5 protein-coding genes and 2 pseudogenes (1 of these 7 cut by a window edge) are annotated in these 40,662 nt (G+C 64.5%); all 7 read right to left on the bottom strand.

The window, feature by feature from the left end; all coding sequences use genetic code 11:
* Positions 1-13,788 carry the 5' portion of a non-ribosomal peptide synthase/polyketide synthase gene (locus AC5Y49_RS18670; RefSeq protein WP_499889680.1) on the bottom strand. It extends 8,157 nt beyond the left edge of the window, so 13,788 of the gene's 21,945 nt are visible here — the first part of the coding sequence; its start codon is at positions 13,786-13,788; the stop codon falls past the left edge of the window.
* A gap of 23 nt (positions 13,789-13,811) precedes the next feature.
* Positions 13,812-14,036 (bottom strand): MbtH family protein, encoded by a 225-nt coding sequence (locus AC5Y49_RS18675; protein ID WP_499889682.1) that lies wholly within the window; start codon positions 14,034-14,036, stop codon positions 13,812-13,814.
* 292 nt (positions 14,037-14,328) lie between these two features.
* Entirely contained in the window at positions 14,329-15,726 is a 1,398-nt protein-coding gene (locus AC5Y49_RS18680; RefSeq protein ID WP_499889684.1) for a hypothetical protein, read from the bottom strand.
* A gap of 212 nt (positions 15,727-15,938) precedes the next feature.
* Positions 15,939-34,787 carry a non-ribosomal peptide synthase/polyketide synthase gene (locus AC5Y49_RS18685; protein ID WP_499889685.1) on the bottom strand — a complete coding sequence of 6,283 codons (18,849 nt, stop codon included), beginning with the start codon at positions 34,785-34,787 and terminating at the stop codon, positions 15,939-15,941.
* On the bottom strand, positions 34,774-39,339 hold the full coding sequence (locus AC5Y49_RS18690) for an amino acid adenylation domain-containing protein (protein WP_499889687.1): 4,566 nt from the start codon (positions 39,337-39,339) through the stop codon (positions 34,774-34,776). Before AC5Y49_RS18690 ends, AC5Y49_RS18685 begins: the two co-directional genes overlap by 14 nt.
* Before the next feature lie 50 nt (positions 39,340-39,389).
* A pseudogene (locus tag AC5Y49_RS18695) lies at positions 39,390-39,557 on the bottom strand (MbtH family NRPS accessory protein); the annotation flags it as partial.
* 354 nt (positions 39,558-39,911) lie between these two features.
* Positions 39,912-40,662 (bottom strand): annotated as a pseudogene (locus tag AC5Y49_RS18700) (hypothetical protein); the annotation flags it as partial.

The following is a 40,662-nucleotide window of genomic DNA, read 5'->3' on the forward strand; positions in this document are numbered from 1 at the left end:
GAACTGCTCGGCCAGCGAAAACGACAGATCCATTCGCGCCGTGTGAGTGTCCACCGACAGCGGGGTCGCTTGCACATCACCCAAACTCAGCGTCGCGGGCTGATTGTTCTGCCAGGCCAACATCACCTGCACTAATGGGTGATGGGCCCGGCTTCTGGTCGGATTGAGCCGCTCCACCAACACCTCAAATGGCACATCCTGATGCTCATAAGCCGCCAGGCTGCGCGCGCGCACCTGCGCCAACACCTCCGCCACCGTGGGGTCACCGGCCACATCGATCCGCAACACCAAGGTGTTGACGAAAAAGCCCACCAACTCATCAAGCGCAGGATCGCGGCGCCCCGCGATCGGGAAGCCCACCGCCACATCAGAGCTGGCGCTCAACTTGGCCAACAACACCGCCAGCGCGGCCTGCACCACCATGAAACTGGTCGCATTATGCTCATGAGCCAGAGCGCGTATCCGCTGCTGCAACTCGACCGGCCACTCCACGGCCACACTGGCGCCACGCTGATCAGCCACCAACGGATAGGGCCGATCAGTGGGGAGCTCCAGGCGCTCCGGCATCCCGGCCAAAGCCTGCTGCCAATAAGCCAACTGGGAGGCGATCAAGCTCTCGCTGTCATCCAAGTCCCCGAACTGCGCACGCTGCCACAATGTGTAATCGACGTACTGCACCGCCAACGGCGCCCACTGCGGAGCCCCACCGGCACAGCGGGCGGCGTACGCCAACCCCAGATCAGCCACTAATGGCGCCATCGACACCCCGTCGGCCGCGATATGATGCGCCACCGCCACCAACACATGCTCATTCTGGGCAACGGTGAAAAGCCGTGCCCGCAAGGGGATCTCGGCCGCCAAATCAAAGCAGTGACGTGTCGTCTCCTCGACGGCTTCCTGCAGTCGGGTGGCCTGCCACGCGCCGGCATCGATCACGTCCCAACGCACCTCAGCGCGCTCAGCCGGAAGCACCACCTGCTGCGGAACACCATCAACAGCGGCGAACACCGTGCGCAGACTCTCATGACGGGCCACCACATCGCCCAGCGCTGCACCCAACGCCTCGGCATCCAGACGCCCACACAGCCGCAACGCCACCGCCATGTTGTAAATCGGTGACGGCCCCTGCAACTGATCCAAGAACCACAACCGGTTCTGGGCGAACGACAACGGCACCACCGCAGGACGATCGCCAGCCATCAACGGCGCCAATACATCTCCACCAGCGGCCAGCCGCGGCGCCAACTGCGCAACCGTGGGTGCCTCAAACAGCACCCGTACGGCGACACCGGCATCCAAAGATTTGTTGACCGCAGCGATCACCCGCATCGCCGACAACGAATCCCCACCAAGTTCGAAGAACGAGTCATCGACCCCGACCCGCTCCACACCCAACACCTCAGCGTAGATGCCGGCCAGGATCTCCTCGGTGGGGCTGGCCGGCGCGCGGTAACGATCAACGTCCTGATACTCCGGTGCCGGCAAGGCCCGGGTATTGAGTTTGCCGTTGACCGTCAACGGCAGCGCATCGAGTACCACCACCGTCGCGGGCACCATGTAGGACGGCAACCGCTCAGCTAGCTTCGCGCGCGCGGTGGCCGGATCGGCGGTGCCGGTGACATAACCGACCAGACGTTTGTCGCCGGGGTGGTCCTCACGGGCAATCACCGCCGCCTGCTCGACCCCCGCCAAACCGCCCAGCGCGGCCTGAATCTCACCGAGCTCGATGCGATACCCACGAATCTTGACCTGCTCGTCAGCCCGACCCAGATATTCCAGTTGCCCATCGGGGCCCCAGCGCACCAAATCCCCGGTGCGATACATCCGTGTTCCCGGCGCCCCGAAAGGACATGCCACAAACCGCGACGACGTCAACCCCGGCCGGCGCACATACCCATACGCCAGACCGGCGCCAGCCACATACAACTCCGCCACCACCCCGGCGGGCACCGGGCGCAACCACCCGTCGAGAACGAAAAAGCCCAGATGCGCCAACGGCCCGCCAATAGGACTGGTGCTGCAATCGACATCCGTCTCGACGATCTCGCGGAACGAGGCATGCACCGTGGTCTCGGTGATGCCATACATATTGATCAACCGCGGCAACCCCGGATGACGATCCAGCCATCCCCCAAGGCGTTGCGGTTCCAGCGCTTCCCCGCCGAAGACCACCGTCTCCAACTTCAGCTGAGATCCCAACTCGGGGGCGAGCGCATCAGCAGTTTGCAGCGCATAAAAGGCCGAGGGGGTCTGACTCAACACACTGACCTGTTCGGTGGCCAACAACGCATGCAACTCTTGAGGCGAACGCACCAGCGCATCGGCCACTACTACCAGCCGGCCGCCATGCAATAGCGCACCGAAGATTTCCCACACCGAGAAGTCGAACGCCAACGAATGGCATTGCGACCACACCTGTCCCGACGACAGCTCCAAATCTGCATCCAAAGTGTCCAGCAGTCCGACCACGTTGCGGTGCGGGATCGCCACCCCCTTAGGCAATCCGGTGGTGCCGGACGTGTAGATCAGATACGCGATGTCGTCAGGGCCGGGCGCCGACAGCGCAGTGCTCGGTTGGCTGTCGACGGCGGTGTCGTCGATGTCGATGACCGCCACCTGATGGCCATCTAGCCGGCCGGCCAGCCCAGCGGTGGTGAGCGCGGCGATCGGCGCGGCATCGGCCACCATGAATCCGATGCGCGCATCGGGATGGCCTGGGTCGATGGCCAAATACGCCGCGCCGGTTTTGAGCACCGCCAGCATCGCCACGACCGCTTCAGCCGATCGCTGCATCAGCAGCGCCACACACTGGCCCGGGCCAGCGCCGTGGCCAATTAGCAGGTGCGCCAACCGGTTCGACGCGTCATCGAGTTCACCGTACGTCATCGAGCGACCATCGAAGCTGATCGCCACGGCCTCCGGAGCACGCGCTACCTGCGCGGCGAACACCATCGGAATCGACCCGAAGGCCACCTCCGGTTGGGTCAAGACTGCCTGATTGCCAATCACATCCAGTCGGACATGCTCGCCGGCATCGAGCACATCGACCGACGACACCCGCCGGGCCGGATCGGCGGTCATCGCCATCAACACTCGCCGCAACCGCTCGATCAGCGTCTCGATGCTGACCGCATCGAACACGTCGGTGCGGAATTCCACCGTTCCGCCGATGCCGGCGGGCGCACCGTTGTCGGCCCAGCGTTCAGTCAGGGAGAAGGTCAAATCCGTGCGGGCAGTGCGGGTCTCTACCGGTACCGGCGTGACGTGTAGATCGCCCAAACCCAAGCCGGCGACGGGATCCCCGGCGAAGTTCTGCCAAGCCAACAACACCTGCACCAGCGGATGGTGGGCGCGGCTTCGGGTCGGGTTGAGCCGCTCAACCAGTACCTCGAACGGCACATCCTGGTGCTCATAGGCCGCCAGGCTGCGCGCGCGCACCTGCGCCAACACCTCAGCTACGGTCGGATCACCGGCTACGTCGACCCGCAACACCAACGTGTTGACGAAAAAGCCCACCAACTCATCCAGGACCGGGTCACGCCGCCCTGCAATCGGGAAGCCCACCGCCACATCAGAATTGGCGCTCAACTTGGCCAACAACACCGCCAGCGCAGCCTGCACCACCATGAAACTGGTCGCATTGTGCTCACGAGCCACCCGGGCAACCTGCTGCTGCAACTCGCCCGGCCACTCCACCGCCACACTGGCCCCACGGAAATCAGCCACCAATGGATAGGGCCGATCAGTGGGAAGCTCCACACGCTCGGGCATCCCAGCTAACGCGCTTTCCCAATAGGCCAACTGAGAGGCGATCAGGCTCTCACTGTCGTCGAGCTCACCGAACTGCGCGCGCTGCCACAACGTGTAATCGACATACTGCACCGCCAACGGCGCCCAACCCGGAGCCTCGCCGGCACAGCGGGCGACATATGCCACACCCAAATCAGCCACCAGCGGGGTGATCGACCAACCGTCGGCAGCGATGTGATGCACCACCGCCACCAGCACATGCTCATCCTCACCAACCCGGAAAAGCCGTGCCCGCAACGGGATCTCGCTCGCCAGATCAAAGCAGTGACTTGTCGTCTCCTCGACCGCCTCCTGCAGACCGCTAGCCGACCAACCGCTGGCATCAACGACGTCCCAGCCCAACTCGGCGCGCTCAACAGGAACCACCACCTGCTGCGGAACACCATCCGCCGCGGCGAACACCGTGCGCAAGCTCTCATGCCGGCCCACCACATCGCCCAGCGCTGCGCCCAATGCCGCGGTATCCAGACGCCCGCCCAGCCGCAACGCCACCGCCATGTTGTAAACCGGTGAAGGACCCTGCAACTGATCAATGAACCACAACCGGTTCTGGGCAAACGACAACGGCACCACCGGCGGTCGATCGCCAGCCACCAACGGCGCCAACACATCCCCACCGGCACCCAGTCGCGGCGCCAACAACGCAACCGTCGGCGCCTCGAACAACGCCCTTACCGACACACCGGCATCCAACGACTTGTTGACCGCCGCGATCACCCGCATCGCCGATATGCTGTCGCCACCCAAATCGAAGAACGAGTCGTCGACTCCGACCCGGGCCACCCCCAGCACTTGGGCATAGATACCGGCCAGGATCTCCTCAACCGCGTTGGCCGGGGCGCGGTACTCGGCAGCGGTGTACTCCGGCGCGGGCAGCGCGCGAATATCCAATTTGCCGTTGACCGTCCGGGGCAGCGCCTCGAGCACCACCACCGCCGCGGGCACCATAAACGCCGGCAACCGTTCAGCCAAGGCAGCGCGCGCGGCAGCGGGCTCAGCGGTCCCCGTCACATAGCCGACCAGGCGCTTATCACCGGGGCGCTCCTCGCGGGTAACCACCGCCGCCTGCTCCACACCGTCGAGTGCGGCAAGCGCTGCTTGGATCTCACCCAACTCGATGCGATAGCCGCGGATCTTGACCTGGTCATCGGCACGGCCGAGATACTGCAGCTGCCCGTCGCGGCCCCACCGCACCAGGTCTCCGGTGCGATACATCCGTGCCCCAGAACCCCCGAACGGACACGCCACAAATCGCGACCCGGTCAAACCGGCCCGGTGCCGATACCCGTATGCCAATCCGGCTCCGGCCACATACAACTCACCCACCACCCCGGCCGGCACCGGGCGCAAACATCCATCGAGCACAAACAATGCCGCCCCGGGCACCGGCGCACCGATCGGCACCACCCCCGACCCGGGTATCAACGGCGCGCTGATCGTCACAATCATCGTGGTCTCGGTGGGGCCGTAGGCGTTGACCATCACGCGTCCGGGCGCCCACCGATCCACCACCTCGGCCGGACAGGCTTCTCCGGCTACCCATAACGTCGCCGACTCCAACCCCTGCGGCGATAACGCCGCCACCGCCGATGGCGTCTGCCCAAGCAGGTTGACGTGCTCGGCAACCAGTAAGTCGTGGAAGTCATCCGGCGAGCGCGCCACCGAGTCGGGCACCACCACCAACCGCCCACCACGCAGCAGGCAACCGAAGATCTCCCACACCGAGGAGTCGAATGCCAAGGTATGCGTCTGCGACCACACCCCTTCGCGAGGCAGGTTGGCATCTGGCGACGCCAACAGCTGGGTCACGTTGCGGTGGGTCACCACCACTCCCTTGGGCACTCCGGTGGTGCCCGAGGTGTAAATCAGATACGCGATATCGTCAGGGTCCGGCACCGGCAGTGCAGTGTTGGGTTGGCTGCGCAGCGCGGGGTCGTCGACATCGATGATCATCAGGTCGTGCCCGTCGAAGCGCCCGGCCAGATCAGCGGTGGTAATCGCGGCGATCGGCGCGGCATCAGCGACCATGAACCCGATCCGCGCATCGGGATGGCTCGGGTCGATCGGCAGATACGCCACCCCCGCCTTGAGCGCCGCCAGCATCGCCACGACCGCCTTGGCGGAACGCTCCAAGAGCAACGCCACGCTCTGCTCCGGGCCGGCGCCCCTCTCAACCAGCTTGTGCGCCAACCGATTAGCTGCCTCATCCAACTCTCGATAGGTCATCGAAGAGCCGTCGAAACGCAGTGCCACCGCCTCCGGGGTGCGGGCCACTTGCGCGGCGAACGCCACCGGAATCGACCCCAACACCGGTTCCGGTTGGGTCAACGCTGCGTGATTACCCATCACATTCAGTTGGGCGTAGTCAGTCGCATCGAGCAGATCCATCGACGAAAGCTGCCTACTCGGGTCCGCGGTCATTGCAGTCAACACCCGCTCGAACCGCTGGATCAGCGTCTCGATGCTGGCCGCGTCGAAGACATCGGTGCGAAACTCCACCGCCCCGCCGATCCCGGCCGGCTCGCCGGCCTCAGTCCACCGTTCAGCCAACGAGAACGTCAAATCCATTCGCGCGGTGTGGGTGTCCACCGACAGCGGGGTGGCCTGCAGATCGCCCAAACCCAACGTGGCGGGCTGATTGTTCTGCCAGGCCAACGCCACCTGCACCAGCGGGTGACGGGTCAGCGACCGGGTCGGGTTGATCCGCTCGACGAGTACCTCGAAGGGCACGTCTTGGTGCTCGTAGGCGGCCAGGCTGCGCGCGCGCACCTGCGCCAGCAACTCCCGCACGGTGGGATCACCGGTCACATCGACCCGCAGCACCAACGTGTTGACGAAAGACCCCACCAATTCATCAAGCGCAGGGTCGCGGCGTCCGGCGATCGGGAACCCCACCGCCACATCAGAACTGGCGCTGAGCTTGGCCAACAACACCGCCAATGCGGCTTGCAGCACCATGAAACTGGTCGCATTGTGCTCGCGAGCCACCTGAGCAATCTGATGCTGCAGCTCCGCCGGCCACTCCACCGCCACGCTGGCCCCGCGGTAATCCGCCACGGCCGGGTAGGGCCGATCAGTGGGAAGCTCCAGGCGCTCCGGCATCCCGGCCAGGGTCTCCTCCCAGTAGGCCAACTGAGAGGCGATCGGGCTATCGCTGTCGTCGAGCTCACCGAGTTGCGCGCGCTGCCATAGCGTGTAATCCACATACTGCACCGCTAGCGGCGCCCAACCAGGACTCTGCCCGTCACACCGGCTGGCATAAGCCACACCCAGGTCAGTCACCAGCGGGGCGATCGACCAGCCGTCGGCAGCGATATGGTGCACCACCCCCACCAGCACATGTTCGTCCTGATCGAGAATGAAAAGTCGTGCCCGCAAAGGGATCTCAGTAGCCAAATCAAAGCAATGGCGCGCTGTCTCCTCGATAGCAACCTGCAGCCGGCTAGTCGGCCACCTGCTGGCATCAACAACGTCCCAGCCGATGTCGGCTCGCTCTGGGGCCACCACCAACTGCTGGGGGACGCCATCCGGAGCGACAAACAGCGTCCGCAGGCTTTCATGGCGGGCCACCACATCGGCCAGCGCTGCGCCCAACGCCTCAGCATCCAGGCGTCCGCCCAGCCGCATGGCCACCGCCATGTTGTAAACCGGTGAGGGGCCCTGCAACTGATCAACGAACCACAATCGGTTCTGGGCAAATGACAACGGCACTACCGGCGGCCGCTCGCCAGCCACCAACGGCGCCAACACATCCCCGCCAGCGGCCAGGCGCGGCGCCAACTGCGCAACCGTGGGCGCCTCAAACAGAAGGCGCACCGCCACACCGGCATCCAACGATTTGTTCACCGCAGCGATCACCCGCATCGCCGAAATGCTGTCGCCACCCAGATCGAAGAACGAATCATCAGCCCCGACCCGCTCCAAGCCCAACACCTGGGCGTAGATGCCGGCCAAGACCTCCTCCACCGGACCGGCCGGGGCCCGATACTCGCCACCGGTGTATTCCGGTATCGGCAGGGCTCTCTTGTCGAGTTTGCCGTTGACTGTCAGCGGCAGCGCTTCCAGCACCACCACCGCGGCGGGAACCATATAGGCCGGCAACCGCTCGGCCAGCGCGCTACGTGTCTGGGCCGGATCAGCGGTCCCGGTGATATAGCCCACCAGGCGCTTGTCACCGGGACGGTCCTCGCGGGCAACCACCGCCGCCTGCTGCACCCCAGCGCACCCGGCCAGCGCGACCTGAATTTCGCCCAACTCGATGCGGTAGCCACGGATTTTGACCTGCTCATCGGCACGCCCCAAATACCGCAATTGCCCGTCGGGGCCCCAAGACGCCAGGTCCCCGGTGCGATACATCCGCGACCCGCCCGCACCAAGCGGACACGCCACAAACCGCGACGACGTCAGCCCCGACCGGCGCCGATACCCATACGCCAACCCCAACCCGGCCACGTACAACTCACCCACCACGCCCGCCGGCACCGGACGCAACGATTTATCCAGCACAAACAACGCCGCCCCGGGCACCGGCCCACCGATCGGCACCACCGCCGACCCGGGCACCAGTGGCGCACTGATCGTCACGACCATCGTGGTCTCGGTGGGGCCGTAGGCGTTGACCATCACCCGCCCGCGCGCCCAGCGATCCACCACCTCGGCCGGACAGGCCTCGCCGGCTACCAGCAATGCCGTCGACTCCAAACCCTCCGGCGACAATGCCGCGACCGCAGAAGGCGTCTGGGTCAACACGGTGACCTGTTCGGCGACCAGCAAGTCGTGCAGGTCTTCCGGCGAACGCGCCACCGAGTCGGGCACCACTATCAGGCGCCCACCACGCAGCAGCGCGCCGAAGATCTCCCACGCAGAGGTGTCGAAGGACAGCGAATGCCACTGGGTCCACGCGTCGGGAGGCAGCAGTTCGGCATCCAGCGTCGCCAGCAGCTGGGTCACGTTGCGGTGGGTAACCGCCACGCCTTTGGGCATTCCGGTGGTGCCCGAGGTGTAGATCAGATACGCGATGTCATCGACCGCGGGTGCGGGCAACGCGGTACACGGACAACTATCGATGCGCGGGTCAACGACATCGATGACCGCCACATCACATCCGCCTAGCCGGTCTGCCAACCCGGTGGTGGTGATCGCAACGACCGGCGCAGCATCGGCCAACATGAACTCGATGCGCGCATCGGGATGGCCCGGATCGATCGGCACGTACGCGGCCCCCGCTTTGAGCACCGCCAGGATCGCCACGACCGCCTCAGCAGAACGCTCCACCAGCAACGCCACACACTGCCCGAGACCCACACCATGGTCGACCAACAAGTGCGCCAACCGATTCGACGTTTCGTCGAGTTCGCGGTAGCTCATTGAGCGGCCGTCACAGGTCAACGCCACGGCAGCTGGGGCACCCGCCACCTGACCGGCGAACAACACCGGAATCGACCCCGCCGGTCCCGCCGGCGGCAGGCTCAACACCGTCCGGTTAGCCCACCCATCGAGTCGGGCGTGCTCAGCGGCATTCAGCACATCCACCGACGACACTCGTTGTGCGGGGTCGGCGGCCAGCGCCATCAGCACGCGCTCCAGTCGCTGAATCAGGACCTCGATGCTGGCCGCGTCGAAAACATCGGTGCGAAACTCCACCGCCCCGCCGATCCCCGCAGGCGCACCGCTGTCGGTCCAGCGTTCAGCCAGTGAGAACGTCAAATCCATCCGGGCAGTGCGGGTCTCCACCGGCATCGGTGTGACCTGCAAATCACCCAAACCCAGCGCGGCGATGGGGTCACTGGAATGCCCGGCGAAGTTCTGCCATGCCAGCAACACCTGGACCAGGGGATGGTGGGCCCGGCTCCGGGTCGGATTGAGCCGCTCGACCAGAGCTTCGAAGGGCACGTCCTGGTGCTCATAGGCGGTCAGGCTGCGCGCCCGTACCTGAGCCAGCACCTCACCGAGGGCGGGGTCCCCGGTCACATCGACCCGCAGCACCAAGGTGTTGACGAAAAAGCCGACCAACTCATCCAGGACCGGATCACGCCGCCCGGCGATCGGGAAGCCCACCGCCACATCCGAATTGGCGCTGATCTTGGCCAACAACACCGCCAGGGCGGCCTGGACCACCATGAAACTGGTCGCATTGTGCTCACGAGCCACCCGGGCAACCTGCTGCTGCAATTCGACCGGCCAGTCCACCGCCACACTGGCTCCGCGGTAATCGGCCACCAGCGGATAGGGCCGATCAGTGGGAAGCTCCAGGCGCTCCGGCATCCCGGCCAAAGCGCGCTCCCAGTAGGCCAACTGGGAGGCGATGGTGCTCTCGTTGTCGTCGAGGTCACCGAATTGCGCGCGCTGCCATAGCGTGTAGTCGACGTACTGCACCGCCAACGGCGCCCAACCAGGAGCCTCGCCGGCACATCGGCTGGCGTAAGCCGCGCCCAGATCAGCCACCAGCGGGGCCATCGACAAGCCGTCGGCAGCGATGTGATGGGCTACCGCCACGAGCACATGCTCATCCTCAGCGGCGCGGAAAAGCTGTGCTCGCAAGGGGATTTCGCTCGCTAAATCAAAGCAGTGGCTTGTCGTCTCCTCGATGGCCGCCTGTAGCCGGCTGGTCGACCATGTGCTGGTATCGACAACCTGCCAGCCGAAATCGGCCCGCTCCACCGGGACGACTACCTGTTGCGGAACACCGTCGGGCGCAGGAAACAGCGTGCGCAAGCTTTCATGGCGGGCCACCACGTCGCTCAGTGCGGTACCCAACGCCGCGGTATCCAGGTGTCCGCCCAGCCGTAATACCACCGCCATGTTGTAGACCGGTGAGGGACCCTGCAACTGATCGATGAACCACAACCGGTTCTGGGCAAATGACAACGGCACCACTGCCGGCCGCTCGCCAGCCACCAACGGCGCCAACACATCCCCGCCAGCGGCCAGGCGCGGTGCCAGTTGGGCAACGGTAGGCGTCTCGAATAGAACGCGCACCGCCACACCGGCATCCAGAGACTTGTTGACCGCAGCGATCACCCGCATCGCCGAAATGCTGTCGCCGCCCAAGTCGAAGAACGAATCATCAGCCCCGACCCGCTCCAAGCCCAACACCTGGGCGTAGATGCCAGCCAGGACCTCCTCCACCGGCCCGGTCGGGGCCCGATACTCGCCAGCGGCGTATTCGGGTGTCGGCAGCGCGCGAATGTCGAGTTTGCCGTTGGCGGTGAGCGGCAAGGCCTCAAGCACCACCACCGCCGCGGGCACCATATAGGCCGGCAGCCGTTCAGCCAGCGCACTACGTGTCTGGGCCGGATCAGCGGTCCCGTTGACATAACCCACCAGGCGCTTGTCGCCGGGGCGGTCCTCGCGGGCAATCACCACCGCCTGCTCGACGCCAGCGCACCGCATCAGTGCGGCCTGGATTTCCCCCAACTCGATGCGATAGCCGCGGATCTTGACCTGCTCATCGGCACGCCCCAGATAGTCCAACTGCCCATCAACACCCCAGCGCACCAGATCCCCGGTGCGATACATCCGCGCCCCAGCACTGCCGAACGGACACGCCACAAACCGCGACGACGTCAGCCCCGACCGGTGCCGATACCCATAGGCCACCCCATCACCGGCCACATACAACTCACCGACCACCCCGACCGGCACCGGGCGCAACCACCCATCGAGCACGAACAACGCCGCCCCAGCCACCGGCGACCCGATCGGCACCCCCAACCCCGGGGCCAACGGCGCACTGATCGCCACACACATCGTGGTCTCGGTGGGCCCATAGGCATTGAGCATCACCCGCCCCGACGCCCAGCGATCCACCACCTCGGCCGGACACGCTTCCCCGACCACCACCAACGCCGCCGACTCCAACCCCTGCGGCGACAACGCCGCCACCGCCGACGGCGTCTGAGTCAACACATCAACCTGCTCGTCAACCAGCAAGGCATGCAGGTCCTGCGGTGAACGGGTCACCGCATCAGGTGCCACCACCACCCGGCCACCCCGCAGCAGGCCACCAAAGATCTCCCACACCGAAACGTCAAAGGCCAACGTATGAGTCTGCGACCACACCCCCGGATCGGGCAGGCCCTGCAGCGACCCCAACAACTCGGTCACACTGCGATGCGCAACCGCCACCCCCTTGGGCAACCCCGTGGTGCCCGAGGTGTAAATCACATACGCGACATCATCAGCCACCGGCGCCGGCAACGCCGTGCTGGGCTGGCGCTCAATGCGCGAATCGTGGACATCCACGATCACCAACTCATGCCCGGCAAGGCGCCCGGCCAGATCCGCGGTAGTGAGCGCGGCAATCGGCGCAGCATCAGCCACCATGAACTCAATCCGCGCATCGGGGTGAGCCGGGTCGATCGCTACATACGCCGCCCCGGTTTTGAGCACCGCCAGCATCGCCACAATCGCCTCAGCAGAACGTTGCACCACAAGCGCCACACGTTCACCCGGACCCGCACCCTGCCCAACCAACAAGTGCGCCAACCGATTCGACGCCTCATCGAGCTCGCGGTAGCTCATTGAGTCGCCGTCAAAGGTCAACGCCGCCGCCTCGGGCGCACGCGCCACTTGCTCGGCGAACAACCCCGGAATCGACACCCCTGCCGGAGCCGCCAAGCTCAATACCGCCCGGTTGCCGACCTCGTCGAGGCGGACATGCTCGCCCACACCCAGCAGGTCCATCGACGACAACCGCGCGCCCGGATCGGCGGTCATCGCCACAAACACTCGTTCCAACCGCGCTACTAAGTCGCGCGTATCGCAGTTCGAAAACAATTCCCCAGCGCCGGGTGTGCTGAGGAAAAGCTGATCGTCGTCCCTAAAAAAGACCAGCCTGAACTGATCCCCGAGGCCATCATGAGTCAGAGTCGCCGATACGGGAGAACCGGCAAGGTCTGCCATATGGGTGGTCGGAATGAAATTGACGGCTACTCGATTCGACGCTGGCCCGGTTCCGCGGAGACGCGTTTTATTTTCGATAGCATGCACCGGGTACCGCTGATGCTGTAGTGCTTCCCGGATTCGGGTATCGACGTGTTCACAAAAATCAGCAACCGTGGCATCCGGCAAAGGTTTGAACACCAGCGGAACCACCCCGGAAATCATTCCGGGCACCAGCTTTACCTCGGGGCGCACACGCCTGCTGACCGGAAAATCGAACACCACGTCCGACCCCTCGGTGTCGCTTCCGCGTACCAGCAGCGCGCATGCCGCAGTAATCACCGATGAGCGGCGCATCCCCAACGTCTTTGACAACTCGTCGATCCCGGCGACGGCGGACGGGTCCAATTGAATCGGCGCCGATGATTCATCCCCATCGCGCCCGCCCACGTCGTGCGTGAACCGGGAACGCACTTCGCCTTCCGGCGCGAGATTGGTTGTCCAAAAGTCCTGGTCATCGAGATATTCGCGGGATGCTTCATATTCTGATTCGCAATCAATCAGATCATTCAGCGACCCGAAAAACCCCGGAGGAATCGATTCGCCGGAAGCAAGTGCGTTATAGACCACTGCGATTCGATGGCACACAAAGGCGAGGCCAATTCCATCCACCACGATGTGGTGGCAGCACACGAAAAAATAGAATTCGTCGACCCGTGTTTGCAGCAACGCAAATTTGAACAACGGACCATCGAGCGGCATCAGTGTGCGTTGAATCGACGATGCTAACCGATAGGCGTCCTGCGCGGGTTTTTGCGAGCTCGTGAGATCGTGGCGAGCGAGCTCAATGTCCGGATGATCGACCACCTTTTGGTAAATCTGCTCATCCACCTGGAAAAAAGTGGCTCTCAGTGGTTCGGCCTCGTGCACCACCTCACGGATGGCCGACTCAAATAAGTCAGGGTCAATCGGCCCTGCGATGTGAATAAAAACGCCCAGTTGCCACTTGGCGTCTGCGCGCCCAGTTTGCTCCGCAAGCCATATATCCAGCTGACCCCGCGTCAGCGGAAGCGACACCCCGCTATTAAGTGCCATCGAACTCCCCCGGGCCTCACGGTTTATTTCGCGGACGCTCGGTCCGCAGCCAGTCTGTTGCGCAGACTCTTCGGCCGGATATCAATCCAATTCTGTTCGATGTAATCCGAACACGCAGTGCGGTCTGCTTCGCTGTGCACCACCTGCCAGCCAGCTGGAACGTCGGCGAACGCCGGCCACAGGCTGTGTTGCTCCTCGTCGTTGACCAAGACGAAAAAGCTGCCGTCGTCGAACGGATTAACGCCCACCGATTCCTCATTACTATCAGTCGACCGAAGTGAAACCCGATCCAAACGCTAATGCAGCAGACAGGGCCTGTCCGGAATTTGGACAATGTACATAGTGTGACCTAACCCGCACCTAGCAGGGGTCCGCAGTAGTCATTTTTGGTGTTGTGACCTGCAGCGATAGGCTGCGGACACCACCTCGATGCCGCGGCTCATCCGGCGGCGAGCCTTTGAGCTGGGTGAATCGCCACCCGACGAGGTCAGGGCGGCATCTCGGCGGAGGCCTTCATCCGCGTAGTCGCAGCAGAGCGCGTCAAACGCTTGTGCCGTGGACGGGACGGGGTGATTCCTGCACCGGTGCATGCTTTAAAGGCGCTTCGTGATGCGTGCCGGTGAGCGAGAATTCGTCCAAGATGCTCAAAAGTTCTTGTCGCCAACCATCTTTCGAGTTGGGACGACCAGCCAGATAGGCCGTCAGCGAGATAAAGACCTGTCCCTGCGCTTTTCCGGAAAGCAAAAACAGTCGTCCGCCGCCGCGGTACATCATCGCCGTGGGCACGTTCGAGTGAAGCAGCTTCATCGCGAAGTAGTCGGCGTCGGTGCCATCGGCCCGACCGGCGGCCGGGTTGACAACGCCGACATTGGATGAGGCCACCCCACCCCCAGCCGCGCCGCCGCCGACCTTGAGGAGCACCCGCTTAGGCACCAGAGCCAAAAAGGGAATGATTGACATCGCTGCCCGCTCGTCATCGCGCATATCGAGGTGAGTCGACAGTGATTGTTTGACCGCGGCGCGGATCGGACGCAGATCCGTTGTCGCAGGTGCCGGGTCCACTATGACGATGACGTCACCGACCGCGTTGGCGCGGGTATCACCGGCGACGCGCTCGCTGAACGGCATTCTCACGACGACCGACCCGTCTGCGGTGACTCGCCCGGCGCGCTGAGCCAGCCGGGCCGCCACTCCCACAAGCAGCGCGTTGCTGGTCCCGCCCAGTGCCTGTGCGCGAGCTTCCCACTCGTCGGCATCCACGAAAATCGTCGCCGTCGGCAGACTGATGAATTTATCGGTGCCGGCGGGCGGCTTAAGCGGCTTGGCAGCCTGTGGAGCGGCAGCTTTGGCAACATCCCTGCCTTGCCGCGTCAACCGTGATGCGGCGGCCATGCCGGGGCCGACAGCGCGGATGTCGCGCCCACTTTGGCGGGCGTCTTGACGCAATGCCTGCCACCGCCGACGCGACCCGGAAGCCGGCCAGCTGATCGGATCCTGGCGTCCCAACGCAGCGTCCGTCAGCGCCTCGGCCAGCCCGACGCCGTCGGTGAGACTATGCGAGACAACCAAACTGACCCCCGCACCCCCGTCGGTGAACGCCATCACCGCAAGGTGCCATCCAGGTCCCTGCTCGCAATCCAGCGGTGTGCTGGCCTGCTCGTGAAGCCAGGCGTCGAACGCTGCCCGGGGTCCCGGCGCCGCGATCTCCATGTCCGAGAAACGATCGGCCGATACCCAGCGGTGGCGGCCAAACCGCAATGGTGATCGTTTGATGCCGCGGGACAACCGTCCCCGCTGAAGATGAGCGTGGAACTGCCGCAGACCCTCGATGTCGACCGGACGGTTGTACACCCAGACACACTGCAGATCGGTAGTGACTCCTGACACCAAGGCGATGCCAAACGCGGCCTGGTCCTCCAGGTCGAGCAAGTTGTCCATTTTCGTACGGTATGCCCGAGAGGGCGTTTCCAACCGAAAATCGACACCAATCCAAAAACGATCAGGCCACTACAGTGGCCACACGAAGCTTTGGGGCTGATGTCGCGGTCCACGGGCGCCGCTGCTGATGGCGCTCAATCCGGCGCTTATCCGCCTCATCCTTATCTTGATCCGCCGGCCACATGCTCGCTGTTGGGCCGGTTGGACGTGGCTCATCGGTCGGGGACTTGTCTTGCCGAGCTGGCATGGATGTCAAGTTGTTGGCTGAGGTTTCTCACTGATGGTGCGTCGAAGAGGATGCGCACTCCCAACTGGGTATCAAGAGTCGCGTTGATCGCGTTGATCGCGTGCATCGCCGAAAGCGAGTCTCCGCCCAGGTCGAAGAACGACTCGTGGACCCCGACGTGGTCTACTCCTAGTACTTGGGCGTAGATGTCGATAAGGATCTGCTCGACCAGGCTGGCCGGGGCGCCGAGACCGTTGTCGGCGTGGGGGTTTTGGGGAGTCGACTCCGCCTCGTTGTTCCGCCCCTCCAACCGGATGCGCGCACCGCCGTCAAATGGTTCCCTCGACGACAGCGGCCGGGTGGGGTCGGCGGTCATGGTCACCAGCACCTGCTGGAACCGCTCGACGAGGGTGTCGATGCTGGCGGTGTCGAATACGTCGGTGCGGAACTGAACGCGAAGGTTCAATTCGGGGCCCGGCACGGCTTGGACGGCCAGCGGGTAGTGGTAGTAGTCGCGGAACTCGACGATCTCCAATCGGTGGGTGCCGGACAACGCGTCGGTGTCGGTCGGGTAGTTCTCGTAGACGAAAACGGTGTCGAACAGTTGCTTGTGGCCGGTGAGACGGTGGATGTCGCTTAGCGCCAGGTGCTGGTGGTCGAGTGTGTGGTTGTGGGCGCTTTGCAATTGCTGCAGCAGGGCCGCGGTGGTGGTCTGTGCGGTGATGGTCGCCCGTACCGGCACCGTGTTGATCAATAGCCCCACCATCGAGTCCGCGCCGGGCACTTCGGCTGGCCGCCCCGAGACCACAGCGCCGAAGGCCACCTCGTCATGACCGGTCAAGCCGCGCAGGATGTGCGCCCACGCCGCCTGCAGCACGGTGTTGACGGTGGTTTGCTGTAAGCGCGCCAGTTCGCCAACCGCGCGGGTGGTCTGCTCAGACACCCGAAACGATGCCGTACTGCGCGGCCCGAGCCCCAGCCGATCCACCGGCCTGACCAGAGTGGGGGTCTCGAACCCGGCCAACACCTGATTCCACGCCGACAGCGCGGCAGCACGCTCTCGATCGGCGAGCCAGCTGAAAAACCGGCGATACGGCACAGGCGCGGGCAGCCGCGCCCCGTTGTAGCTGGCAAAAATCTCACCCAGCAGGATTGGCACCGACCAGCCATCGAACACGATGTGGTGATTGGTCAACACCAAGCGGTGCCGATCTTCTGCAGTGCGAATCAAAGCCGCCCGAAACGCCGGCTGTTGGGCAAGGTCAAAGACCGCCGCGCGTTCCTCAGCGCAGACCTGCTGAATCCGCTCCTCGACATCGACCTCGCTGGTGGCGAGGTCGACATAGCGCCACCCCGCCACCGGATCGGCCAGGATGACCTGCACCGGCTCACCGAACCCTGACAAGAATCGAGCTACCAGATTGGGATGGCGGTTGACCACCGTGTGTACCGCTTCATGCAGCCGATGCTGATCGATTGGACCGGCCACGGTGATATCTATCTGCACTGCATACGCGTCGTCACCGCTACCGTCGGCGATCCCGGCGTGAAAAAGCAGCCCCTGCTGCAAGCCTGTCAACGGCAACACATCAGCAATTTCATAGCGGCGCTGAAGGTCGTCGAGTTGCTGCTGGCTGAGTCGGGCCGGGGCGATATCCGAGGGGGTCAACCCGCCCCCACCCCCGCGCACATGGGCACAGATCCCGGCCAGCGCCTCGAACCACAACCGGCCCAGCCGGCTGACCTGCGCCTGTTCTAACGCCGAGGGCGCCCAGGTCCAGTTGGCTTGCAGCTGCGGGCCGGTGTCGGTGTCGACGGTGGCGGCGTTGAGTTCAACGGTGTGGGCCAACGCCATCGGGATTGCGGCGGCTGCGGCGGTCACCGACCCGCCCTCTTGGCTGATCCGCCACACATCACCTGAGGCATAGGCCGCCGGGGCACCCAATCGGCCCAGATAATTGAATCCGATCGACGGATCCGACCCGCCCAGGTCCACCTCGGGGTTCAAGTACCGCAACAGCCCATAACCCAGGCCGTCCGGCAGCGCCCGAAGTTGCTCCTTGGCGTTTTTGATCACCGTCCCCAACACGGCTTCACCGGCGAGCACCTGCGTCCACGACAACCCACCCATGCTCAACGACACCGGATACTTGGCGGTAAACCACCCCACGGTCCGTGACAAGTCCACATCGGCGCCCAACTCCTCGTGCCGCCCATGACCCTCGACATCAATACCGACCGGTGCGCTGCCCGTCCCTAAAAACTCCGCCACCGCTAAACCGAACGCGATCAACAAAATGTCATGTATCCCGGCATGGAAGGCCGCAGGAACCTCACCTAGCAGCATGCGGGTGATTTCGGGATCCAGTTCCACGGACAACTGCCCGGCCGTGGCAAGCGTATCCACCTCGGGGCGCACCGCGGGCAACACCGCAGGTGTGCTTGCCACCTGTCGCCAAACCTCGGCCTGATCCACCACTTCCGCTGTGTGCGCGTGCGCAGCCAACAGCTTCGCCCACCGGGCAAACGACGTCCCGCCAGCCGGTAGCGCCACCTTCTGCCGAGCACGATGCTGGGCCCAGGCGATGTTGAGGTCTTCAAGCAGGATCCGCCACGACACCCCATCAACGGCCAAATGGTGAACGATCACCACCAACTGTCCCGCCGGGGCCGCCCACACCGCGCTCAGCATCACCCCCGCGGCCGGGTTCAACCGGGACCGCGCCGCCGCCACCGCCTCATCAGAGAGCGCCTCCGCGGTGTGCAGGCATCCGCGCGCATCCACCGACCCCGCCTCGGGCACCATCAGTGCCCAATTGCCAGCACCGTCGTCGTCGACCCGGGCCCGCAACATGGCATGCCGATCCAGCAACGCCTGCAGCACCGCCACTACATCGGCCTCGGTGACTCCTGCCGGTGCCTGCAGCGGCACTGTCTGGTTGAACTGCTCAACCAGACCCTCCAGGCTATGCAGCCACCTCATGATCGGGGTGGCCACCACTGGTCCTACCCCTTCATCAACCGAGCCGTCCGATGACCCGCCGACCACTCGGGCCACCCGGGCCAGCCGGGCCACGGTCTGCTCGACGAAGACATCTCGCGGTCGACACACCAGCCCCGCCAGCCGGGCCCGCGCCACCACCTGGATCGACAAAATGCTATCGCCGCCCAACTCGAAGAACGAGTCATCGACCCCAACCCGCTCCACACCGAGCACCTCAGCGAAAATGCCGGCCAACGTCTCCTCGACCGAATCGCTTGGGGCACGGTAGCGATCGATGTCCTGATATCCCGGTGCCGGCAGGGCCCGGATATCAAGCTTGCCGTTGACCGTTAACGGCAGCGCCTCCAGCACCACCACCGCGGCGGGCACCATATAAGCCGGCAACCGCTCAGCCAACTTCGTGCGCGTGGCGCCCGGATCGGCGGTACCGGTGACATAACCGACCAGCCGCTTGTCGCCGGGGTGGTCCTCGCGGGCAACCACCACCGCCTGCTCGACCCCAGCCAGTCCGGCTAGCGCAGCCTGGATCTCCCCCAACTCGATGCGATAACCGCGAATCTTGACCTGCTGATCAGCACGTCCCAGATACTCCAACTGCCCATCCGGGCCCCAACGAACCAGATCCCCGGTGCGATACATCCGTGCCCCCGGCCCGCCGAAGGGACAGGCCACAAACCGCGACGACGTCAATGGCGACCGGCGCACATACCCATAGGCCAGCCCGGCGCCGGCCACATACAACTCCCCCACCACCCCGGCGGGCACGGGGCGCAGCCACCCGTCGAGCACGAAAAAGCCCAGGTGTGCCAACGGCACCCCGATCGGGCTGACGCTGCGATCAACATCCGCCTCGACGATCTCGCGGAACGACGCGTGCACCGTGGTCTCGGTGATGCCATACATATTGATCAACCGCGGCGAACCCCGGTGATGATCCAACCAGCCGCCAAGGCGCTGCGGTTCCAGCGCTTCCCCACCGAACACCACCGTCTCCAGCTTGAGCTGAGCTCCTAACTCGGGGGCCAGCGCATCGGCGGTTTGCAGCGCATAAAACGCTGCCGGCGTCTGACTCAGCACAGTGGCCTGCTCGCTGGCCAGCAACGCATGCAACTCTTCGGGCGAACGCACCACCGCATCGGGCACCACTACCAGCCGCCCCCCATGCAACAGCGCGCCGAAGATCTCCCAGACCGAGAAATCGAACGCCAACGAGTGACACTGCGTCCAGACTTGCCCTGCCGACAACTCCAGGTCAGCATCCAACGTGTCCAGCAGCCCGACCACGTTGCGATGAGCAACCGCCACGCCTTTGGGCATTCCGGTGGTACCCGAGGTGTAAATCAAATATGCGATGTCGTCCGCCGCAGGAGCCGCCAACCCAATACACGGATAGGAATCGATGCGTGGGTCGTCGATATCGACGATCAGCAGATCATGACCATCGAGCCGTTTGGCCAGATCGGTGGTAGTGAGCGCGGCGATCGGCGCAGCATCGGCCACCACGAACCCGATCCGGGCATCGGGATGGCCGGGGTCGACCGCCAGATACGCTGCCCCCGTCTTCAGGACCGCCAGCATCGCCACAATCGCTTCGGCGGATCGCTCCATCAGCAGCGCCACACACTGCCCCGCACCAGCATCGTGCTCAATCAACAAGTGCGCCAATCGATTCGACGCCTCGTCAAGCTCCCGGTAGCTCATCGAGCGGCCATCAAAGGTCAAGGCCACCGCCTCCGGTGTACGCGCCGCCTGCGCGGCGAACACAGCGGGAATCGACTCCCCAGCCTGGGCCGGCAAGCTCAGTACCGCGCGGTTGCCGACCTCATCGAGGCGGGCGTGCTCACCGGCATCGAGCACATCGATCGACGACACCCGCCGAGTCGGGTCGGCGGTCAGCGCCATCAACACTCGCTGCAAGCGCTCAACGAGTGCGTCGATGCTGGCAGTGTCGAACACATCGGTGCGGAATTCCACCGTGCCACCGATCCCGGCAAGCTCCCCGTCCTCGGTGAAACGTTCCGCGAGCGAGAACGTCAAATCCATTCGGGCGGTGTGGGTGTCCACCGGCAGCGGGGTCAGCTCCAGATCACCCAACCCTAGCCCGGTGACGGGATCCCCGGCGAAGTTCTGCCAGGCCAGCACCACTTGCACCAGCGGGTGATAAGTCAACGACCGGGTCGGGTTGAGCCGCTCGACGAGCACCTCGAAGGGCACATCTTGATGCTCGTAGGCGGCCAGGCTGCGCGAGCGCACCTGCGCCAACAACTCCGACACGGTGGGATCACCGGCCACATCGACGCGCAACACCAAGGTGTTGACGAAAAAGCCGACCAACTCATCCAGGACCGGGTCACGTCGTCCCGCGATCGGGAACCCCACCGCCACATCGGAACTGGCGCTTAGTTTGGCCAGCAACACCGCGAGCGCGGCCTGCAGCACCATGAAGCTGGTCGCGTTGTGCTCGCCGGCCAGCGCCCGTACCCGCTGCTGCAACTCGGCCGGCCACTGCACTGCCACACTGGCACCCCGATAATCAGCCACCGGCGGATAGGGCCGGTCGGTGGGCAACGCCAGGCGCTCGGGCATCCCGGCCAAAGTCTTCTGCCAGAAGTCCAACTGGGAGGCGATACGACTGTGGCGATCCGCCAGGTCACCGAATTGCGCGCGCTGCCATAGCGTGTAATCCACGTATTGCACCGCCAACGGCACCCAACTTGGAGCTTGTCCGGCACATCGGCTGGCATAGGCCACACCCAGATCAGCCACCAACGGTCTCATGGAGACACCATCAGCAGCGATATGGTGCACCACCGCCACCAACACATGTTCATCCTCGGCAACACGGAAAAGTCGTGCCCGCAAGGGAAGGTCGCTCGCTAGATCGAACGACCGACGCGCCGTTTCTTCGACGGCTTCCTGCAGCCGGCTTGCCGGCCAACCGCTGGCATCAACGATGTCCCAACCCAACTCAGCGCGCTCAATCGGGACAACCACCTGTTGCGGGACACCATCAGCAGCGGCGAACACCGTGCGCAAGCTTTCATGGCGCGCCACCACGTCGCTCAGTGCGGCACCCAGTGCCGCGGTATCCAGGCGCCCGCCCAGTCGCAACGCCACCGCCAAGTTGTAAATCGGTGAGGGACCCTGCAACTGGTCCAAGAACCACAACCGGTTCTGGGCAAATGACAACGGCACCACCGCAGGCCGCTCACCCGCCACCAACGGCTCCAAGCCACGTCCGCCAGCAGCCAGCCGCGGCGCCAGTTGGGCAACGGTGGGTGCTTCGAACAGCACGCGCACCGCAACGCCGGCATCCAACGCGGTATTGATCGCGGCAACCACTCGCATCGCCGACAACGAATCCCCGCCCAAGTCGAAAAATGAGTCGTCGACCCCAACCCGCTCTACACCCAAGACCCTCGAATAAATACCAGCCAATACCTCTTCAACCGGGCTGGCCGGAGCGCGGTAACGATCAGCATCCTGGTACTCCGGTGCCGGCAATGCGCGGGTATCCAGTTTGCCGTTCGGAGTGAGCGGCAGTGCCTCGAGCACCACCACCGCGGTCGGCACCATATACGGCGGGAGCCGATCGGCCAGCTGAGCGCGTGCGATGTCGGGATCTGCGCTTCCGGTCACATACCCGACCAGGCGTTTATCGCCGGGCCGCTCCTCGCGGGTAACCACCACCGCTTGATCCACCCCGTCCAGTCCGTCCAGGATGGACTGAATCTCGCCCAATTCGATGCGATAGCCGCGAATCTTGACCTGCTCATCCGCACGCCCTAAGTACCGCAACTGCCCATCGGGTCCCCAATACACCAAATCGCCGGTGCGATACATGCGTGTTCCAGAACCGCCGAATGGACACGCCACAAACCGCGATCCGGTCAATCCAGCGCGATGCCGATATCCGCACGCGACGCCGCGGCCAGCCACATACAGCTCCCCGACTACCCCGGTCGGTACCGGTCGCAGCCAATTATCCAACACGAACAACGCCGCTCCGGGCACCGGCGAACCGATCGGCACCCCCCCGGTCCCCGGCGTCAAAGGCGCACTAACCGTCACTACCATCGCCGTCTCGGTGGGGCCGTAGGCGTTGACCATCACCCGCCCGGGCGCCGCCCACCGGTCCACTATCTCCGCCGGACAGGGCTCACCGGCCACGATCAACGTCGCCGCCTCCAAACCCTGCGGCGATAACATAGCCACCGCAGAAGGCGTCTGGGCGAACACGCTGACGTCTTGGCTAACCAGCAAGGTGTGCAAGTCCTCGGGCGAGCGTGCCACCGAGTCGGGCACCATCACCAGTCGTCCACCCTGCAGCAGCGCCCCCAACATCTCCCACACCGAAGTGTCGAAGGCCAAGGTGTGATACTGCGGCCGCACCCCCTCGCGGGGTAGGCCGACATCCGGCGACGCCAGCAGCTGGGTCACGTTGCCGTGAGTAACCGCCACCCCCTTTGGCACGCCGGTGGTTCCCGAGGTGTAGATCAGGTACGCGATATCGTCTGCGCTCGGCGTCGGCAACGCGGTGCTGGGCTCGGTGCCCACGGCGGTTTCGTTGACGTCGATGACCGCCCCGTCGAACCCATCCAGCCGATCGGCCAGCTCAGCGCTGGTGATCGCTGCGACCGGCCCAGCGTCAGTGAGCATGTACTCGATCCGCGCGTCGGGATGCCCCGGGTCGAGCGGCAGATACGCCGCCCCGGCCTTGAGCACCGCCAAGATCCCCACCACGGCCTCGGCCGATCGCTCCAACAACAGCGCCACGCACTGCCCCGGGCCCACACTGTGGGCAATCAGCTTGCGCGCCAACCGATTAGTGGCGTCATCGAGCTCGCGGTAGGTCCACGACCGCTCCCCGTCGCTGATCGCCACCGCATCTGGGACGCTCTCCACCTGCGCAGCAAAGGACACCGGAATCGATACCGACGTCACCTCCGGCTGCGTCAATACCGCCCGGTTGCCCCACTGGTCCAGTCGGTTCTGCTCAGCACCATCGAGCAGATCCATAGATGACAACCGCCGCGTCGGATCAGCGGTCAGCGCCGCCAACACTCGCTCGAACCGCTGGATCAAGACCTCGATGCTGGCCGGGTCGAACACATCGGTGCGAAACTCCACCGCCCCGCCGATCCCGGCTGGCTCGCCGGCCTCAGTCCAGTGTTCAGCCAACGAGAACGTTAAATCCATTCGCGCCGTGTGGGTGTCCACCGGCAGCGGACTGGCCTCTAGATCACCCAAACTCAACATGGCCGGCTGATTGTTCTGCCACGCCAACCCCACTTGGACCAGGGGGTGATGGGCCCGGCTTCGGGTCGGGTTGAGCCGTTCTACCAGCACCTCAAACGGCACATCCTGATGCTCGTAGGCGGCCAGGCTGCGCGAGCGCACCTGCGCCAGCACCTCCGCCACCGTGGGGTCACCGGCCACATCGACCCGCAACACCAAGGTGTTGACGAAAAAGCCCACCAACTCATCAAGCGCAGGATCGCGGCGCCCCGCGATCGGGAAGCCCACCGCCACATCGGAATTGGCGCTCAACTTGGCCAACAACACCGCCAGCGCAGCTTGCACCACCATGAAACTGGTCGCATTGTGCTCACCGGCCGCTTTGCACACCCGCTGTTGCAGCTCGGCCGACCAGTCCACGGCCACAGTGGCGCCACGATAGTCGGCAACCGGCGGATAGGGCCGATCAGTGGGTAGTTGCAGTCGCTCCGGCATCCCGGCCAGCGCATTCTCCCAGTAGGTCAACTGGGAGGCAATCGGGCTCTCGCTGTCATCTAAGTCACCGAACTGCGCGCGCTGCCACAATGTGTAATCGACGTACTGCACCGCCAACGGCGCCCACTGCGGAGCCCCACCGGCACACCGGCTGGCGTAAGCCACACCCAAATCCGTTACCAGCGGAGCCACTGACCAGCCGTCGGCAGCGATATGGTGGACCACCGCCACCAGCACATGCTCATCCTGAGTAACGCGGAAAAGCCGTGCCCGCAAGGGGATCTCGCTCGTCAAATCGAAACTGTGCCGGGCCGTTTCTTCGATGGTCTCCTGCAATCGGCTAGCCGGCCAACCGCTGGCATCAACAATGTCCCAACCCAACTCAGCGCGATCAGCCGGAATCACCACTTGGCGCGGTACGCCATCCGCCGCGGCGAACACCGTCCGCAGGCTTTCATGACGGGACACCACATCGGCCAGCGCTGCACCCAACGCCTCGCCGTCCAAGCGCCCACACAGCCGCAACGCCACCGCCATGTTGTAAATCGGTGACGGTCCCTGCAATTGATCCAAGAACCACAACCGGTTCTGGGCAAACGACAACGGAACCACCGCAGGACGATCGCCAGCCACCAGCGGCTCCAAGCCACGTCCGCCAGTGCCCAGCCGGGGCGTCAGCTGCGCAACCGTGGGTGCCTCAAACAGCACCCGTACGGCGACACCGGCATCCAAAGATTTGTTGACCGCAGCGATCACCCGCATCGCCGACAACGAATCTCCGCCAAGTTCGAAGAACGAGTCGTCGACGCCGACGCGCTCAAGCCCGAGGACTTCGGCGAAGATGCCGGCCAGGATCTCCTCGACCGGATCGGACGGGGCACGGTACTGATCTGCATGCTGATATTCGGGTGCGGGCAGCGCCCGGGTATCGAGTTTGCCGTTGACCGTCAGCGGCAGCGCATCAAGTTGCACCACCGCGGCGGGCACCATATAGCTCGGCAGCCGTTGCACCAGGGCGCTATGTGCGACGGCTAGGTCGGCGGTGCCGGTGACATAGCCGACCAGGCGTTTGTCGCCGGGGTGGTCCTCGCGGGCGATCACCACCGCCTGTTCCACGCCGTCGAGTGCGGCGAGCGCGGCCTGGATCTCCCCCAACTCGATGCGATACCCACGAATCTTGACCTGCTCATCCGCGCGGCCGAGATATTCCAGTTGCCCATCGGGGCCCCAGCGCACCAAATCCCCGGTGCGATACATCCGTGTTCCCGGCGCCCCGAAAGGACATGCCACAAACCGCGACGACGTCAACCCCGGCCGGCGCACATACCCATACGCCAGACCGGCGCCAGCCACATACAACTCCGCCACCACCCCGGCGGGCACCGGATGCAACCACCCGTCGAGAACGAAAAAGCCCAGATGCGCCAACGGCCCGCCAATAGGACTGGTGCTGCAATCGACGTCACTACCGACGATCTCGCGGAACGAGGCATGCACCGTGGTCTCGGTGATGCCATACATATTGATCAACCGCGGCAACCCCGGATGACGATCCAGCCATCCCCCAAGGCGTTGCGGTTCGAGCGCTTCCCCGCCGAAGACCACCGTCTCCAACTTCAGCTGAGATCCCAACTCGGGGGCGAGCGCGTCAGCAGTCTGCAGCGCATAAAAGGCCGAGGGAGTCTGACTCAACACACTGACCTGTTCGGTGGCCAGCAACGCATGCAGATCTTGGGGCGAACGGACCACCGGGTCGGGCACCACTACCAGTCGCCCACCCCGCAACAACGCGCCCCAGATCTCCCACACCGAGAAGTCGAAGGCCAACGAATGGCATTGCGACCACACCTGTCCCGACGACAGTTCCAGCTCAGCATCTAACGTCTCCAGCAGTCCGACCACGTTGCGGTGCGGGATCGCCACTCCCTTGGGCAATCCGGTGGTGCCCGAGGTGTAAATCAGATACGCGATGTCGTCAGGCTTCGGCACCGGCAGGGCAGTGCGCGGTTGGCTGTCGACAATGGGGGCGTCGATATCGATGACCGCCACCTGATGGCCGTCTAGCCGACCGGCCAATCCAGCGGTGGTGAGCGCGGCGATCGGCGCGGCATCGGCCACCATGAACTCGATGCGCGCATCGGGATGGCCTGGGTCGATGGCCAAATACGCCGCGCCGCTTTTGAGCACCGCCAGCATCGCCACGACCGCTTCAGCCGATCGCTGCATCAGCAGTGCAACGCACTGCCCCGGGCCGGCGCCGTGGCCAACCAGCAAGTGCGCCAACCGGTTCGCGGCCTCATCGAGCTCGCGGTAGCTCATTGGCTGACCATCAAAGGTCAACGCCACGGCCTCCGGTGTGCGCGCCACCTGCGCGGCGAACAACCCCGGAATCGACTCCCCAGTCGGGGCCGGCGAGCTCAATGCCGCTCGGTTGCCGATCTCGTCGAGGCGGACATGTTCAGGGGCGTCGAGCACATCGACCGACGAGACCCGCCGAGCCGGATCGGCGGTCATCGCCATCAACACTCGCCGCAACCGCTCGATCAGCGTCTCGATGCTGACCGCATCGAACACGTCGGTGCGGAATTCCACCGTCCCGCCGATGCCGGCGGGCGCGCCGTTGTCGGCCCAGCGTTCAGTCAGGGAGAAGGTCAAATCCGTGCGGGCAGTGCGGGTGTCCACCGGCAGCGGGGTCAGCTCCAGCTCACCCAGCCCCAACCCGGCGACGGGATCCCCGGCGAAGTTCTGCCAAGCCAACAACACCTGCACCAGCGGATGGTGGGCGCGGCTTCGGGTCGGGTTGAGCCGCTCAACCAGTACCTCGAACGGCACATCCTGGTGCTCATAGGCCGCCAGGCTGCGCGCGCGCACCTGCGCCAACACCTCAGCTACGGTCGGATCACCGGCTAAGTCGACCCGCAACACCAACGTGTTGACGAAAAAGCCCACCAACTCATCCAGGACCGGGTCACGCCGCCCTGCAATCGGGAAGCCCACCGCCACATCAGAATTGGTACTCAACTTCGCCAACAACACCGCCAGCGCAGCCTGCACCACCATGAAACTGGTCGCATTGTGCTCACGAGCCACCCGGGCAACCTGCTGCTGCAACTCGCCCGGCCAGTCCACCGCCACACTGGCCCCACGGAAATCAGCCACCAATGGATAGGGCCGATCAGTGGGAAGCTCCACACGCTCGGGCATCCCAGCTAACGCGCTTTCCCAATAGGCCAACTGAGAGGCGATCAGGCTCTCACTGTCGTCGAGCTCACCGAACTGCGCGCGCTGCCACAACGTGTAATCGACATACTGCACCGCCAACGGCGCCCAACCCGGAGCCTCGCCGGCACAGCGGGCGACATATGCCACACCCAAATCAGCCACCAGCGGGGTGATCGACCAACCGTCGGCAGCGATGTGGTGCACCACCGCCACCAGCACATGCTCATCCTCACCAACCCGGAAAAGCCGTGCCCGCAACGGGATCTCGCTCGCCAGATCAAAGCAGTGACTTGTCGTCTCCTCGACCGCCTCCTGCAGACCGCTAGCCGACCAACCGCTGGCATCAACGACGTCCCAGCCCAACTCGGCGCGCTCAACAGGAACCACCACCTGCTGCGGAACACCATCCGCCGCGGCGAACACCGTGCGCAAGCTCTCATGCCGGCCCACCACATCGCCCAGCGCTGCGCCCAATGCCGCGGTATCCAGACGCCCGCCCAGCCGCAACGCCACCGCCATGTTGTAAACCGGTGAAGGACCCTGCAACTGATCAATGAACCACAACCGGTTCTGGGCAAACGACAACGGCACCACCGGCGGTCGATCGCCAGCCACCAACGGCGCCAACACATCCCCACCAGCACCCAGCCGCGGCGCCAACAGCCCAACCGTGGGCGCCTCGAACAACAAGCGCACCGCAACGCGAGCATCCAAAGCCTTATTGATCGCCGCGACCACCCGCATCGCCGACAACGAATCCCCACCCAAATCGAAGAACGAGTCGTCGACCCCGACCCGCGCCACCCCCAGCACTTGGGCATAGATACCGGCCAGGATCTCCTCAACCGCGTTGGCCGGGGCGCGATACTCACCAGCGGTGTACTCGGGCGTCGGCAGGGCGCGGGTATCGAGTTTGCCGTTGACCGTCATCGGCAACGCATCCAGCACCACCACCGCCGCAGGCACCATAAACGCCGGCAACCCCTCAGCCAGCACAGCACGGGCGGTGGCCGAATCCACCGATCCGTTCACCGATTCGGTGACATAGCCGACGAGGCGCTTATCGCCGGGGCGGTCCTCGCGGGCAACCACCGCCGCCTGCTCCACACCGTCGAGTGCGGCAAGCGCTGCCTGCACCTCACCCAACTCGATGCGATAGCCGCGGATCTTGACCTGGTCATCGGCACGGCCGAGATACTGCAGCTGCCCATCGGGACCCCACCGGACCAAGTCGCCGGTGCGATACATCCGGGCCCCAAAATCCCCGAACGGACACGCCACAAACCGCGACCCGGTCAACCCGGGCCGACGCCAATATCCACACGCGATGCCTCGACCGGCCGCATACAACTCACCGACTACACCCGCCGGCACCGGACGCAACCACTTATCCAGCACAAATAATGCCGCCCCGGGCACCGGTGAACCGATCGGCACAACCCCCGACCCCGGTATCAACGGCGCACTGATCGTCACCACCATCGCGGTCTCGGTGGGGCCGTAAGCGTTGAGCATCACCCGTCCGGTCGCCCACCGATCCACCACCTCGGCCGGACAGGGCTCACCGGCGACGATCAACATCGCCGACTCCAACCCCTGCGGCGATAACGCCGCCACCGCCGATGGCGTCTGGACGAACACGTTGACCTGTTCGCTAACCAGCAAGGCATGCAAATCTTCCGGCGAGCGCGCTACTGGATCGGGCGCCACCACCAGCCGTCCGCCCTGCAACAGGGAACTGAAGATCTCCCACACCGAGGTGTCGAAGGCCAAGGTGTGATACTGCGGCCGCACCCCCGCGTGCGGCAGGCCGACATCCGGCGACACCACCAGCTGGGTCACGTTGCGATGAGTGACCGCCACGCCCTTGGGCGTTCCGGTGGTGCCCGAGGTGTAAATCAGATACGCGATGTCGTCGGCGCCGGGTGCCGCCAATGCGGTCGAAGGTTGGCTGTCCAGTGCGGGGTCGGCGACGTCGAGGATCAATAAGTCATGCCCGTCGAAGCGCCCGGCCAGATCAGCTGCGGTGATCGCGGCGAACGGCGCGGCATCAGCCACCATGAACCCGATCCGCGCGTCAGGGTGCCCTGGGTCGATCGGCAGATACGCTGCCCCGGTCTTGAGTACCGCCAGGATCGCCGCTACTGCCTCAGCCGAACGTTCCAAGAGCAACGCCACACATTGCCCCGGACCCGCCCCGCGGTCAACCAACAAGTGCGCCAACCGATTCGAGGCTTCGTCGAGGTCGCGATACGTCCACGAATTGTCGCCGCACACCAGTGCCACTGCCTCCGGGGCACGGGCCACCTGCGCGGCGAACAAAGCGGGAATCGACTCCGACGGCGTCTCCGGCTGCGTCAACACGGCTCGGTTGCCCCACCGATCCAGACGAGCCTGCTCGTCCGCATCGACCAGATCCACCGATGACACCCGTCGGGCCGGGTCGGCGGTCATCGCCACCAGCACCCGCTCCAACCGCTCAATCAGCGCTTCGATGCTGCCCGCGTCGAACACGTCGGTGCGAAACTCCACCGCTCCGCCGATGCCGGCAAGGTCGCCGTCCTCGGTGAAACACTCCGACAACGAGAACGCCAGATCCATGCGGGCGGTGTGGGTGTCCACCGGCAGCGGGGTGACCTGCAGATCACCCAAACTCAGCGTCGCGGGCCGATTGTTCTGCCAGGCCAACAACACCTGGACCAGCGGGTGATGGGCGCGGCTTCGGGTTGGGTTGAGCCGCTCGACGAGTGCCTCGAAGGGCACGTCCTGGTGCTCATAGGCCGCCAGGCTGCGCGAGCGCACCTGTTCCAGCAAGTCCGCCACGGTGGGGTCACCGGCCACATCGACTCGCAGCACCAAGGTGTTGATGAACGAACCCACCAACTCATCGAGTGCAGGATCGCGGCGACCGGCGATTGGGAACCCCACCGCCACATCAGAACTCGCGCTGATCTTCGACAACAGCACGGCCAGGGCGGCTTGCACCACCATAAAAGTGGTCGCATTGTGCTCACTGGCTACTTTGCGCACCCGCTGCTGCAACTCGACCGGCCAGTCCACCGTTACGGTGGCGCCACGGTAGTCGGCAGTCGGCGGGTAGGGCCGGTCAGTCGGCAGCTCCAACCGCTCCGGTATCCCGGCCAAAGCGCCTTCCCAGTAGGCCAATTGGGAGGCGATCAAGCTCTCGCTGTCGTCGAGATCTCCGAACTGAGCGCGTTGCCACAGCGTGTAATCGACATACTGCACCGGCAACGGCGCCCAATCCGGAGCCTGCCCGGCACACCGGCTGGCATAAGCCACCCCCAAGTCAGTCACCAGCGGGGCGATTGACCAGCCGTCGGCAGCGATATGGTGCACCACCCCCACCAGCACATGCTCGTCTGTACCGAGAGTGAAAAGAGTTGCGCGCAGCGGGATCTCAGCCGATAAATCAAAGGGGTGACGTGTGGCGGCGCCGATGGACTCCTCCAGCCGGCTTGCCGGCCAACCGCTGGCATCGACTACGTCCCAAGCCAACTCAGCGCTTTCGGCGGAAACGACCAACTGCTGGGGCACGCCGTCCGGGGCGGCAAACAATGTGCGCAGGCTCTCATGACGGGCCACTACATCGCCCAGCGCCGCACCCAGCGCCTCGGCATCCAGGTGACCACACAGCCGCAACGCCACCGCCATGTTGTAAATCGGCGACGGACCTTGCAACTGGTCCAAGAACCACAACCGGTTCTGGGCAAACGACAATGGAACCACCGCCGGCCGCTCGCCCGCCACCAACGGCTCCAAGCCACGTCCGACAGCACCCAACCGCGACGCCAATTGGGCAACCGCAGGCGACTCGAACAAGATCCGCACCGATAGGGCGGCGTCCAATGACTTGTTGACTGCAGCGATTACCCGCATCGCCGACAACGAATCTCCGCCAAGTTCGAAGAAGGAGTCGTCGACGCCGACGCGCTCGAGTCCGAGGACTTGGGCGTAGATGCCGGTAAGAATCTCCTCGACCGGGTCGCTGGCGGCGCGGTAATGATCGACATCCTGATACTCGGGTGCCGGCAGCGCCCTCTTGTCGAGCTTGCCGTTGACCGTCAGCGGCAGCGCATCCAGCGCCACCACCGCCGTCGGCACCATGTAGGCCGGCAGGCGTTCAGCCAGCGCGGCGCGCGCGGATGCCGGATCGGCGGTCCCAGTGACATAACCGACCAGGCGCTTGTCACCCGGGCGATCCTCACGGGCGACAACCACGGCCTGCTGCACCCCATCGACCCCGGCCAGCGCCGCCCGCACTTCACCAAGTTCGATGCGGTAGCCACGGATCTTGACCTGGTCATCAGCCCGGCCGAGATAATCCAGCTGCCCGCCCGCGCCCCAACACACCAAATCGCCGGTGCGATACATCCGGGTTCCAGAACCGCCGAATGGGCAGGCCACAAACCGCGACGACGTCAACCCAGCCCGGCGCACATACCCATATCCCGCGCCGGAACCCGCCACATACAACTCTCCGACCACCCCGGTGGGCGCCGGCCGCAACCAGCGATCCAGCACCAGAAAGGCGAGATGGGCCAGCGGGCCTCCAATGGGGCTGGCATTGCTGTCGGCGTCATCATCGACGATCTCCCGAAACGAAGCATGCACGGTCGTTTCGGTAGTGCCATACATATTGATCAGCTGGGGCAGACCCGGGTGGTAATCCAACCACGTCCGAAGACGGGGCGGCTCCAGCGCTTCACCCGCGAACACCACCGTCTCGAGTTTGAGCTGATCGTCCAACTTGGGGGTCAACGCAGCGGCGGTCTGCAACGCATAAAAAGCCGACGGAGTCTGGCTCAGCACACTGACTTGCTCGCTGATCAGCAGGGCATGGAATTCTTCTGGCGAACGCGACACCGACTCGGGGACCACTACCAAGCGCCCACCGTGCAGCAGCGCACCCCAGATCTCCCACACCGAGACGTCGAACGCCAGCGAATGCCACTGCGACCACACATGGCCTGCCAGTTCCAGGCAATCGCCGGCGGCCGTCAGCAGCTCGATGACGTTGTGGTGGGTGATGGCCACGCCCTTGGGCACGCCGGTCGTGCCCGACGTGTAGATCAGGTACGCGATGTCATCGGCCGCCGGCGCCGGCAACGCAGTGCATGGATAGGTATCGATTTCAGGGTCATCGATATCGATGACCGGCAGATCATGCCCGTCGAGCCGATCGGCCAATTCGGCTGTGGTGATCGCCGCCACCGGCGCGGCATCACCGATCATGAACTCCACCCGCGCCGTCGGCACCACCGGATCGATCGGCAAATACGCCGCGCCGGTCTTGAGTACCGCCAAAATCGACACGATCGCCTCAACCGACCGGGAAAACAGCAACGCCACGCACTGCCCCGGACCCACACCCTGGTCGACCAACAGGTGCGCCAACCGGTTGGCCGCTTCCTCCAACTCCCGGTAGGTCATCGACCGGCCGTTGAAGGACAGCGCCACCACCTCGGGAGCAAGCGCCACCTGCTCGCTAAACAGCACCGGAATCGACACCGCGGGCCCGGCCGGCGCCGTCAACACCGCCCGGTTGGCCCACCTATCCAGCCGGGCATGCTCACCGGCATCCAGCACATCCACCGACGACAGTCGCCGGGTGGGGTCGGCGGTCATCGCCACCAACACCCGCTGCAGGCGCTCAAACAGCGCCGCGACGCGATCCGCGTCGAACACGTCGGTGTCGAATTCGATGCGCAAGCCCAGTTCGTTGCCGGGAAGCGCCTGCACTGCAAGCGGGTAGTGGTTGTATTCGCGGTTGCTGAACTTGGTGATAGCCAGCCCGTCGACGTCCGACAATGCATCGGTGTCGAGGGGATAGTTCTCGAACGCGAAAAGGGTGTCGAAGAGGCGTTCTTGGCCCGCGATGCGGTGGATCTCGCTAAGCGCCAAGTGCTGGTGCTCGAGGGTGTGGTTGTAAGCGCTTTGCAGTTGGTTGAGCAACTCTGCGGTGGTGGTTGTCGCGGTGATGGTGGCCCGCACCGGCACTGTGTTGATCAACAGGCCCACCATCGAGTCGGCGCCGGGCACCTCGTCGGGCCGTCCCGAGACCGTGACACCGAATGCGACATCATGTTGCCCGGTCAACGAGCTCAGCAGTAACGCCCAACCACCCTGCAGCACGGTGTTGACGGTGGTCTGCTGTGAGCGGGCCAGCTCGCTGACCGCGTGGGTGGTCTGCTCAGACACTCGAAACGATGCAACACCGCGTTGCCCGAGGCCCAACCGATCCGGCGGCCCGACCAGCGTGGGGGTGTCAAACCCGGCCAACACCTCACGCCACGCCGCACCGGCGGCGTCGCGATCCCGGCCGGCCAGCCAGCCGACAAAACGGCGATACGGCGCGGCGGCAGGCAACCACTGCCCGGTGTAGCTGGCAAAAATTTCCCCCAGCAGGATTGGCAGCGACCAACCATCCACCACGATGTGGTGGATGGTCAGCACAAACCGATGCTGGTCTGGTGCGGTGCGGATCAACGCTGCCCGACAGGCCGGCTGTCCGGCCAGGTCGAAGACCGCCGCGCGCTCGGCAGCGCACACCTGCTGGATCTGGCCCTCGACATCGACGTCCGGGTCGGCGTCGACATACCGCCACGCCGCCGCCGGATCGGCGGGGATGATCTGCACCGGCTCGCCGAACCGTTCCCAGAACCGGGCCACCAGGTTGGGATGGCGGTTGACCACCGTCTGCACCGCCTCATGCAGCCGGTGCTGATCGAGCGGACCGCTTACGGTGATATCGAGCTGCACCGCATACAGATCGTCGCCGCTACCCTGCGCGGTGCCGGCGTGAAAGAGCAGGCCCTGCTGCAGGGGGGTCAGCGGTAAGACGTCAGCGATCCGCATATTGACGCTGGAGCTCGTCGATCTGCTCCTGGCTCAGCCCGACAAGCGCGAGATCAGAGGGCGTCAGCCCACCCCCGCCACCGCGCACATGCGCGCAGATACCGGCAAGGGCCTCAAACCACAACCGGCCAAGCCGGCTGACCTGCGAGTGATTCAGCACCGACGGCGCCCAGGTCCAATTGGCCTGCAGCTGCGGCCCGGCGTCAGTGTCGACGGTGGCGGCGTTGAGGTCCACAGTGTGCATCAGCGGCATGGGGACCGCCGCGGCAGCCGCGGCCAACGACAGGCTTTCCGGGCTGATCCGCCAAAGATCACCGGAGTTCTCGGCCCCCGCTGTGCCCAGACGACCCAGATAGTTGAATCCCACCGTCGGCTCGGGCACCGCCAAGTCCACCTCGGGGCTCAAATAGCGCAGCACACCGTAGTTCAATCCGTCGGGGAGTGCCCGAAGCTGTTCTTTAGCGTCCTTGACCAACGCTCCCAGCGTGGCCTCGCCGCTTTTTACCTGCGCCCAATTCAGTCCAGCGACGGCCAACGACACCGGGAATTTGGTGGTGAACCATCCCACGGTGCGGGTCAGGTCCACGTCAGCGGCCAACTCCTCGTCGCGCCCATGGCCTTCGACGTCGATGCCGATCGGCGCGTTGGCCGTGCCGAAAAACTCCGCCAACGCCAACGCGAATCCGATCAACAAGATGTCGTGCACCCCGGCATGAAACGCTGCCGGTACCTCACCAAGCAGCACCTGGGTGGTCTCGACATCCAGATCCATCGAAAAGTGCCCGGCCGTGGCGAAGGTATCCACCTCGGGTCGCACCGCCGGCAACACCGCAGGCGCCGACGCTATCTGCCGCCAGGCATCGGCCTGCTTCAGCACCGCCGGGGTGCGCGCGTACTCAGCCAATACCGACGACCACCGGGCAAATGATGTCCCACCGCTCGGCAATTCCACGGGCTGCCCACTGTGATGCTGGGCCCAGGCAATGTTGAGGTCTTCCAACACAATTCGCCACGACACCCCATCAACAGCTAGGTGATGTATGGTCAGCGCCAACTGCGCACTCGAGCCGGCCCATAACGCGCTCAGCATCACCCCTGCGGACGGATTCAACAGTGACCGCGCCTTTACCAGCGCCTCGTCGCTCAACACGTCCACCGATCGCAGGCAACCGCCGACATCCACCGATCCCACTTCGGGCACCTGTAACGACCAACCCCCAGCGCCGTCGTCATCGACGCGCAACCGCAGCATCGCGTGGCGGTCGATCAACGCCTGCAGCACCACCTCCACGTCGGCCTCGGTCACCCCCGTCGGGACCTGCACTACCACCGTCTGATTGAACTGATCAACCGGACCGTCGACACTTTCCAGCCACCGGATGATCGGGGTGGCTACCACCGGCCCGATACCCTCATCGACCGCACCAGATGCACCGTCAGCCACCCGGGCCACCCGGGCCAGCCCGGCCACCGTTTGCTCGACGAAAATATCGCGTGGTCGGCACACCAATCCTGCGAGCCGAGCCCGTGCCACGACCTGCATCGACAGAATGCTGTCCCCGCCCAGCTCGAAGAACGAGTCATCGATCCCCACCCGTTCCACACCGAGCACTTGCGCGTAGATGCCAGCCAGGATCTCCTCGACCGCGCTGTCCGGGGCGCGGTAACGATCGACGTCCTGATACTCCGGAGCCGGCAGCGCCCTTTTATCGAGCTTGCCGTTGACGGTCAGCGGCATCGCGTCGAGCGCCACCACCGCAGCCGGCACCATGTACGCCGGCAGCCGGTCGGCCAGTTTCGGTCGCGCTGTTGCCGGATCGGCGGTCCCGGTGACATAACCCACCAGGCGCTTGTCGCCGGGGCGGTCCTCGCGGGCGATCACCACCGCCTGCTCCACCCCGTCCAGGTCGGCCAGGGCCGCTCGCACCTCACCAAGCTCGATGCGATAGCCGCGGATCTTGACCTGCTCATCGGCGCGGCCCAGATAGTCCAGCTGCCCGTCCGCGCCCCAACACACCAAATCTCCGGTGCGGTACATCCGCGTCCCCGGACCCCCGTATGGGCAGGCCACAAACCGCGACGACGTCAACCCAGCCCGGTGCACATAGCCATATCCCGCGCCGGAACCCGCCACATACAACTCTCCGACCACACCCGCGGGTACCGGACGCAACCAGCTGTCGAGCACAAAAAAGGCAAGATGCGCCAACGGCACCCCGATGGGGCTGGCATCGTTGCCGACATCGCTGTGGAGGATTTCCCGGAACGAGGCATGCACCGTGGTTTCGGTGGTGCCATACATGTTGATCAGGCGCGGCAGCCCTGGGTGATTGTCCAACCACGTCCCGAGACGTTCGGGTTCCAGCGCTTCACCGGCGAACAGCACGGTTTCAAGCTTGAGCTGATCGCGCAGCTCAGGAGCGAGCGCATCGGCGGTTTGCAGCGCATAGAACGCCGACGGTGTTTGGCTGAGGACAGTGACCTGTTCCGTACTCAGCAACGCATGGAAATCTTCCGGTGAGCGCGCCACCGGCTCGGAAACCACCACCAGCCGCCCGCCGTGCAGCAGCGCACCCCAGATCTCACACACCGAGACGTCGAACGCCAACGAATGCCACTGCGACCACACCTGACCCGCCAACTCGAGGTGGGCGTCGAGCGACTCCATTAGCTGCGTGACGTTGCGGTGGGTGACGGCCACCCCCTTGGGCACGCCGGTGGTGCCCGACGTGTAGATCAGGTAGGCAACGTCGTCGGCCGTGGGCGCCGGCAATGGTGTGCACGGGTACGTCTGGATTTGGGGGTCGTCGACATCGATGACCAGCAGATCGGAGCCATCGAGCCGGGACCGCAGGCCCGCGGTGGTGATCGCCGCGATAGGCGCGGCGTCGGCAATCATGAACTCCATCCGCGCGGCCGGCACAGCTGGGTCGATCGGCAAATAAGCCGCCCCGGTCTTCAAAACCGCCAAAATCGAAACGATCGCCTCAGCGGAGCGCGAAAGCAGCAGCGCCACACGCTTATCCGCGTCTACGCCCTGAGCGGCCAATAGCTGCGCCAACCGGTTCGCAGCCTCATCCAGCTCGCGGTATGTCCAGGAACGCTCCCCACACACCAGCGCCACCGCTTCCGGGGCGCGGGCCACTTGCGCGGCGAACAACATCGGAATCGACGCGGACGGCGAGGCGCTCGCCATCAAGGCGGCCCGGTTACCGACCTCATCCAAGCGGGTGTGCTCACCGGCATCCAGCACATCGATAGATGACAGCAACCGGTTTGGGTCGTTGGCCATCCCCACCAACACCCGCTCTAGTCGCGTCACCAAATCGCGAAGATCACAATCCGCGAATAATTGTCCAGCGCCGGGTGTGCTGAGAAATAGCTGATCGTCGTCTCTAAAGAAAACGAGCCTGAACTGCTCGCCTAGACCATCATGCGTCAGGGTCGCCGTTACCGCAGAACCAGCAAGATCCGTCATGTGCGTAGTCGGAATAAAGTTAACCGCTACCCGATTCGATGTCTGCCCAACGCCACCAGGGAAACGCGTGGTGTTCTCGATGGCACGCGTAGGGAACCGTTGATGCTGCAGCGTTTCGCGGATTTGGGTATCGACATGTCCACAAAAGTCAGCAACCGTAGCATTCGGCGAGGGTTTCAATACCAGGGGGACTACCCCGGAAATCATTCCGGGCACCAGCTTTACCTCGGGACGCACACGCCTGCTGACCGGAAAATCGAACACCACGTCCGAACCCTCGGACTCGCTCCCACGCACCAGCAGCGCACACGCCGCAGTAATCACCGACGAGCGACGCATCCCCAACGCCTTTGACAACCCGTCTATGCCGGCGACGGCAGACGGGTCCAATTGAATCGGCGCCGAAGACTCGGCCTGATTACGTCCCCCGCCGTTACGTCCCAGCCTAGATGCGGTGTCGCCTTCCGGCGCGAGCTTACGTGACCAAAATGCCTGATCATCGAGATAGTCGCTGGACGCTTCGTATTCGGACTCACAGGCAACCAGCTCATTCAGTGACCCAAAGAACCCCGGCGGGATCGCCGCGCCCGAAGCAAGTGCATTGTAAACAGCTGCAACCCGATGTAAAACGAGAGCGAGGCCGACCCCGTCTACCACGATATGGTGGCAGCAGACGAACAAATAAAACTCGTCCGCCCGCGTTTGCATCAACGCAAATTTGAACAGCGTGCCATTGAGCGGCATCAGCGTTTGCTGAATCGACGACGCTAACTGATAGGCGTCCCAGGCAGGATTCTGAGAATCCGTGACATCGTAGCGAGCAAGTTTAACATCCGGATGCTCGACGACCTTTTGGAAAACCTGGCCGCCTACCTCGTAAAAAGTGGCTCTCAGCGGGTCGGCCTCGTGCACCGCCTCGCGGATCGCCGCCTCCAATAAGTCAGGGTCAATCGGTCCCGCGATTCGGACAAACACGCCCAGTTGCCACTTGGCACCAACAAGACCCGTTTCCTCGGCAAGCCAAATATCCAGCTGACCACGCGTCAGCGGAAGTGCACCGTCGTCAGGTTCCATAACTCCCCCAAAAGCATGTGGTTTAACCCACAATTCTCAGAATTCCGGGCAGCCGTAGCCTCTCGCCCAATTCTTCGGCGAATATCAGTCAAGTTCCATTCGATCCGGTCCAAACACGCAGCGCGGTCCGCCTCCCCGTGAACCGTCCGCCAACCGGCCCGAACATCGGCGAAAATCAGCCACCGGCTGGGTTGCTGCACGTCGATGCCCAAGGCCAACGAGCTGCCGTCGCGATCGCAGCGACTGACGCTCCCCGGGCCACTGCACCCTTCTGTTCGACATGAGTTAAACTATACGGTAGTGCAAGACCATCGGGCTTGTCCGGGTTTCGACGAAGTCCATAATGCCACATGATCCGCGGGTATCTTGCAAGCACGGGTTCTACCAGCGGTGACTTTCCGGTGAACTGCGGCAATACGTTTGGATTCATGGACTCGGCCGCTGAGCAAGCACTGTGCCGAGGACGTTCAACTTCTCGGCGCTCGTGGGCGTCGCGACCCTACACCACTCCATAGCCCGCCTCCCCCGATCCGGGCTCTGAACTTGGTGAATCGGGCACCGAGGCCAGGCGTTTAGTGGTGTGTGCCGGTGAGCGAGAATTCGTCCAAGACGCTGACCAGATCGCGACGCAAGGCCTCTTTCGAGTTGGGGCGACCGGGCTGATAACCAGTCACCGAGATAGAGACCTGTCCACGCGCTCTCCCGGAGAGCAAGAACAGCCGTCCACCGAACCGGTGCATCATCGCCTTGGGTACATCCGAGTTGAGAAGCCTCATCGCGAAGTAGTCGGCATCCGTGCCATCTGGTCGGCTTGCGGCCGGTTGAACCACACCGAGGTTGGATGAGGTGACGCCTGCTGCAGCCGCGCCGCCGCCGGCGTTGAGGAGGAACCGCTTAGGCACCAGGGCCAACAGGGGAACGATAGACATCGCGGCCCGCTCTTCATCGCGCAGCTCGCGCTGACCCATCAGTGCTTGTTTGACAGCGGCCCGGATCTCACGCAGGTCTGTCGTCGCGATGACAGGGTCGACCGTGACCGCGATATCGCTGACTGCGTTGGCGCGAGTATCACCGACGACGCGCTCGTTGACCGGCACCCTCGCGATGACCGAGCCGTCTGCGCTGACCCGTCCCAGTCGTTGGGCAACGCGCGCCGCCAACCCCACAAGCAGCGCATTGCTGGTTCCCCCGAGTGAATGTGCACGGGCCTCCCACTCGTCGGCATCGACGAAGATCGTCGTCGTTGCCAGCGCTACGGGTTCGTCTGCTCCGGCGGGCGGGGTCAGTGGCGTGGTAGGCAGCGGGATGGCAGCTTGTGCACCG

The organism is Mycobacterium sp. NGS62 (assembly GCF_059812285.1).

Bases quoted from the DNA above. Each gene is read 5' to 3' on its own strand.
- AC5Y49_RS18690 (WP_499889687.1), bottom strand. From the start codon at position 39,339: ATGGAACCTGACGACGGTGCACTTCCGCTGACGCGTGGTCAGCTGGAT.
- AC5Y49_RS18685 (WP_499889685.1), bottom strand. From the start codon at position 34,787: ATGCGGATCGCTGACGTCTTACCGCTGACCCCCCTGCAGCAGGGCCTG.
- AC5Y49_RS18680 (WP_499889684.1), bottom strand. From the start codon at position 15,726: ATGGACAACTTGCTCGACCTGGAGGACCAGGCCGCGTTTGGCATCGCC.